Below are 52,189 nucleotides of genomic sequence, written 5' to 3'. Positions count from 1 at the left end.
CTCTAATAAATTTCCCGGCGCGCCGGACAATATACGTATTTGCCAATGCCGCCATCATCGGTTCACGGGCACACAAGCGCAAGCTCATAAATTCGCTCTGTGAAAGCTTGGTGAACGGATGGCGGGCATTGGGAGCACATGCCGATTGCCTGCGGACCCATCCTGCTAACGCCGGGGCAAACGCGAGGTTCCGCCTGATCCGCCGCGTCGATGACGCAAGGGATCGCGGAAATTCATCTGCCAACCCGCTTCCCAAAATTGAACCATATCGACTTAATCGATTGAAACGTCCGTAAAATTCACTCGTGCTAAATTTGCTGCACTGAACAACATTCAACGCTTGGCAGGCGTGCAAAAAATACCATAACAACAACGAATATTTTTATACGATTAACGACAGGAAAGCGCACACAGCCCATGTCCGACACGCCAAAACCCGCCAGCACAAGAACATCGGTTACGGATCAGGAAGCCCTGGATTTCCACGCGCAAGGCAGACCGGGGAAACTGGAAATCACCCCGACCAAGCCGATGGCGACGCAGCGGGATCTGTCGCTTGCCTATTCGCCGGGCGTGGCTGTGCCGGTGAAAGCCATCGCCGAAAATCCGGCGAGTGCTTACGATTACACGACGCGCGGCAACATGGTGGCGGTCATCTCCAACGGCACCGCGATCCTCGGTCTCGGCAATCTCGGCGCGCTTGCGTCAAAGCCGGTCATGGAAGGCAAATCGGTCCTCTTCAAGCGCTTCGCCGATGTCGATTCCATCGACCTCGAGGTCGACACCGAAGACGCTGATGAATTCATCAATTGTGTGCGTTACCTCGGCCCCTCCTTCGGCGGCATCAATCTGGAAGACATCAAGGCGCCGGAATGTTTCATCATCGAAAGCCGCCTGCGCGAGCTGATGGATATTCCCGTTTTCCATGACGACCAGCACGGCACCGCCATCATCGCCGCCGCCGGGCTTATCAACGCCATCGAATTGACCGGCCGCGATTTCAAGACCACGAAGCTGGTCTGTAACGGCGCGGGTGCTGCCGCAATCGCCTGCATGGACCTCATCAAGGCCATGGGCTTCAACCCCGAAAACATCACGCTCTGTGATACCAAGGGCGTGATCTATCAGGGCCGCACCGAAGGCATGAACCAGTGGAAATCCGCCCACGCGGTCAAGACCGATAACCGAACGCTGGCAGAGGCCATGAAGGGTGCGGATGTGGTGTTCGGCCTGTCGCAGAAGGGCGCTTTCAGCGAAGACATGATCCGCTCCATGGCCCCGAAGCCGATCATCTTCGCCATGGCCAATCCGGACCCGGAAATCACGCCGGAAGAAGTGTCGCGCATCCGAGACGACGCCATCATGGCAACCGGACGTTCCGATTACCCGAACCAGGTCAATAACGTCCTCGGCTTCCCCTATATCTTCCGCGGCGCGCTCGATGTTCGCGCCCGCCAGATCAACGATGCGATGAAGATCGCCGCCGCAAACGCGCTGGCCGATCTTGCCCGTGAAGATGTGCCGGATGATGTGGCCGCCGCCTATCAGGGCAACCGCCCGCGTTTCGGGCCGCAATATATCATTCCGGTTCCCTTCGATCCGCGCCTGATCTCCGCCATTCCGGTGGCCGTGGCGAAAGCCGCCATCGAGACCGGCGTCGCCCAGCGCGAACTGCCCGACCTCGACGCCTATGCCCGTGAGCTTTCCGCCCGCCGCGACCCGATGGCTTCGACAACGCAGCGTCTCTACGAGCGCGTGCGCCGCTCACCGAAGCGTGTCGTTTTTGCCGAAGCGGAAGAAGAACAGGTGATGCGCGCGGCGATTTCGTTCACCGCTCAAGGTCTTGGCACCGCCATCCTGCTCGGCCGCGACGATATCATCAAGGCCAATGCGGAACGTGCCGGCATCGATCTCGACCGGGCCAATATTGAGATCACCAATGCCCGTCTCTCCAGCCGCGTCGATGCCTATGTCGATTATCTCTATGCGCGGCTGCAGCGCGGCGGTTTCCTGCTGCGCGACGTGCAACGCCTGATCCACAATGACCGTAACCATTTCGCCGCCTGCATGGTGGCGATGGGCGATGCGGATGCCGTGGTGACAGGTGTTACCCGCAACTATTCGACCGCGCTCGAAGATATCCGCCGCTGCATCAACACCAAGCCCGGCCACCGCGTCATCGGCGTTTCGCTGGTCGTTTCGCGCAACCGCACCGTCTTCGTGGCCGATACCGCCGTACACGACATGCCGTCGGCCGAAGACCTTGCCGATATCGCCGAAGAGGCGGCCGGCCTCGCCCGCCGTTTCGGTTACGAGCCGCGCGTCGCCATGCTCGCCTATTCCACCTTCGGCCAACCGGTGGGCGAACGCTCCGACAAGGTGCGCGAAGCGGTGAAAATCCTCGACCGGCGCAATGTCAATTTCGAGGTTGACGGTGAAATGTCTGCGGATGTGGCGCTCAACCATCATCGTATGCAGAGCCAGTATCCCTTTGCCCGCCTTTCCGGTGCCGCCAACGTGCTGGTCATGCCCGCCATCCACTCCGCCTCCATCTCCACCAAGATGCTGCAGGAACTGGGCGGCGCAACCGTCATCGGCCCGCTGCTCGTCGGTCTCGACAAATCGGTGCAGATCACCTCGATGGGTGCGAAGGACAGCGATATCGTCAACATGGCGGCGATTGCGGCCTATAATGCCGGGCGGTGAGCAGGGAACGGGACGTTGCAGCGAGCTTCTTCTCCCCGCCGGGGAGAAGGTGGCCCGAAGGGTCGGATGAGGGGGCCAGCTCTCGATTATCTTTACCGTCGCCCCCTCATCCCGCTGCCGCAACCTTCTCCCCCTCTGGGAGAAGAAACAAGTGGCATGCACTCGCTTTCTCTTTGGTCATTTGGCCGACAAACGGCGTCTGAATTGTCCTCCATCCCTCGCGGCCAGATGCAGACAGCGCAGATAAAGAACAGGATTCTACGATTTAAAATTATTAGGATATTTTTTCGCGCTCAAAGCTTTATTGGAACACGATTTTATTCATACTATTTTTTGCGCAATGCCAATTCTCGCTCTTGGCGGGTGCCTCATGTAGTTTCCATTCACAATCAAAAGGAAATACCCATGGCCCTCTCTTTTTCCAGATTTGCCGCAAAACTCATCGCCGGAACCGTCGTCATTGCTTCGATGGCGACCGCCGCTCACGCCGATGCGACGCTTGACCGCATCAAGGGTCGTGGCAAGCTTACCGTCGGCGTCATCCTGTCCGGCGCGCCTTTCGGCTTTATCGATCCGAAGACGCAGGAGCAGAAGGGCCTCAACATCGACGTTGCCAAGGCGCTGGCAGCCGGTCTCGGCGTTGAACTGGTCACCGAAACCGTGACCCCGCCCAACCGCGTGCAGTTCCTGCAGCAGGGCAAGGTCGATATTCTGATCGCCAACATGCAGTACACTGAAGAACGCGCCAAAACGCTGGACTACGTGCCCACCCCCTATGACCGCCAGGGTGGCGCTGCCATCGGCCGCAAGGATAGTGGCATCAAGGACTGGTCGGACCTGAAGGGCAAGATCGCCTGCGTTTCGCAGGGCTCCAACTACACCCAGCCGCTGATCGAGCAATATGGTGCGCAGGTGAAGGCGCTGCCGAGCCAGCCGGAATCGCTGCTGGCGCTGAAGGGCGGCAATTGCGATGTCTCCGTGCACGTCAACGGCACGCTGAGCCTGATGCTGCAGGACCGCGCCGATGAGTGGAAGGATTACGGCATCCTGATCCCCACCGACCTCATCCCGTCCGATTCCGTCATCTGGCTGCGCAAGGGCGAGGCCGATACGCAGGCGGCTCTGGACAAGATCGTCAAGGAGCTGCACGCTTCCGGCAAGATGATCGAATTCGCCAAGGCCAACCGCCTGCCGAGCATCGGCTTCATGGAAGAGCAGAAGACCAAGCTTTCCGCCGCGCAGTGATGACAGGCGCGACGGTGTCGCGCTTACCTGTCGCACTGCCGTCATACCGGCCCTGAGCCGGTATCCAGCCAGCCCCGGCCTTGGGGCTGAAAAGATCATTTTCGCCGCGCAGATGCGCGGCGGATGGATTCCGGCTCAAGGCCGGAATGACGGATGCGAGATGCGCCCGCGCTTCTTTTCTGCTTGTATGGCAAGGCAGGCAACTCTGGCGCCGCCCGCAGGGCGGCACCCGCAATAACAGCATGGATTTCCGATGCAGGATTCTTTTACAGCGCGCTTCATAGAACTGGCTGCGCATCTCGGCCTCAACTATGATTTTCTGAACAGCGGTTACGAGGTTCAAATCTGGCTCGACGGCATGAAGATGACGCTCATCCTCGTCGCCGTCACTCTGCCGCTCAGCCTCGTTTTCGGCTTCATATTCGCGGCGATGCTGACCTCCGGCAAGGCTTGGCTCGCCGGCCCCGTGCGCGCTTATGTGGAGTTGACGCGCAACACACCGACGCTGGTGCAGTTGATGTGCGGCTTCCTCGTGCTCAACATGCTGATTTCCAACGTGCTGGGTGGCGCACAGAACAACCCGCTCACGCCATTCTTCTGGGTCGTCGCCATTACCGGCCTGCATATCGCCGCCTTCCATGCGGAGGCGCTGCGAGGCGGTATCGAGGCGGTGCCGGCCACCACCATCGAAGCGGCGCGGGCCATCGGCTTCAGCTCCTTCGAAGTGCTGCGTTATGTGGAGTTTCCGCTGGCGGTCCGCACCGCCCTGCCCTCGATCATCAACAATCTCATCAATCTGGTGAAACTCACCACCGTCGGATCGGCGATTGCGGTGGGTGAAATCACCTATGCCTCGATCCTCATCTGGACGCAGCGCGACAATGTCGTCGAGCTGATGCTGGTGATCCTCATCTTCTTCAGCGTCATCAATTTCATCGTCGCAAGGGCCGGTCTCTGGCTCGAACGGCGTCTCGCAGTTCCGGGGTTCGGTCAATGAGCGCGGTGGTTTCTCAAACGCGGGCGGCAAAGAAGCTGCCTTTCGGCACCATTCTGCTGCTCGGCGTGCTTGTCGCCGTCGTGCTGTGGCTTATCCTCGATCCCTCGCTGGGACAGGTGCTGTTGCAATGGCTGCCCTATCTGGCCAAGGGTTTCGCCATGAATGTGCTGATCAGCATTCTGGCGATCGCCATCGGCACCTTCATCGGCGTCCTGCTCGGCATCATGGAGCTTGCGCCCTATCGTCTGGTTCGGGCGCCGGCGCTGACCTACGTGCAGATATTCCGCAATGCCCCACATCTGGTGCTGATCTTTGCAGCGACTTACATCTTTCCTTTCGAGATCGTCGCCTTCGGCCATTACATTCCGTTTCCGGACTGGATCAAGGCCGTGGTCGGGCTCGCCATTCCGGCCAGCGCCCACATCGCCGAAATCACCCGCGGCGCCATCCAGTCCATTCCCACCGCGCAATGGGAAGCGTCACAGGGCCTTGGCTTTTCGCGCAACCAGACGCTTCGCTGGATCATCCTGCCGCAATGCGTCAAACGTTCGCTGCCGCCATGGATGAACCTTTACGCCTCGATCACCATGGGCACCGCACTTGCCTCGCTGGTTGGCGTGCATGAACTTCTGCACGCCGCGACAGATGCCAGCACCGCCGTGCAGCGCAACGATTTCACCGTCGTCGTTTATCTCACCGTCCTGATGGCGTTCTTCCTGTTCTGCTATCCCGTATCCCGTTTCACGCAGCGCCTTGAGCGGCGCTTCGCTTCCCGCTGATTGGAACAAGCCATGTCCGCACCCGCACCACAAACCGTCGCAAAAGCTCTGGTCGAACTGGAAGGCGTGCACCTGTCCTTCGGCGACAATCAGGTTCTGAAGGGCATCGATCTGACGGTGAACAAGGGCGACGCCGTTTCCATCATCGGCCCCTCCGGCTCCGGCAAATCCACCATCCTGCGCTGCATCAACCGCCTGCTCATTCCGCAATCGGGCATGATCACCGTCGGCGGCACCCGTGTCGACCAGCTGAAAACCGAAGCCGAGCGCATAACACTGCGCAAGCGCATCGGCATCGTCTTCCAGCAGTTCAACCTCTTCCCGCATCTGACTGTCATGGAAAACATCACCATCGCGCCGATCAAAATCCTCGGCACGCCGAAGGCGGACGCCGAGCGCCATGCCCGCGAATTGCTGGAAAAGGTCCGCCTGTCGCAAAAGGTCGATGCCTATCCTGGCCAGCTTTCCGGCGGCCAGCAGCAGCGTGTGGCCATTGCCCGCGCGCTTGCCATGCGCCCCGAACTGGTGCTGTTCGATGAGGTGACGTCGGCACTCGACCCGGAAACCGTGGGCGAAGTGCTCGCCGTCATCCGTGATCTCGTCAATGACGGCATGACCAGCATTCTCGTCACCCATGAAATGCGCTTTGCCGAGGAAATCAGCGACAATATCGTCTTCACCGAAAACGGCCTGATCGTTGACCAGGGCACGCCTGACCATATCTTCTACAAGTCGACCAATCCGCGCATCAACGCCTTCGTCAAGGGTCTCGGAGGGCAAGTGGCGCGGGTCAATGACGGCGAAGGGATCTGACGCCATGACGACCGAGGAAGAACTCACCCTTCATCTCGCCGAAGCCATCGCCGCTTCCGATCCGCTGCGTGACGACGAGGCCGTGACCATTGCCCGCACCGCGTTGATCGATTTTTTCGCCTGCGTGCTCGGCGGCGCTGCCGACAGAAGCACCAAAATCCTGATCGACAGCTTTACCCCGGGAACATCGGGTACGGCTGGTATCATCGGCCACGATCTGCGCACGGATGTCTTTACCGCCGCCCTCATCAACGGCCATGCCGGCCATGTGCTTGACTATGACGACGTCCACGGCAGCGTGCGCGGCCACCCCACTGTCGCCATCATTCCCGCACTTCTGGCCGTTGCAGTCGAGGAAGGTTCGACGGCGGATGCCTTCATCGCCGCCTATATTGTCGGGCTGGAGACCATGGCGCGGATTGGCCTGTCGCTTGGCACGAAACATTACGAAAACGGCTTCCACGCCACCGCCACGCTGGGACCCATCGGCGCTGCGGCAGCTATTGCCCATCTTCTGAAATTCGATCCGCAGACCACGGCGGTCGCACTTGGCCTCGCCGCCACGCAATCAGCCGGGCTTCGCCTGCAATTCGGGTTCGATGCCAAGCCGCTGCATGCCGGGCTTGCCACCCGCGCCGGCCTCACCGCCGCGCGGCTGGCACGATCGGGTTTTCAGGGCGCACCGGATTTTCTGGAAAACCCCATCGGCTTTTATTCCGCCTTCGCCTTTGGCGTGGAACAGCCGAAACGGGTTCTTTCGGGCTGGGGCGCACCCTGGCAGATCGTCTCGCCCGGCCTCACCCTCAAGGCCTTTCCCTGCTGCACCGCCGCCCACCCCATCGCCGTCGGCGCGCTTGCACTGCGCAGCGCGCATGATCTGACGGCGGACGAGATCGAAACTGCGGTCATCACTTTCCCGCCAGGCGGCGATGCAGCCCTTATCGGCACGCCCGCCCCTCAGACCGGCATTGATGCCCGCTTCAGCGCCGAATATGTCTTTGCCGCAGCGCTTGTGGACGGCGCGCTCACCATCGGCCATTTCGATGAAAGCCCTGTGCGTACCGATCTGCTGGCGCTTTCGGCAAAAGTTTCGCGTCAACATGACGAGACCGCCCGCCGCCTGTCACCCGATCCAACCACCCGTTTTGTGGTCATCGAGGTGACGAAAAAGGATGGCACCGTGCTGTCGCGCCGCGTCGATGGCCTGCCCGGCATCGATGACCCAACCGAAAAATTCGCCGACGCCACTGGCGGCAATGAGAAATTCGCCGGAATTCCGGCACTGGTGCGGAGCATGAAAACCGCAGCCGATCTCAGGAAGCTCGAAATGCTTCTGGCAACTGAAATATAACACGACCGACATGAAGGCATGACCCCATGACCAATACGACCCGCAAAAGACAAATGCATCTCGGCCTTTTCCTGCAGGGCGCCGGCCACCACGTTTCCGGCTGGCGTCACCCGGATGCGGAGGCTGGCAGCGAGAATTTTGACCTGCTCACCCGTGTCACGAAAATGGCCGAAGCGGCGAAGTTCGACATGGTGTTCCTGGCCGACGGCCTGACCAGCGGTGTAGACGCCCACCCTTCCATGATTGCCCGTTTCGAGCCGCTGACCCTGCTTGCGGCCCTTGCCATGGTGACCGACAAGATCGGGCTGGCCGCCACTGCCTCCACCACCTATGGCGAGCCGTACCACACCGCCCGCGCCTTCGCTTCCATCGATCATCTGAGCCATGGTCGTGCGGCCTGGAACATCGTCACCACATCTTACGCCCGCACGGCGGCGAATTTCTCCAAGGACCATCCCGAGCATGACGAGCGTTATGCCGTTGCGGAAGAATATGTGAATGTCGTTCGTGGCCTGTGGGACAGCTGGGACGACGACGCCTTCGTCAAGGACAAGCAGGGAGGCCGTTACGTCGATCCGCAAAAGGTCCATATTCTCGACCACGAAGGCAAATATTTCACGGTCAAGGGTCCACTTAACATTCCACGTTCGCCGCAGGGACACCCGGTTCTCATTCAGGCCGGTTCCTCCGGGCCGGGTCAGGATCTCGCCGCCCGCACCGCCGATATCGTCTTCACCGCCCAGCAGGCGATTTCCGAGGCGCAGACCTTCTACACCAGCCTCAAGGCACGCGTAGCAAAATTCGGCCGCGATCCCGCAAGCGTTGCCGTCATGCCTGGATTCATGCCGATTATCGGCAAGAGCTTTGACGAAGCTGCTGAAAAGCTGAAGGAACTGAACCGCTGGACGGACATCAAGAGCGCCATGCCGCTGCTTGAGGAGCGTATCGGCCACAGCCTGACAGAATACGATCTCGACGGCCCGCTGCCGGATCTGCCGATCTCCGACCAGCTGCGCAGCCGCGCCGAGCTTCTGACCGAGCTTGCGCGCCGCGAGAAGCTGACGATCCGGGAACTCGCGCTGCGTGTTGCCGCCGGCCGTGGCCACCACATCGTCATGGGCACGGCGAAAGACGTGGCCGACCGCATGCAGCAATGGTTCGAGAACGGCGCTGCCGACGGTTTCAACGTCATGCCGCCCTTCTTCCCCGGCGGGCTGGAAGAATTCAACCGCGAAGTCGTGCCGCTGTTGCAGGAGCGTGGCCTGTTCCGCAAGGACTACGAAGGTTCAACGCTGCGCGACCACCTCGGCATCGAACGGCCGGCATTGCAGGGATAAAGAAATGCGGATGCCCGATCAAAGGCATCCGCATCCAACAATTTCGTCAGCAGGGTCGAGGCGAGCATGAGCCCGCCTTTTTATGCGGCTGCCCGTCCAGATTCCTTATCCTGACGGCCGGCATTCGAAAAATCCGACCGGACAGATGAACCGTCTTCGCGCTGAATGTTGCGACGGTTCAGTTTGAACAGGCTGACGAGCTGCGCAAGCACATCGGCACCCTGAGCCAGCGTGGCGCTGATCGCGGTGGTGCGGGCGCTCATTGCGGCATTTTCCTGCGTCATCCGGTCCAGCCGGTTGACCGCCTTGTTGATCTCGCTGATGCCGACAGCCTGTTCGTCGGCCGCTTTTGAAATCATCTCGACATTGCCGTCAATGTGTCTGACCAGCCCGTCGATCTGCTTTAGCGCCTCGCCGGTCTCACCGACCAGCCGGACGCCTTCGAGAACCTCGCTGCCGGAATTGTTGATCAGCGCCTTGATTTCCTTGGCAGCGTTGGCGGAACGCTGCGCCAGTTCGCGCACTTCCTGCGCCACCACGGCAAAGCCCTTGCCAGCCTCACCCGCACGTGCCGCTTCAACACCGGCATTCAGCGCCAGAAGATTGGTCTGGAAGGCGATTTCATCGATAACACCGATGATCTGGCTGATTTCCCGCGATGCCGTCTCGATGCGCTGCATGGCATCAACCGTCCGCTCGACCACTTCCGTGGACGCAACCGTGGATGTCCGCGCGCTCTGCACGAGTTTGCGCGTCTCTTTCATGTTTTCGGTGGACGAACGAACCGTCGCTGTGATCTCTTCAAGCGCCGCCGAGGTTTCCTCCAGCGCCACCGCCTGCTCGCGCGAACGTTCGGCAAGATTGACGGAGGCTTCGCTGACTTCCTGGCTGCTGCGGGTCAGATCGCCGGTCTGGCCGAGAACATTCTCCAGCGTCTTCTGGAATTCCGCGATGGACTTGTTGAAGTCCCGCCGCAGTCCCTCGAACTCACCGACAAACGGCTTGTCCAGCGTGACGCGGATGTTGCATTGGGAAAGTCGCTCCAGCGCTGCGCCAAGCTCCTCCACCGCATGCACCCGGTCCGACACGTCGAAGGCGAATTTGGCAACCTTAAAGACCTGGCCACGGTCATCGAGGATCGGATTGTACGATGCCTGGATGAAGATACGTTTGCCATCCTTGCCAAGCCGCATGAACTGGCCAGTGGAGAAACGACCGGTTCGCAAATCTTCCCAGAAGGTGCGATATTCCATCGACCTGACATAAGAAGGTTCGCAGAACATCGAGTGGTTCTTGCCGATGATCTCCTGCGCCTGATATCCCATCGCTTCGAGGAAATTTTCGTTGGCGCTGAGGATCGTTCCGTCCGGCGAAAATTCGATCATGGCCTGGGCACGGGAGAGTGCCGCGAGCTTGCCGTTGTCATCGGCACTCTGGCGCTTGATTGCCGTAATGTCGGTCGCGATCTTGACCACCTTGTAGGGCTTGCCGAAACGGAAAACCGGATTGTAAGAGGCTTCGATCCAGATATCCGCGCCGCTTTTCGCACGCCGACGATATTGCCCCTTGTCGTGCTCGCCGCGCGAGAGTTTTTCCCAGAAAGTCTTGTACGACGCAGACGCCGCATCTTCGGCGCAAAGGAACGTGCGGTGATGGAGCCCGACGATCTCATTTTGACTATAGCCAATCGCCTTGCAAAAATTATCGTTCGCTTTGAGAACCTTGCCGGTCAGATCAAACTCGATGATGGCCTGTGAGCGGTTCAGGGCTTCCAGCACCGCAGATGCATCCAAACCAAACTTAGAAAAGTGAGACATGCTTTTGAACCCCCAACAATGACCAGTTTGCGGACCTCCTCAATCCTCACTAATCCAGGAGATGAAAACTGATCGGTCTGCCCGCACGCAAATTAGCGGGACACCGTTAAATAGCGATTAATGATGAATTATAACTATTGCTTCAGAGGCCGAAGCTGCTGTTAAAAGCCGAGAGACCCAGCCCTCCGACCTGCGGCATCGCCTCTGATGTGGACCGCTTATTTGCCACAGTGCTGATATTTCTGCAGCCTCGGCGCAATGCGGCCTTTCATCGGGGCGGCATTCATTGTTATGGCGGGCTTGAGAGATTTGTGTTGCAGGAGCGCCGATGACTAAAACCCTGAAATGCGACGTGCTGGTGATCGGCACCGGCATTATCGGTTCCATGGCGGCGCTCTACCTGCAAAATGTCGGTCGTGAGGTTGTTCTTCTGGAACGCGGCGAGGTTGCCCGCGGCGCAAGTTCCGGCAATGCCGGCATTCTGGCCTTTCCGGAAATCATCCCCATTCCCGCCCCCGGCATCATGAAGAAAGCGCCGCGCTGGCTTTTCGATCCGCTCGGTCCGCTCAGCGTGCCACCGGCCTATGCCGCAAAGATCGCCCCCTGGCTCTGGCGCTTCTGGCGTGCCAGTGCCGAGCGCAACTTTCGTCACGGGCTTCGGGCACTCAGCGAGATCAACCGGCTGGCAGCCAGTGAAATGGCGCATGTCGCCGCCATGCCGGAGCTTTCGTCCTTCGTTTCAAAAACCGGCACGCTCGATCTTTACGATAGCGAAGCAAGTTTGAACGCCGCCGCGAAGGACTGGGACGAAAAGCAGCGCGCGGGCTTCTCCTTTGAACGTGTCGGCCGAAATGAGATAGATGAATTGCAGCCGGGCCTTGCCCCGCAGTTCCGCCATGCCATGTTCTCCCCTGATGGTCTGCAGGTCTCCGACCCCTACGATTTCACCCGCGCCATTTTCGATCTGGTGATTGCCCGTGGGGCCAGCCTGCGTAAAGGCGAGGCCGAACGCATCGATGCCGTCGGTGAAAGCACGATCGTCACCCTGGAAAATGGCGACAAGATCGATGCCGACAAGGTGGTAATCGCCTGCGGCGCCTGGTCGAGGAAACTTGCCGCGACGCTTGGTAATATCGTGCCGCTGGAAACCGAGCGAGGTTACAACACCACCCTGCCCGCCGGCGCCTTCAACCTGACACGCCAGCTCTATTTCAACGATCACGGCTTCGTCGTGACACCGCTTTCTTCAGGCATCCGCGTCGGCGGCGCGGTCGAGCTTGGCGGGCTGGAGCTGCAGCCGAATTTCAAACGGTCGGAAGCGATGCTGAAAAAGGCGGGGCGTTTCCTGCCCGGTCTCAAAATGGAAGGCGGAACGCAATGGATGGGTTTCCGTCCGTCAATGCCGGACTGTCTTCCCGTCATCAGCACCGCGCGCACCACGCCCTCCGTCATCTACGCCTTCGGCCATGGCCATCTGGGACTGACGCAATCGGCAGCCACTGCCCGCCTCGTGACCCAGTTGGCGAACGGCGAAGAGACCGCGATTTCGGTCGATCCTTTCCGACCGGGGCGTTTTTCATAAGTGAAGAGCGTGAGGCCTGCTTTGAAGCTGCCGACAGCAATAGGCGGGTTATTTCACCGGCTGCATGGAATCATCAGGGAATTCCACCGTGGCGAAGGACGGATAGACTTTTCGCAGGATCGCTACCTGTTGCTGGTCGCTCACGCGTAGCAGATACCAGTCCGCGCCGTCCATCAAAGCCAGCGTATGGGATTTCGCCTCAATCGTCTGGCCGCCGGTTTCCATCACCGTTTTTGTCGGAATGAGCGCATAGGGCGTGCCATCCGGCGTCTGCTCAACGCTGATCGCCCCTTTGTCCATGGTGAACTCGGTTATCTTGACCGCCGCAAGCGCCATCTGCATCTGCGTCGTCAAGGCGCTGCGCAATTGCTCGACGGAAACACCCGCATTCCTTGCGATAAACTCGAAGATTTTGGGCGGCACCGTCTTGCCGACGGTTTCGAAATCCTGCCCGTTCAAGGCGGTACTGAACCGTTCAATCTGCGTATGCAGCCTGTCCTGCTCAGACGGCAAAATATTCCGCGACAGAACGGGCTGCGAAAGCGCCGCAAACAAAATCAGGCAGGATAGCAGGCGTTTCATGGCTGGCCTTTCCGATATCCGGCGTCGCCCGGTTTCCGCATCGGGAAACCGCCCGAGAAGGAGACCGTTCAGCGCAGCAGAATGAAGCCCGCGGCCGAAAGCACGAGAAACACGATAAGACCGCCAAGAAGACCCGCAGATGCGAAGAAACCAGCGACCATGGCCAGCATCAGCACGCACAGGAGCATCGTGCCGTATTTCGCCATAGCCAGAAAACCATTATAGGTCTTTTCGTGCTCGGCGTAGTTCATCTCGGCGCCAACTTCGACCGGACCCGTGTGGTGTTCGCTCATTCCGCTTCCCCTTTGCTCCATCCGTCATTCCCGTATCGCCAGGGAACCTGCCCTGCCCGCGATCACGGGCTCATACCGGATTCTCCGAAGCCAGAGGTAACATGAAGTCGCTGAAAAGTGCAATGGATCATCAACCCGCGCGGTTGGTTCCGACATCCGTGGAAAAGCGAATTTTAATCCGTTGCAAAAGGGGCATGCTGTAGCGTCCAGGGTAAAATCAGTGCACGATAAATCATTGCAAGTGCTTGCCATACGGGGTTCTCGGAGGATGACTATACCGTTCTGAGTTGCTTTTTGAAAAGCGGTTCAATAAGCACCTGCAAACAACAAAAAACGGACTTGCTTGGCGGCAAGCTCAATAAACCGCCAATAAAAAAGTCGCGGTCCGGACCTTGTATCTGGTCCTGAGGAGGGGAAAGTGAAATTTTTTTTGGGAATCAGCCGTGCCGTTGATGCGGTCACCACGGTTATCGGTCAGTCTGTGTCCTGGTTGTTGCTGGCAGCAGTCCTGATCAGCGCCACCAATGCCGTCGTGCGCAAGATGTTCGATATGTCATCAAACGCATGGCTCGAGGTGCAATGGTATCTCTATGGCACCGTTTTCATGCTGGCTGCGGCTTACGCGCTTCTGAAGAACGAACATGTCAGGATCGATATCCTGTCGTCCACATGGTCGAAGCGCACGCGCGACGTCGTCGATTTCGTGCTTCACATCATTTTCCTCGTTCCATTTGCCGGATTGATGACATATCTGGCCTGGCCGTGGTTCTGGACCTCGTTTAATTCCGGAGAAATGTCGTCCAACGCCGGCGGGCTGATCATCTGGCCCGCAAAACTTGTCGTCCTGCTGGGCTTTGCCCTGCTTCTACTTCAGGCGTTTTCGGAAATCATCAAGCGATACGCAGTGATTGCGGGATATATCGATGATCCCCGCGAAACCGTGCTGTCGGATTCCGAAACAGAAACCCACGACACGGCAGGGACCTGACATGATAGATTTGATTGCGCACAACCTGCCGCTGGTCATGTTCAGCAGCGTGATGCTGATGCTGTTGCTCGGTTATCCCGTTGCCTTCACCCTGGCCGCCGGCGGTCTCATCTATTTTGCCCTGGGCGTGGAGCTATCGTGGATTTCTCCGGAAATCCGACTGTTCTGGCCATTGTTGCAATCTCATCCGGAACGCATCTACGGGATCATGTATAATGACACCCTGTTGTCGATCCCGTTTTTCACCTTCATGGGCATCATCCTCGAGCGTTCCCGCATGGCGGAGGACCTTCTCGATACGATAGGCCAGCTTTTTGGCCCGATCCGTGGCGGCCTCGCCTATGCGGTCATTCTCGTCGGCGCGCTGCTGGGCGCCACCACCGGCGTCGTGGCGGCTTCCGTCATGGCGATGGGCCTTATCTCGCTGCCGATCATGATGCGTTACGGCTATAACCGTCCGCTCGTCGCGGGCACGATCGCCGCCTCCGGCACGCTGGCCCAGATCGTCCCGCCATCTCTCGTTCTGATCGTCATGGCGGACCAGCTCGGCCGTTCGGTCGGTGACATGTATGTCGGCGCACTCTACCCCGCGCTTTTGATCGTCGCGACCTATTGCGCCTATATCTTCGCCATTTCGATTTTCAAACCGGCGCTCGTGCCCGCACTTCCCAAGGAAGCCCGCACTCTCGGAAACGGCGTTACTTCGCTGCTGGTGATGATCGCCCTGTCGGTGGCGCTTTATTTCCTCGGCATGCATGTGCTCTTCAGCGGCATAACAAGCCCGGAATGGCGGCTCGTCACAGCCCTCGCCTTCGCCGTATTCGCGGTTTATCTCGTTGCTATTTTTAATAGCGCCGCGAGCAAGAAGGTCATTTCACGCCTCGCCGAACAGGTCATCATCGTTCTGGTGCCGCCACTGGCGCTCATATTCCTCGTCCTCGGCACCATCTTCCTCGGCATTGCCACACCGACCGAAGGCGGCGCGATGGGCGCAACCGGCGCGCTTATCCTTGCGCTCGCCAAAGGCAGACTTTCGCTGGCGATCGTCAAGAACGCGCTGGATGCGACGACAAAGCTTTCCGCCTTCGTCATGATGATCCTCATCGGCGCCCGCGTTTTCGGTCTGACCTTCTATGGCATCAATGGCAATGTCTGGATTGAAGAATTGCTGCTTGCCCTGCCTGGTGGGGAATACGGCTTCCTGATCGTGGTCACGATCATCATTTTCATTCTCGGCTGCTTTCTCGATTTCTTTGAAATCGCCTTCATCATGGTGCCGTTGCTCGCCCCGGTGGCAGAGAAACTCGGGATCGACCTCGTTTGGTTCGGCATCATTCTCGGCATCAACCTGCAAACCTCGTTCCTGACCCCGCCCTTCGGTTTTTCGCTGTTCTTCCTGCGTTCAATCGCGCCTACTTCCACCTGGGTGGACAAGGTGACGGGCAAAAAAATGCCCGGTGTGAAAACGACGGAAATATACAAGGGTGTATTCCCCTACATCATCATCCAGTTTGTGATGATCCTGGTCGTCATCGCATTCCCCGGCCTGGTCCTGACCTACAAGAGTGGCCACACCACCGTCGATCCAAGCACCATCAAGATCGAGATACCCGGCGGGCTGGGAAACAACAACCTGTCGCTGCCTCCGCTCGGCGGCGGCGCGTCTCAGCAACAGCCATCCATGGGCCTGCCGCCGCTCAACCTCGGTGGCCCGGCTCCAGCCCCATCCGGGCAGGGGAACCAGGCTCCGGCAGCGCCGCCAGCGCTCGGTTTGCCGCCGCTCAATTTGGGCGGACCGCAACCTCAGCAGCCCGTGCCGAACACCCAACCCGACCTTAGCCAGCCGCCCAAGATCGGGCCATAAGAGCACGACCGGCGCAGCGCAGCGGTGATCGAAAGCGATCCCCGCGCAACGCTGCGCCGACCCATTGCCATCCAGGTATCAGGCACACGGATATAATAAATTGATCAGTGTTGGTTGACAGGCCAGCGAGGCCGAAATTCCAGCTCAAGAACAAAAAGCCCCGGAGACCGAAATCTCCGGGGCTTTCTGCCGGTCCGCCTTTACCGAAAGATCAGAGCTTTCCGTTGCGCTGCTGAATCATCATGAATGTATCAAACGTATATTCCGCAAGCTGCATCCACAGATAGCCCTCGCGCTTGAAGGCCACCTGGTCCTCGTAAATCTTCTTGAAGTCGGGGTTGGATGCCGAGATATTGGCATAGACTTCCAGCGCAGCCTTATAGCAGGCTTCGAGGATTTCCTGGCTGAACGGCCGCAGAACAGCGCCTTCAGCCACAAGTTGCCGCACCGCAGTCGGATTTTTGGCGTCATATTTCGCCATCATGCTGGTGTTTGCAAAGGCGCAGGCATCCTGCAACACAGCCTGGTAATTCTTCGGCAGGCTGTTCCATTTGTCCAGATTGACGAAGGAATGGATGACCGGGCCGCCTTCCCAGAAGGCCGGGTAATAATAATATTTCGCAACCTTGTAGAAACCGAGCTTGTGGTCGTCATAGGGTCCGACCCATTCGGCGGCGTCAATGGTGCCTTTTTCCAGTGCCGGATAGATGTCGCCGCCAGCGATCTGCTGCGGCACGACACCGAGCTTTTCCACCACCTTGCCGGCCAGACCGGCAATGCGCATCTTCACGCCCTTGAAATCATCGACGGTATTGATTTCCTTGCGGAACCAGCCACCCATCTGCGCGCCGGTATTGCCTGAGATCATGCCGTAGAGATTGTGCTTGGCGTAGAATTCGTTGAGCAGCTTGTTGCCGTTGCCTTCATAGAACCAGGAATTGGTCAGGCGGGCATTGAGGCCGAAGGGTATCGCCGTGCCGATGGCGAAGGTAGGATCCTTGCCGACGTAATAGTAGGAACAGGTATGGCACATTTCCACCGTGCCTGACGACACGGCATCGGCCGCCTGCAGGCCGGGCACGATTTCACCGGCAGCAAAGGGCTGGATGGTGAAATTGCCGTCGGTTGCGGCAGCGACGTGCTTGGCAATATCCTCGGCACCGCCATAGATCGTGTCGAGCGATTTCGGAAACGACGACGTCAGACGCCAGGTGATCTTGGTATTCTGCTGTGCAATGGCGGGCGCGGCCAGAGCGGCCGTAGCGGCTCCCGCAAGCGCACCTTTTTTCATAAAGGAACGGCGATCCATCTATATCCTCCCAGATATGAACGCTGCCCGCAGCTTTGAATTCCCCTCTTTGCTGTTCAGGCATCGCAGCAAAGTAAGCACGGTTACCGCCCGGCTGACAAGCACCCGGGCCAAGAATTAATCGCGGAAAACCGGCCATTTCGGGAACTCCCCTTCGTATTTTATTTGCAACTGAAATATCCTCGCACCGCCTTATACTTTAGGCGCATCCATTACCGGCAAAACGCAAAACACCTGCTTGACTTGGCGCACCGGCAGTCGCACAAATTCCGAAGATTCGCCCCGGAGCCACCATGCCAAAACCCATTATTGCCGTTCCCGCCGACATCCGGCACTTCACCGGAGCCGACTGGCACGCGGCGCAGAACCAGTATCTTTCCGCCGCGTTGAAGGTGGCCGGTGTCATGTCCTTCATCGTTCCGGCCTTCGAGGACGGTAACGAGGTCGACGCCATTCTGGACAGGGTAGACGGCCTGCTCGTCTCCGGCTCGGCCACCAACGTGCACCCATCGCTCTATGGAAAAGAGGCGCAGGAAAGCGACGGCCCCTTCGATCCCGCCCGCGACGCGACCAGCCTGCCGCTCATTCGCCGCGCCATCGAACGTGGCATTCCGATGCTGGCCATCTGTCGCGGCATTCAGGAGTTGAATGTTGCGCTCGGCGGCACGTTGGCCTCCGAGATTCAGGAACAGGCAGGCATCTGGGATCACCGCAAGCCCGAACATGACGACCGCGACGTGTCCTTCGCCATTCGCCAGCCCGTGCATGTCCGAGAAGGCTCCTGCATTGCGCAGCACCTCGGCATGTCGGGCGAAATCCAGATCAACTCGCTGCACCGGCAGGCGATCGCCGAAACAGCACCGCGCCTTCAGGTGGAGGCAACGGCAGCGGACGGCACGATCGAAGCCGTTTCCGTCATCGACGCCAAGGGCTTTGCCGTCGGTGTGCAATGGCATCCGGAATATTGGGCCGAGACGGACGCACCATCGCGCGCCTTGTTCGAGGCCTTCGGCAAGGCTGTTCACGAGTACAGAAACAGCAAGGCCTAAAAATCATCCCCTGCCCTCCGACATAAGCCGGGTCTCCAAGGCCAGCGCATAAAAAAGGGGCAAGCCTGAAAGCTTGCCCCAAGTCCGGGAGGAGGAGTGTTTAGCGCTTTGCGCGTTTCTTCTGTCGGTAGACGTCGGCGACGACGGCGGCCACGATGATCAGGCCTTTGACGATCTCCTGATAATAGGCATCGACCCTGAGGAACGTGAAGCCGGATGTCATGACCCCGAGAATGATGGTGCCGATGACGGTTCCGGTGATGCGGCCGGCACCGCCGGCAAGCGACGTGCCGCCGATAACGGCTGCGGCGATGGCGTCGAGTTCATACATCACGCCCATGCCGGCCTGCGCGGTCTGTGCACGGGCGGCGGTGACGACACCGGCGAGACCTGCCAGCATGCCGGCAATGGCATAGACCTTGATGAGATGCGCCTCGATATTGATACCGGAAACGCGTGCCGCCTGCTGGTTAGCGCCAATAGCATAAGTGAACTTGCCATAACGCGTATAACGCAGCGCAACGTGGAAGATCGCGGCAACGACGAGGAAAACGACGACCGGCCAGATGCCCGTGCCGATGAAGTTGAAACCATCGGTCAGGCCGGAGATCGGCTGGCCCTTCGTGTACCACTTGGAAAGGCCACGCGCGGTCACCATCATGCCAAGTGTTGCGATGAAGGGTGGGATTTTCGTGCGTGCAATCAGCTGCCCGTTGATGAACCCGGCCAAAGCCCCGGCCAATATGCCGACAGCGAGCGGTATAAAGAAGGGCAGGTCGGTCAAGCCGGGATAAAGCGCCCGCGGCCAGGTGGAGGATTGCGCCACGCTGGCAGACAGCATCGCCGTCAGGCCGACAACCGAACCGGAGGACAGGTCGATGCCGCCGGTAATGATGACCTGCGTCACGCCAACGGCGATGATGCCGATCACCGACACCTGCAGGATCATGATTGTCAGGCGCTGCTGGTTCATCAGGAAGCTCTGGCCGATGAAAATCCAGCCGAGAATTTCATAGACCAGCGCGATGCCGATCAGCACGAAAAAGATATTGGCTTCCGGCGGTATGCGCCTGTGCGGCTTGCGTCCGGATTTTGCATCCAACTCTGCGTTGGCGGCGGCGTTTGTGTTCATAATCATTCCTCCTCGAGAAATCCCGGCGCGCCTCACCGCGATGCGAGATCCATCACCTTCACCTGCGTGGCTTCACTTCTGTCAAGGAAACCCGTGACCCGACCTTCATGCATGACCATGACACGGTCGCTCATACCCAGAACCTCCGGCATTTCGGAGGAAATCATGATGACGGCGACGCCCTCGCGCGCCATCTCGCAAACCAGCTTGTGAATTTCCGCCTTGGCCCCGACATCGATGCCGCGCGTCGGTTCATCCAGAATGAGGATGCGCGGCTTGGTCAGCATCCAGCGGCCAATCAGCACCTTCTGCTGGTTGCCGCCCGACAGGTTTTCGATACGCTCGTAAAGATGCGGCGTCTTGACCCGGAGCTTGCGGCACATTTCCTCGCAGGCTTCCGAAAGGGCGTTTTCCTGCACGAAACCGTTGGCGACATATTTGTCCTGCAACACGGCGATCTGCATGTTCTCCAGAATATTGAGGATCAGCAGACACCCGGTATCCTTGCGGTCTTCCGTCAGGAACGCCATGCGGTGGCGAATGGCCTCTGTCGGGCTCATGATCGAAACCGGCTTGCCATTGATTGCAACAGTACCCGACGACGCCGGCGTGACGCCGAACACCGTTTCCGCCACATTCGAACGGCCCGAGCCGACAAGACCGGCAACGCCGAGAATTTCACCGGCACGAACATCGAAAGAGACGTCGTGAAACACGCCGTCGAGCGTCAGGTTCTTGACCGACAGCACCACATCGCCGATCGGAACCTCTTCCTTCGGGAACATCTGGGTGATTTCGCGGCCCACCATCATGCGGATGATGTCATCACGCGTCACATCGGTGGAGGCGTGAGTGCCGATATATTTGCCGTCGCGGAAGACGGAAAACTCGTCGGCGATCTCAAACAACTCATTCATCTTGTGGGTGATGTAGACGATGCCGATGCCGCGTTCCCTGAGGTCGCGAATGATGCGGAACAGATGTTCCACCTCGCGCTCCGTCAGCGCCGATGTCGGCTCATCCATGATCAGAACGTCGGAATCGTAGGAAACCGCCTTGGCGATCTCGACCATCTGTCGGCTCGCAACCGACAGCTCGCCGACGCGCGTTTCCGGGTCAAGGTCGATGCCGAGCCTTTCCAGCAGCGTTTCCGTGCGGCGATACATTTCGCCATGGTCGATGAAACCAAGCCGGTTTTTCGGCTCGCGGCGTATCCAGATGTTTTCGGCCACCGTCATATAGGCCATCAGGTTGAGTTCCTGATGGATCATGGCAATGCCGTTTTCGAGCGCGTCGAGTGGGGAATCGAGGCGTATAGGGGAGCCCTTCAGGCGGATTTCGCCGACATCCGGCTGGTAGATACCCGCGAGGATTTTCATCAGCGTCGATTTGCCGGCGCCGTTCTCGCCCATCAGCGCATGCACGGTGCCGCGCTTGAGGTGGAACTGCACATCATCAAGCGCCATGACGCCGGGAAATTCCTTGCGTATGCCGTCCGCTGCCAGAAGAAATTCTGCGTTCGGCACAGCGCCACTGGCGCGCACGGCGGCCATTGTCGATGGACTGACGACCATCTCACCCTCCACAATAGACAAAAATGACCGGAAAATGGGCCTGCGAAATCGCAGCCGTCCTCCGGGGAGGCTTACAGCGCCGAGTCATTAAAGACAAAAAGGGCGCTGTAACACTTTGAATTCACTGAAATTCTAATTATCGAGATCAGCCCGCAGGCTGGGCCTTCGGTTGCCGTCCGAGTCCGGCATCTGCTACCGACGTTACTTCAATCGGGCGCAAATGCCGGAACGGGATCGTCAGTTCTTGGCCACGTAGTCCTTGACGTTCTCAGGCGTGACGAGCTGGAAGGGAATGTAGACCTTCTTGTCGACCTTGTCGCCCTTGACCAGCTTCAGCGCCGCATCGAGAGCGCCCTTGCCCTGGCCCGCAGCATCCTGGAACACCGTCACATCGAGATCGCCTGACCGCATGGCGGCAAGCGCGTCCTGCGTGGCGTCTACACCGGCAACGACATAGTCCTTCATGTCCTTGCCAGCGGATTTCAGCGCCTGAATGGCACCAATGGCCATTTCATCATTGTTGGCGATGACCGCGTTGAATTCGACACCACTGGAGAGCCAGTTGGTGACGAGGTCGGCGCCCTGCGTGCGCTGCCAGTTGGCCGTCTGCTCTTCAACCACCGAAATGCCCTTGCAGTCATCGGTTTTCAGAACATCGTGCACGGCCTGCGTGCGCATGCGCGCGCCCTGGTTGGAAAGCTCGCCCATCATGACGACGGCTTTGCCTTTACCACCGAGAAGGCGGCAAACTTCCTTGGTTTCCAGCGTACCGGCCACGGTTTCTTCAGATGCCACGAAGGCCTGTCCGTCCGGCAGGCTATCCACGTTCACCGGCTGGCGGTTAACATAAACCAGAGGAATCTTGGCTTCTGTCGCAAGTTTCGACATGGCCGCCGTCGCGTCGGTATCAACCGGGTTGACGATGATCGCATCGACCTTGGACGCGATGAAGTTCTGAATCTGGCTCTGCTGCTTGGCAACATCGTTCTGCGCGTCTTCAACCTGCAGGGTAACGCCCTTCAGTTCCTTGGAATAATCCTGCATGCCATTGCGCAGCACAGTCAGGAAGTTGTCGTCGAACTGAGCCATCGAAACACCGACGGTTTCTGCATGTGCCGCCGTGCCCAGAAGCACAGACATGGCTGCACCAATAATAAGCTTCTTCATTGTTTTCTCCTCCGCGGTGTCCGGCGCCACCTCTCCCAGCCGGAAGCGGACCCGAAAGCCCGCCGCTACCTCCTCACATTCAGAAAACGGAATAATGAAACCGATTTTCTGCTGTTCGATATATTTATTCCATTTTTGGTTCGAACGTCAATGTTTTCTTCGCAGCCAGGCGACGAAGCGGCACACAAGGCGGTGATGACGGGAGATTAAGAGGGATGGAGCTTCGGGCCGGATTGCCGACAGGTGTACCGACCCGCTCTTTTCATGTCCTCCCCGCCCTTGCGGCGAGGAGCCATAAGCCTTTGAAATTATGGACCCCCGGGGCAAGCCCGAGGATAGCGCCAAGTTTGATGCGAGGTCGAATTCAATCTCAAGCCCGCATATCGGCCATTAAAACGGATGCTGGAACGGTACGTTCTATTTATGCGAACCGGGCATGACGTCTGCGGGAATCGGGCAGACGTAATCGCTGCCTTCGGTCTTTTCCTGCCATTCCTTTTTTGCACTGGCGAGCAATTCCGGCGAGGTCATCAGCGCAAGACCGGTCGATGCAAGCGTTTTGGCGGCATGCGCCATGGCCTTGTGGGCGGCCGGGCTCTTGCCCTGCGCTACCACCTGCCAGGTATGCGGATTTGTCCCGATCGCCCAGGCCGGCGTCCAGCATTGCGCGGTCGGCGTGATCCAGCTGACGTCACCGACATCGGTGGAGCCCGCCCGGAAATGTGACTCGCCCTCGAAATCGCGCAGGCCGAGATGCAGGGGCGTCGAACCATCGATCTTCCGGTTGGAAAAGACATCGCCCTTTATCTGGTAGAGCCGGATGCTGCTTTTGATCGCCTCATCAGTAAAGGTGTCCTGAATACTCTTTGCAAAAGCGATATCCGCTTCGTCGAAGGCGACAGGGCCAAGCGCCACCATGTTTTCATGCATCGCCGTTTCCAGCGTGAGGTTGGGCAGAAGGTTGGTGGAGGCGGTATCGAAGACGATCTCCACCTCGGTCTCGGTCATCATGGCAGCACCACGCGCCACCTTGTCCACTCGTGCAGCAAGATCGAGCGCCTGGCGCATTTCCGGGGCGCGGATCAGGTAAAGCACTTCCGCCTTGGCCTGCACCACATTCGCCGCCTTGCCGCCGGTATCGGTGATCGCATAATGCACCCGGCAATCCTGCGGCATATGTTCGCGCAGGAAATTGACGCCGACATTCATCAGTTCGACGGCATCGAGAGCTGAGCGGCCGAGATGGGCGGCGTTGGAGGCGTGAGCCGCAACACCCTTGAAACGGTAGAAATATTCCAGCACGGCAAGATTATTGGTGGAACGTACGCCATTGAAGGGTGCTGGGTGCCAGGTCAGCGCCGCATCGACATCGTCGAACAGGCCAGCGCGGACCATGAAGGTCTTGCCGGAACCACCCTCTTCGCCGGGGCAACCGTAATAACGCACCGTGCCGGGCAGATTGCTGGCTTTCAGATGCCGGGCAAGCGCGATGGCCGCCATCAGCGAGCCGACGCCGAGCAGGTTGTGGCCACAACCATGGCCGGTGGCATCAGGTTCAAGCGGCTGAACCTGCGCCACATCGGCCACCTGGCTCATGCCGGCCAGCGCATCGAATTCACCGAGGAAGGCAATGACCGGCTTGCCGCTGCCGAATTCGCCAATGAAGGCCGTCTCCATGCCCGCCACACCACGGCGGACCGCGAAGCCATTTTCTTCAAGCGCGGCTGCCAGAACGCCGGCGGATTGCCGTTCTTCGAATTTCAGCTCGGCAAAATCCCAGATGCTGTCGCTCAGGGTGGTGAAATCGGGCTTCATCGCTTCGATTTCGGCGGCAATCGACATCACGGCTTCACGGTTCATGGCTTGTCCTCGCATTTCCGCCCTTTGCGGGCGCACGCAATCGTTTCGGCGGAGGCACCGCCAAATCCTTACGGTCTATGATGGAAAATGCCCGCGCCGGGCTTTACTTCCGGCGCGGGCGATAGTGGATCAGTTGTCGACCGAGACTTCCCAGAGGCGGGCGTTCGACTGCCAGACCGGCTGGCCCTTGAGCTTCTTCGTCGCACCCCAGACATCGACCATGTCGTAAAGGAAGATGCCGGGCATTTCCTTCAGCATCAGCTCATGGAACTCGTCAAAAATCTTCTGACGCTTGGTCTGGTCGGCCTCGACATAGGCGGCCTTCATCAGCTCGATCGCCTTCGGATCATCCCACATCAGCGAAGCATTCTTGTCCTTGTTGCCGACATAGAAGGCATACATCAGAGCCGGATCGAGGCGCGGGGCGACCGACTGTGAGATCACCTGATAATTGCCGGAGCGACGGCGGTCGACCTGCGTGGCATAATCCAGCACCTCGATCTGCACGTTGAGACCCGCCTGCTGCATCATGGCCTGCGCCATCACGGCGGCCGGGAAGCTCGGCACGTTGCCGCGCTTGTTGGCGATGATCGAGATCGGCTCACCCTTGTAACCGGCAGCCTCCAGTTCCTTTTTCGCCGCCTCGACATCATAGGCCGGACGCTTTTTCTGGGTCTCGTCGAAATAGACCGAGTCCTGCGACACCATCGAGCCGTTGGCTTCACCCGTACCGTTCGATGCGGCGGCAACCAGTTCGTCGAGATCAAGCGCCATCGCCATGGCGCGGCGCACGCCGGGGTTGCTCAGCACCTTGTCGCGCGTCTGGATGTAGAACAGGTTCTTGCCGTTGTTGCGGGCAACGATGAGCTGCATCTTCTCGTTGGTCTTGAATTCCGGAATGAGATCGGGAGAAATCTCGGCCGTATCGAGCACGCCGGATTCAAGGCCCGCCTTCACGGTCGAAGCATCGGGAATGACCATGAACTTGATGCCGTCGGCCAGCGGCCGCTTGGAGCCGACCATGCCGTCAGGCTTGCCTTCATTTGCCGGCGAAACATAATCTGCAAATTTGGCAAGGCGGATATATTCGCCCTTCTTCCACTCATCCCACTGGAACGGGCCGGTGCCGATCGGCTTGACGAAGCTGCCATCGGCAGCGACGGATTCCGGCGAGATCATGCCGGTATAACCGCATTCCGGCCGCGACATCAGGCCGAGAAAAACGGCGGAGGGTTTTGCAAGCGTGATCTCGACCGCGGATGCATCCGTGGCCTTGACGCCGGTGACGTGTGCTGCCCCGCCTTCCGCAAAATCATTGAGGCAGGCCCATTTGGTTTCCGGCTTCAGGTAACGTGTCCAGTTCCAGACGACATCCTCTGCGGTGAGCGGCTTGCCATTGTGGAATTTCACGTCCTTGCGCAGCTTGAACGTATAGGTCAGGCCATCAGGCGCAACCTCGACGCTTTCGGCGAGAAGCGGTTTCACCTCGCCGGCATTGTTGTAACCGACAAGGCCTTCGACGATATGCAGGATAACCCCGTCCGTATTGCCGTCACGGTTCACGCCCGGATTATTGCTGCGCAGATCCGAGCTTTGCGCAATGGTGATGTCGCGGGCCGCCGCGATATTGGCCGTTACCAGCAGGGCAACGCCTGCGAGAAGAAGTTTTTTCACTGTTCTACCCTCTTTGTTGTCGTTGATTGTGATTGATTAAAACCCGTCCCAGCAGGCCTGCGCCAGCCGGCCGATCGTTTCGAGCGCGATGGTATATCCCGGCGTACCATCAGGCATGGTTTGCGGCACCTCATCAGTATAGGCGGTGATGATGAAGGACGGTGCGCCGTTTCTGTAGACGATGCCGGCATCCATGCGCCCGCGCTTGCCACGTCCGCTCTTGCTGGCCACCATGGCCTCGAAAGGCAGGCGGGAGCGGATTCCATAACGCAAAATCTGGTTTTTCAGCGTCTGCATCGCCCAACCGCACAATTGCGGGCTGCAACCGAGCTTTGCCTGCGCTTCGGGCGAGGACTGGGCATCGAGGATGGTCTGCAGCAGAAGCACCTGATCCGCCGCCGAGGTGGTGGTGACGGTTTTCAACGGATGGTCAGCCGCCAGTGCCAGCGGAGGAATGAGGAAACGGTGGTGGGTATTGGCCATGCCGAGCAACTTGCAATAGCCGTCCACCTCTTCCAGCGTCAGCCGTTCCAGCACCATCTTGGTGCAGACATTGTCGCTCAGCACCATCATGCCGGCCAGCGCATCGCGCAGGGAAATGACGATACCCGGCGTCATATAGCGGAACATGCCGCTCGCCACCTCTTCCGCCAGCCGCTTTTCATAAGTGACGGGCTGGTCGAGATCGATCCGCCCTTCGCTGGCGGCCTTGAGCACGGCCATCATGATCGACGTCTTGCGGGTGCTGCCCGATGGCGTCTCCTCGTTTTCTCCCCGGCCGATCTCTTCACCGGTCAGGAGATTGCGCACCATGAAGCGCGTCACGAAAGGCTGTGCATCACAGATCGCATTCAGTTGGGCAGCCACGGTCATTGTCATCTTCCTGTTAAACTTCATCTTCCAGACGCCATTTCAGTGTCACACCACCCTTTTCATTCTGGTCGAGGGCGGGAATGGCCGAGAGCAGCCGGCGCGTATAGGCCTCTCTCGGGCTGTCGAAAATCGTGTCGCGGTCACCTTCTTCGATGATGCGGCCGTCCTGCATGACGACGACACGGTCGGCCACCTGTTCGACCACGCCGAGATCGTGGCTGATGAATAGGCAGGAAAAACCATAACGTTTCTGCAGATCGGAAAAGAGATCGAGCACCTGCGCCCGCACCGTCACGTCAAGCGCGGACACCGGTTCGTCGGCGATCAGGAAACGCGGGCGGCGGGCAATGGCGCGGGCAATCGCCACACGCTGGCGCTGGCCGCCGGAAAGCTCGTGCGGATACCGGGCGGCAAAATCCGCAGCCAGCCCCACCTCCTCCAGCGTTTCCAGCGCCCGCTTGCGCTTGGCGGCCTGATCGAGGCCGGGCACGAGGCGCAGCGCCTCTTCCACCAGCGCCTGAATGGTCATGCGTGGATCGAGTGAGGAATAGGGATCCTGAAACACCATCTGGCAATTCAGGCGATAATCGTTCCAGTCCTCGTTGCGCTCCCGGCCCTGAAAGCGGATTTGCCCTTCGCTTTCCTTGACCAGACCGGCAATGGTGCGTCCAAGCGTGGTCTTGCCGGAACCGGAGCCGCCGACCAGCGCCACGACCTCGCCCTCGTGAATATCGATGCTGACACCATGCAGCGCCCGCTTAGACTTGGCTTTTTTGAGCAGCGACTTGCGGCCGGCATAATCGACGACGATATTCCTTGCCGAAACCATCGGTGCCTTGCTGGTGTCGATGGCGCGCGGCTCCCCCCGAAAGGGCAGCGAGGAAAGCAGCTTTTTCGTATAGGGATGCTGCGGCGCATCCAGCAGGTCTTCGGTGCGGCCCTGTTCGACGATGGCGCCTTTTTCCATCACCACGATGCGGCTGGTATAACGCGCCACCATTGGCAGATCGTGGCTGATGAGCAGCACGGCGGTGCCTTCCGCCCGCGTCAGTTCCACCATCAGTTCCATGACATCGCGCTGGATGACGGCATCGAGCGCCGTCGTCGGCTCATCCGCAATCAGCAACGCCGGCTTCAGGAGCATGACCGACGCCAGCATGATGCGCTGGCGCATGCCGCCGGAAAACTCATGCGGATAGGCAGCGAGCGCACCTTCGGGATCGCGGATGCCGACCCGCCGCAACATGTCGAGAATTTTCTCGCGCCGCTCTTCGGGCAATAACTTCGTGTGGAGGATCAGCCCCTCTTCCAGCTGGCGGCCGATCGTCATCGACGGATTGAGGGAGGTCATCGGCTCTTGAAACACGACGCCGATCTCTGTGCCGCGCAGGCGGCGAAGCGCGCTCGCCGGCAGGGACATCACGTCCTGCCCCTTGTAGATGACCGATCCGCCGGTAACGGCAATCGCAGGCGGCAGAAGCGAAATGAGCGCGCGGGTGGCAAGCGTCTTTCCCGATCCGCTTTCGCCGACGATTCCGAAGATTTCGCCCGCGGCAATATCGAAGGAGACATCCTTGACCACCCGGTGGCCGCTTCCTTTGACCTCCAGCGAAAGGCCGCGCACGGTAAGAAGAGTATTGTCCGTCATTTGAGACCTCTCATGCGCGGGTCAAGCCTGTCGCGCAGGGCATCGCCCAGAAGATTGATGCCGAGCAGCGTCAGCGCGATGCAGAGACCGGGGAACAGCCCGAGCCACACGGCCTGCTGGATGAAGGGCCGGCCGGCGGCCAGCATGTTGCCCCAAGTAGGGGCCGGCGGCGGCACACCGAGACCGAGGAAGGACAGCGCGCTTTCCGACAGGATGGCCCAGCCGAACATGGAGGTGGCAAGAACCGTGATCGGCGCGATGCAATTGGGCAGGATATGCCGGAACATGGTGTAGATCTCGCCATTGCCCATCACCAGCGACGCCTCGATGAATTCCCGCTCACGCAGAGAAAGCACGGCACCGCGCACCACGCGGGCCATGGACGGCGTATAGGCGATGCCGAGTGCGAAGATGATGCCATACTGGTTTGCGCCGAACACCGCGAGCAAACCGAGTGCCAGAAGAATACCCGGAAAGGCCAAGAGTGCATTGTTGATGGCCATGATGACGCCATCCACCCAGCCGCGCGCATAACCGCTGACAAGGCCGATCAGGGTACCGAAGATCGTCGCGAAGCTGACCGTCAGGAAGCCGATCCAGACGCTGGCGCGCGCGCCGACCATCAGGCGGCTCAAAACATCGCGCCCGAATTCGTCGGTGCCGAGCAGATGGCTGGCGCTTGGACCGGCCAGACGCGAGGCAAAGCCAAGCTTCATAGGGTCATAGGGGGTCCAGAACAGACCGGTTGCGGCGGTGATGAGCAGGACGGCGATGAGAAAGCCGCCGATAAGCCCGTTGAGTGTGAACTTTTTCATTCGGCAACCACACGCGGATCGAAGAGGGGATAAAGAAGGTCGACGAAGAGGTTGACCAGCACATAGGACAGCGAGACGAACAGCAGGCAGCCCTGGATCACGGGGTAGTCGCGGGCGAAGATACTATCGACCATCAGCCGTCCGAGACCCGGAATGGTGAACACCGTCTCGATGACGGCGATGCCGCCGAGAAGATTGCCGAGGATAAGGCCGATCATCGTCCAGGTCGGGCCAAAGGCGTTCTTGAAGGCATGCCGCCAGAGCACGGCGCCTTCCGAAAGACCCTTGGCGCGGGCATGGGTGATGTAATCCAGCCGCAGCACTTCCAGCGTGGAGGCGCGCGCCATGCGGATCAGAACACCCATTTCGTGGATGACAAGCGTCATGACAGGCAGGACGAGATAAAGCATGCCGCCGACGAGATTGTCGCCGATCGACACATATCCCAGCACCGGCAACCAGCCGAGCTTGAGACCGAAGAACAGCAGAAGCAGAAGGCCCAGCCAGAATGTCGGGATGGACAGCAGCAGGGTTGCCGTTCCCACCAGCGCGAGGTCAGTGAGGCTGTTCTGTTTCCACGCGGCGATCACACCCGCCGGAACCGCAATCAGGCTGGCGAGCAGCACGGCGACCACGACGATCTCTGCACTGACGAGAAAGCGCGATACCACCAGCGGCAACACCGCCTCGTCATTGACGATGGAGCGACCGAAATCGCCCTGCACCACATTACCGGCCCAGATGACGAATTGTTGCGGCATGGACTTGTCGAGGCCGAGTTCGGTCCTCATCGCCTCGATCTGTTCCGGCTGCGCCATGTCGCCCAGCATCAGGGCGGCCGGATCGCCCGGAATGAAGCGGATCAGCGCAAAGACCGTGATCGACACAAATGCGATCGTCGGCAGCGCCATCAAAAGACGGCTCAGTATAAATCTTATCATCGGTTCCCCACGATTGATGGCCGGGAATGACATCCCGCCTCTATCGGTTTCGTTGGCGATGACTATGACGGAATGATAAATAAGGCGCAATATTATGCGTAAACGTCATACGTCTATGCAGAATGGCCGCATGTTCTGCCCTGACAGGGACAATGAGATTTCTTGCGTAAAACCCCGTTCTCAGTCGATTTTTTGCGATAGCTGGATTTCCCGTTTCAGGGCGTCGCTGAGCGCCTGGGCGGCGATGGAAAGCGGCGCGCCCGAGGCACGGGCAAGACCGAACTCCTGCGTCGACTGGGGAATGAAGGGCCGGGCGACAACGGGAAGGTGCCGGTAGAGATTCGCGTAAAAACTGCTGATGATCGTCACCCCCAGCCCGTGCGCGACATAGGCGCAGGCGGAACTGTTGGTATGGGTCTCGATCTTCACCATCGGTTTGACGCCCGCCTTCTTGAAGACCTGATCGAGCGCCATGCGGTTCGGCCGCTGCCGGCCGATCAGGATCAGCGGAATGTTGCGCAGGTCCTTGACGGTGATTTCGGCGAGCCCGGCAAGCGGATGGTCCTGCCGAACCACGCAGACGCTTTTACCGGTCGCAACACGCTCAACATCGATGCCCGGCCCGATCTCGCCTTCCATTCGCAGGAAACCGAGATCGATTACCCGCTCGCCGACCAGCTTGTTGATGGCGGTGGTCGTTTCGAAAAAAGTTTCGATACGCACACCCGGAAAATCCCTGACATAGTCGATCAGCATCGCGGGCGCAAAATTTTCCCACATGCTGCTCGGCAGGCCGATGCGGACGATTTCCGGACCGGCCGCACCATTGCGCAAATCTTCAGCGTGGCCGGACATACGATCAACGGCAAGCAGCACATTTTCCGCATCGCTGGCAAGAAGTGCGGCCTCCGGCGTCGGTATCAGCCGCCCCTTGTCACGGGCAAACAGCGTCAGCGACAGGTCCGCCTCCAGCTGCGCCAGAAGCCGGCTGACACCGGACTGGCTGAGGCCCATGGCCTTGGCGGTAGCGATGGTGGAGCCGGTGGAGAGAAGTGTGCGCAGGACTTCGAGTTGCTTGATGTTCATGAGGCCAGCACCATGGATGAAAAACGAGCCGGTATCGGTTCAAACCTTTTGCCGCCGATAGTGCTTCATGTCACCGGTTTTTATTCCGAACGAGATAGCGGCCTACAATTTCACCTCATAGACCGTGTCATGGGTGGCAACGCGTGCCTCGCCCGATGGCGTCACCCAGCCACGAAACATGCCGGGCGTGTTATAGGGTGCAGCAATGCCGCCTTCGGCATCGATTGCCACAAGTCCGGCACCGATATCATAGGGGGCCAGATCCTTGTGGACCAGATTGCCGGCAGCGGTTTCCAGATCCTGTCCGAGGTAGGAGACGCGGGACGCGATCTCGTGGCCGACGACATAACGGATGAAAAACTCGCCCTTGCCGGTGCCTGATACAGCGCAGGCGCCATCACGCGCATAGGTGCCGGCACCGATTACCGGGCTGTCGCCCACCCGGCCGTCCGGTTTGTTGGTGTAACCACCCGTCGAAGTGGCCGCGGCAAGGTGCCCCGCCGCATCGAGCGCCACGGCACCGACAGTTCCGTGTTTTTCGTTTTCGGTCGCTTCCGTGCCTGTGGCGGCATGGTGCTTCATCGCCGCCAGCGCCTCCACGCGCTTTTGCGTGGTGAAATAGGATTGAGGCTCGGTGGCAAGCCCTTTTTCCTTTGCGAAGCGGTCGGCCGCCTCACCCGTCAGATAGACGGCACGCTCATCCACCATCAGCGCGCGAGCCGCCTTCACCGGATTGCGAATGGCACGGGATGCGCTGATCGCACCTGCCGCCAGCGTTTCACCATCCATGATCGAGGCGTCGAGTTCGTGAATGCCGTTTTCGTTGAGTGCGGCACCATGCCCGGCATTAAAATGCGGGCTATCCTCCATGACGACGACAGCCGCCTCGACGGCTTCGAGCGCGGTTCCGCCAGCCTTCAGCACACCGTAACCGGCACGCAGCGCTGCCGCCAGATCATCACGCGCGGCAGCCCACTCCTCGGCCGTCATGCTGTCTTCCGGCATCACGCCACAACCACCATGAATGGCCAGTGCGATCTTCGTCATGTGCTCACTCCCTCGTAGCCCCGTCCAGGCAGGGCCTCTTACCATCAATGAAAGGCGATATCGCCGATGACCCGCACGCGGACACGGCGCGCGCCCCCAGGCAGATAGGCGATCGGGATATCCTCGACTTCAAGCGTCTTGAGACTTTCGCGCTCCGCACCTGAAGCAACCGCCGCGTTCTGTGCTTCGGTCTCGGCTTTCGCAAGGGCTTCGTCGCGGCTCAGGCCGGAAAACACCTGATCCACCTCGCCGGAAACCTGCGCCATGGCCGCGCCGAGCGCATTGGCAACGCCGGCATTTTCCACACGCAGCACTTCCGATGCGCCCGGAACCGTTTCGGGGATCAGGAAAGCCCCACCGCCAACCGCAACCAGCGGCACGTCTTCCGCAGACGTCTTCATCTGGTCGAAACTGTCAGCCACCATGTCACGGATGCGTTGAAGTGTGGCCTGCACGAAAGCCGGGTCCAGCCCCTTCACGCGATCTTTGTCACCCATCTCGATCAGGCCTGCGGCCACGGCAATATCCGATGTCGTCAGCGTTTCGCCGCCGAAAACGCGGGCTTCCGTGAGAATGCGATACCCTACCGAGCGCGGACCGATCTTGCCTGTCTGCGGATCGACGATGGTGCCACCGCCGAGCGCAATCGGTAGAAGATCGGGCATGCGGAAAAGCGTGCGCACCCCGCCGATATGGACGATATTGTTCGCCTCCCGCGGAAACCCGCCGACAAGGCAGCCGATATCGGAGGTGGTGCCGCCGACATCCACCACCATGGCATCGGAAAGCCCGGTCAGGAAGGCCGCACCGCGCATCGAATTCGTCGGGCCGGAGGCGAAGCTGTGCACGGGGTTTGCGGCAGCCACATCCGCCAGCGCCACCGTCCCATCGTTCTGAGTCAGATAAAACGGCGCTTTCACACCGGCTTCGCGCAGCGCATCCGAAAATGCCTGCACTGTCGTCTTGCCAAGCGTCTGCAAGGCAGCATTCAGGAGGGCGACATTCTCACGCTCCAGAAGCCCGATGCGGCCAAGCGTATGGGAAAGCGTGATGCGTGCATCAGGGATCACCGAACGCACGATCTCCGCCGCCCTCACCTCGCATTCAGTCGTCAGCGGCGAGAAGGTCGCGGAAATGGCGATGGAGGTAATGCCCGCATCGCGAATTTTCATCGCCGCCTCGCGGATTTCATCCGGGATCATCGGCACCAGCGGGCTGCCGTCATATTCATGGCCGCCATGCACCATGAAGATCAGCGGATCGACGGCCTCACGGAGATCCTTCGGCCAATCACACATCGGCGGCAGCGAAGAACCTGTCGGCAGCGCGATGCGGATGGCAGCAACCCGCTCCAGCCGGGCGCGCTCCACCACTGCGTTGGTGAAATGGGTGGTGCCGATCATCACGGCATCGATCGGCCGGTCCGCCGCACCGACATGGCCCGCCACATGGGAAAGCGCCGCCTTTACGCCGGAGAGGACATCCTGCGTCGTCGGGACCTTGATGGAGGCGACGATAGTGTCTCCATCGATCAGAACGGCATCCGTATTAGTGCCGCCAACGTCAATACCGATGCGTTTCATGGGAATACCGATCTGAAATCAATGTCATAACCGAAGGCGCGCGGGCCGACGGCAGCGATGCCGGCAGGTGTCGTCAAAAGCTCCGGCGCGGGTAAGGCGACAACCGTGACGCGCTGGCCGTAACGCACCGATTCCGTGCCGATGGCGCCGCCGGAAACAGTGTCGAGAAGGCAAAGCAGGTCCGGCGTCATGGCAACCGGCTGGCCATCGCGGAAGGCGACCGCCCATTCGTTCTGGAAGGCCAGTTCCATGCGCGAACCGCGGTCGGCATCGATGCCTTCAATGGTCGTGCTGCCGCGCAGGAAACCACCGGTGGTCTCGCGGGCCACATCCACCACCTTGCCGCGGAACAGCTGCTTGCCGCCCTCATGATCGAGAACCGCCTGAACCGGATCGTCATGGCGCGCACGCGCCTCCATCACCGCGCGCCCGAGTTCGGTCGCCTTGGTGACGGTGTAGTGAATGCCCCATTCCTTCACTTCCCTGCCGGTACGCGGTGCCTTGCAGGTGGCGGCGGTGGAGCCGACTTCGGTGCAGACCTTGCGCGAGATGCGCTCCATCCACTTCCAGGAGGCCGCCCGCGTCACAATCACCTCATTGTCGCGCACATCGACCAGCGACAGCGGAAACATCGGCAGGTTGCCGATGGCGAAGGATGTCATCTGCGCTTCCGGATAGGCGCGCCCCATGGCGTCGGCATTCACGACCGGTCGGTCAAGCATGGCGGCGGCGAGGAAGGACGACAGTGCGTTCGAACCGCCGATTTCGACGCTCATGATCGCCCGGAACGGCTTGCCGAGATAATCCTCCATCACCTCGACAGCGCGGGCGAGATGGACAGGGTCTCCCAGCCGCTCCTGACCGACAAGCGGCGCACCCATCTTGGAGACGACCGCAACCATGTCGTCATCGGCGAGCGCCATGGGATCCATGACCTTCACCCGTTTGCCTTCGTCATAAAGACGGCGCAGATTGAGCGTCGAGATATAGGGGTTGCCGCCGCCGCCCGTTCCCAGAATCCAGGCGCCGGTGGCCAGAGGTTCGATATCGTCTTCGGAAAATTCCTGGATCATGCGTCATCCTCGGGCATGCCACAGCCTTTTCCGGCCGCAAGCAATGCTCCTTCCCTTTGAAGTTCCAAGTCTGGCCAACCCCGCCTTTATGGCGGGGCCGGTTTTCATGAAGCGAAGATCACTCCGCTTTGCAGTCCCAATGGAAATTGGAGAAGTTCAGGTCCCAGCTCTGCATGGGAATGAACTCGTAACCCTGAAGGCACTTGTTCGCGGCATAACGGCGGTTCGGCGCAACGGCCCAGACATCCGGCTGAAGATCGGCGATCTTCGTCTGCAGTTCCTTATAGGTGGTGTTCTGCTCGTTGACATCGGTGGTGGCGCGGACCTTGTCGATCAACCCGTCGATCTCGGCATTCTGCAACCATTCCATCGACATCCAGGTGCCGGAAGCCTTGGAGTGATACTGGTTGTAGAACATCGCATCCGGCGACGGATAGGTCGGCGAGATGTTCACCTGCGTCGATGCCGGCGTCGTTTCCGGCTTGGAAGACAGCTCGACGATGCGGTTCCACGGCTCAGGCTTGATATCAAGCGTGATGCCGATCTGCTCGAGGCTGGATTGCAGCAGCAACGCCACTTCAGCCTCGAAGGCGAGCGAAGCGACATAGCTGTTGACGAGCGTGATCTTCTGCCCGGCATATTTCGACTTGGCCAGTTCTTCCTTGGCTTTTTCCAGATCATAAACGCCGGGCTGGATGTCACCGTTATGCGCATCCTTGAAGGCATCGGAAAGCGGTCCCTGCATATCGAAACCGGGATAGATCACTTCCTGGATCGTCTTGTAGTCCGTCGCATAGGCGATGGCGCGGCGAACGTGAACGTCGTCGGTCGGGTAAACCTTGGTGTTGAGCTTGATGACAAAACCACCGGCGGTGCGGGTCTGGATCAGCTTGTAACCCTTCATCCGGCCGATGGATTCATAGGTGTCGTTGCCAAGCCCGTGCGAGGAAAGGCCGAGTTCGCCCTTTTCCGCCAGCGCCTTGACGGTGGCGTCGTCGCTCGTCTGCACGAAGCGCACTTCGTCAATCGGCTTGCCCTTGCTCCAGCCAAGGAAATAATCGGCGTTGCGGGCAATGACCATATCGGCGGAACGGTTGTAGCTGACGAGCTTGTAGGGACCGGAACCGGCGGAATGTTCGCCGACATAGGCCTCGCCCCACTTGTCTTCGGGCTTGGCATTGGCTTCGATCAGCGTCTTGTTCAGAGCCATCATCAGCGGTGTGGCGGCCATAAAGGGCGAAAACTGGCGCTCGATCTTCATGACCAGCGTCGCATCGTCAGGCGCGGTGACGTTTTCAGGCTTGAGCACGCCGACGATGAGGTTCGACGGACCCTTGTTGATGCCAAGCAGGCGCTGGATCGACCAGGCAAGATCGGCAGCCTTTACCGCCGTGCCATCCTGAAACTTCGCATCGTCGCGCAGGTGGAAGGTGTAGGTCAGGCCATCTTGCGAAATATCCCAGGATTTCGCAAGATGCGGCACGATTTCGCCCTTGGCGTTCACCGTGGTCAGGCCGTCATACATGTTCACGATTGCCATGTAGCCGGTGTAATCCGTCACCTTCGCGGGGTCGAGCGAGCTGAATATCTGCATGGTATTGACCGCGACCGACACTTTATCTTCCGCAAAGGCTGCGGAAGAAACAAGCGGCAACACGAGCGCCGTGCCTAGCGCCAGCGCGGCGAGACGGGAAGAAAGTACAGGCATTTTCATTATCGTTCTCCTCTTTATTGGGGGCATTGGCCCCACTTATGGTTAGGCAGCCTTGCTGACCGGTACGGGCAGCGGTGAGAAAGGAATTTCCGGGTAACCGAATGCCGCCGGTCCAACGACCTCAAGCGCGCGGGCGCTGCGCAGAAGGTCGTGGCAGGGAATGGCGATGACGGCCACACGCTGGCCGTAGCGCAGCACTTCGGTGGTGATCGGATACCCCGTGTCGACATCGAGCAGGACGATCAGGTCGGGCACGGTCACTTCCACCTTGCCGTCACGGCGGAACAGCAGGAATTCGTTCTGGATCGCCACGCTTGCCGTTTGGCCCGAGCAATCGTCAAAGCCGGAAAGCTCGACATCGCCCACGGCGAAACCGCCGCGCAGATGGCGCTTCAGATCAGTGATCTTGCCGTTGAAGATGCGTCGTCCGCCTTCCAGCGCGCAGACAGCCGCAATCGGGTCTTCCTGCTGCTTGCGGGCGCGGATCACCGCCTCACCGATGGCGATCGCCTTGGTGTAGGTTTTCGGAATGCCATACTGGTGCACGTAATGCGCCTGCATCGGCGCGGTCGCCAGCATCGCGCCGCCGCCCTGCGAAACGACGCAGGCGCGGGCCATGCGCTCATGCCAGACTTCGGAAACGGCGTGGCTGAAGATGACCGCATTGCCATGCAGGTCACACATCACCGATGGGGTGGAACTGTGACCATAGATGGAGAAGGTGGTCATCTGCATTTCCGGGAAAGCCCGGCCCATGCCGTCGCAATCGAGGATCGGCAGGCCGCCCAGCGCCGCCGTCACCAGCGGGTTCATGGAGTTCGAGCCGCCGATTTCTTCGCAGACGATGGCGTCTACCGGCGTGCGGATCAGCTCTTCCATCGCCCGCAGGCACCGCAGGCCTTCGCGGCCCTCGCGGATGCGCTCCACGCCAACGACAGGCGCGCCGATGCCGCCGATGGACATGCAAAGCGCATCAGGCTCGATGGCGTCGGTTGCAAGGATCTTCAACTCGTAACCGGCCTTCATGGCCTCCAGCGCCAGCAGCTTGCCGAGATAAGGATTGCCGCCGCCGCCCGTGCCGAGAATGCCGGCACCGATTTCCAGCGCGTCGAGATCTTCCCGCGTCAGCGTGCGCAATGCCGCTTCGTCATATTTCAGCTTGCGCGTGTCAGCCATGATTGGCCCCCATTTCTCCAACAACTTTCACATGAATGCGGGTGGCATTGCCCGGCAGGTATGCGAGCGGCATATCCTCGCGCTCGATGACTTCCAACGTCTCTGCGAGTGCGCCTGCCGCAATCGCCTTCTCGCGTGCCTCAGCCTCGGCCTCGGCCAGCGCGCTCTCGCGCGTTCGCCCCTCGACCAGCGAGAAGACGCGATCGGTCTCGCCGCTGATCTGCGCGATCGCCGCGCCGACGGCATTGGCCACCGCGAAATTCTCGGGTCGGATGACGTCCAGGTCACCGATACGATCCGGCATCAGGATCGAACCACCGCCAACGGCAATCACCGGCACCGGCGATGACGAGATGCGGCTGCGTTCCACACAGGCCTCGAGCATGTCGTTGATCTTTTGGACCGCAGCATCCACCAGCCTTTTATCGAGAATGGACACCAGCGCCTTCTCACCCACATCCGCCTTGCCGGATGCAACGGCAATATCGGTTGCCGTCAGGGTCGAGCCGCCGAAGCAGAGCGCATCGCGGCGAACGCGGTAACCGACAGATTTCGGTCCGACGGTCAGGCCATGATCGCCATTGACCACCAGTGAGCCGCCGCCAAGGCCGATGGAGAAGACGTCCGGCATGCGGAAATTGGTACGCACGCCGCCAATATCCACCGTCGTGGACGCCTGCCGCGGAAAGCCGTGCGACAGCGAGCCGACATCGGAGGTGGTGCCGCCGACATCCACCACCACGGCATCCTTGAGGCCGGTGAGGAAAGCCGCACCGCGCATGGAATTCGTCGGGCCGGACGCGAAGGTGAGCACGGGGAAACCGCGCACCACATCCGCCGCCATCAGCGTGCCGTCGTTCTGGGTGATATAAAACGGGCAGGTAATGCCCGCAGCCTTCAGCGCCTCGCCGAAAGCCGCAACGGTGCGGTCGGCCAGCGACAGGAGGCTGGCATTCATGATCGCCGCACTTTCACGCGCAAGCAGACCGTGACGGCCAATATCCTTGGACATCACCACCGGCAGCCCGGGGCAGCGCTCCTGCAGAATTTCCTTCGCCCGCAGCTCCATCGCATCATTGATGCCGCTGAAAACGCAGGTGACGGCGGCGGCCTTCAGGCCCTTGGCGCGGATATCGGCGGCGATACGGACGATCTCGTCCTCATCGAGCGGCGAAATTTCGCGACCATCGAACTCATAGCCGCCTCGGACCTGATAACCGTGGTTGCCAACGATTTCCTTGAGATCATCCGGCCAGTCCACCATTGGCGGCAGGCCGGCGCCGGATGGCAGGCCGAGCCGGATGGCGGCGACCTCATCCATATGCCGGCGCTCGATCACCGCATTGGTGAAATGCGTGGTGCCGATCATCACGGCGCCAATGCGCGCCCTGTCGATGCCCGACGCCTCGATGACCTTTTCAAGGGCTTCGATGACACCGGACGTCACATCCTCAGTGGTGGAGGCCTTTACCCCCGCCAGAACGGTTTTATCCTGTAACACAACGGCATCGGTATTCGTGCCGCCGACGTCAATTCCAACGCGATACACGTCAGGCTCCTCTTTCATCAATCGGTCGTTTTTACGAGGAAGCGCATGCGCTCTTCCTCGGTCACGGTGGGTTTCAGACGTTCTTCCTCGTCGGTGACGACGGGGATCGCCGCGATCAGGGCGCGGGTATAGGGATGCGACGGCGCAGCAAAGACCGCCGACGTCACGCCCTCCTCGACAATCTCGCCGCGCAGCATGATGGCGATGCGCGAACAGAAATTGCGCATCAGCGACAGGTCGTGCGAGATCATCAGATAGGTCAGGCCAAGCTCCTCGCGCAGCTGCAGGAGAAGGTCGATCACCGTCTTCTGCACCGAAACATCGAGTGCCGCCGTCGGCTCGTCGAGAATGAGGATTTTCGGCTCTGCCGCGAGCGCACGGGCAATCGCCACGCGCTGCTTCTGCCCGCCGGAAAGCTCGTGCGGATATTTGCCGAGATAGGATTGCGGTAGCCGCACCAGCCCCAACAGTTCCTGCATCCGGTTTTCCCGCGCCTGGCCGTCCATGCCGATGGATTTCAACGGCAGGGCAAGCGTCTGTTTCACCGTGCGCTTCGGATTGAGCGAGGTGCCGGGATTTTGATAGACGATCTGCGTCAACCGCTTGCCGCGCTCAGGCGCCGGGGCGTCGATGACAAGATTGCCAGACGTGGGACGCGAAAGGCCCATGATCATGCGGGCAACCGAGGTCTTGCCGGAACCGGATTCACCCGCAAGGCCAAAAACCTCGCCTTGCTTCAGCGTCAGATTCACGTCACGCACGGCATGGTAGCCATTGCGTCTGCCGTAAATCTTGTTCAGGCCTTCGATGGTGATGATCGGCTGCCGCGTGCTTTGCGCGAGATCCGTGACACGTGAGCCATAGAGCGGCGGCACCGCATCCAGCAGCGAACGCGTATAATCCGCAGCGGGAGCATGCAGGATTTGCGTGCACGGACCGGTCTCGACGATATCGCCATGATGCATGACCACGACCCGGTCCGCCACCTTGCGCACGACGCCGAGATTGTGGGTGATCATCAGCAGCGCCATGTTTTCTTCGGCCACCAGCTGGTTGATGAGGTTAAGGATTTCATCCTGCGTCGTCACGTCAAGCGCCGTGCCCGGCTCATCGGCGATCAGGAGCTTTGGCTGATGCAGCAGCGCAAGCCCAATCAGCACACGCTGGCGCATGCCGCCCGAAAGCTCGGACGGATAGGCATTCATCACCCGCTCGGTATCGGCAAGCTGCACCCGGCGCAGAACCGCCGCAATGCGGGTGCGGCGCTCGGTCTTGGACGAGTTGATGCCATCGCGTTTGTCGGCAAAGCGCATGACATCATCGAGATGCGTTCCGATCTTGAAGACCGGATTGAAGGAAGACAGCGGGTCCTGCATGATCAGCGAAAACGCCGTTCCCTTCAGGGCCTCCCGTTCCCTGCGCGGCAGGGCAAGCACATCCCGGCCATCGATGATGATGGCGCCGGACGTGATCGCGGCATTCTTCGGCAGGGTGCCGATGATCGTCTTGGCGGTGACCGATTTTCCAGATCCGGTTTCGCCGATCAGCGCCACGCGTTCGCCCGCGGCAACCGTGAAGGCGACATCGCGCAGCACGTGGCGGGTGCGGCCGTAATTGGTAAAGGTGACGTTGAGGTTTTCGACCTTGAGAAGCGGTTCAGTCATGACTTTAGCTTTCCACGTCGAACATGTCACGCAGGCCGTCGCCCAGCAGGTTGAAACCCAGCGTCACGTAAAGCACGGCTGCACCGGGGCAGAGCACTTCCCACCAGAAATCCGGCATGAACTGGCGCCCGTCGGCAACCATCGAGCCAAGGTCGGGGGTCGGCGGCTTGACGCCGAAACCGAGGAAGCTCAGCGTCGCACCGAACAGGATGACAAAGGCGGCATCCAGCGTCGTCTTGACGGATATGACCGAGACGCAATTAGGCAGGATTTCGCGAAAGAGAATGTGCAGCGGACCGGCACCGGCAAGGCGCGCCGCCTCGATGTAATCCTCGGACGCGATGGACTTCGATACCGAATAGATCAGCCGCGCGTGCCAGGTCCACCACAGCAGCGTGATCGCGATCATGGCGTTCGTCAGCGTCGGTTCCAGAAGGTTGGAGACCGCCAGCGCCATGACGAGCGGCGGCATGGCCAGCATCACATTCGTCAGGCCACTGATGAGTTTTTCAGTCCAGCCGCCGAAATAACCGGCGATCAGGCCGAGCACCGTGCCGACGGGAACCGAAATACCGAGCACGCCGATGACGAGAAGGAGGGAAACACGCAGCCCGAAAATGGTACGGGAAAAGATATCGCGTCCGGCCTTGTCGGTGCCGAACCAGTGCTCCAGATCCGGCGGCATATGGCGGGCGCGGAAATCGACGACCGCGCCGATATGTTTCGGATAGGGCGTGAGCCATGGCGCAAAGATCGCCAGAACCAGCACCGATAACAGGATCAGTGAGCCGATGACCGCCGCCGGATTGCGGCTGAAACGATACCACATCATGTAACCGGCGCTTAAACCGCGATCGGTGGGTTCGAGCATTTTCATATCAGCCATCAGCGAGCCTCCTTGCGGCGCAGGCGCGGGTCGATGATCGAGATCAGGACATCCACGATCAGGTTCGCAACGATGAAGAACAGGCCGGCCACCAGCACCACGGCGGTCACGGCATTGAGGTCTTTCTGCAGGATGGCGTTCAGCCCGTAGGAGGCAAAACCACCCCAGGCGAAGACCATCTCGATCACGAAGGCATTGCCGATCAAGGACGCGAATTCGAGCCCCATGATCGTCAGCGGCGCGATGGAGGAGAGCTTCAAGAGATAACGGAAGATGATGACCCGCTCCGGCACGCCGAAGCTTTGCAGGGTCAGCACATGGTCCTTGCGCTGGTTCTCGATCATCGAGGAGCGAGTGATGCGGGTGATCTGGCCGATGCCTGCCATGGAAAGCGCAAAGGCCGGCAACGCGAGATGTTTCAGCGCATCCAGCACCACATCGAACCGTCCGGCCAGCATGCCGTCGATCAGGATGAAGCCGGTCGGACCGCCCTGCCAGCCGAGCCCGTGGTCAAGCCTGCCGATGATCGGCCAGCCGGAGAGAAACCTGGCGGCCAGCAATTGCAGCGTGATGGCGAAGAGAAAGCTCGGGATCGTGACCCCGGTGAGCGACAGGATGCGGCCGATATGATCAAGCGGCCGGTCGCGGTAATGCGCGGTGATGACGCCGAGCGGGATGGCGACGGCGAACATGAAGACGACCGAGACCAACACCAGCTCGACGGTGGCGGGAACAGTCTGCGCCAGATCGGTGGTGACGGGACGCTGGGACACCAGCGAGAAGCCGAGATCGCCATGCAGCGCATTGCCGATGTAGTCGACATATTGGACAGCCAGCGGCTTATCGAGACCCATCTCGCCGCGCAGCGCATCTACCTGTTCCTGCGTTGCCGCCGGGCCGAGCGCCATGCGGGCGGGATCTCCCGGCACTACGCGGGCCAACGCGAAAATCATGATGGACAAAGCGATCATGACCAGCACGAAAGCGCCGAGCCTGTTCAAAATCGCGACCAGCGGATGTTGCTGCATCGGTGGAACGTTCCTTGTGCATCAGTTGCCTGCGCACAATTTTTCACCGCATGTCGGTTTGAACAATTGCCGAAAGGTATAGTTTTTTGAAGAATGAGTATAGGTTTTTGAAATAAAAACCCCTATCCTTTTTCGAATGACGCTTCTGCCTCGGACGGAACTCTGCCACCGCATTGCCAGCGAAACCGCAGGCGTGATTTTTCTGCGCGCGCCTGCGGGTGCTGGAAAAAGCGTTCTGCTAGACATGCTGGCACAGGAACTGGGAACAGAGGTGTGCCGGACGCACCAGCCACGAAGCGACGATGCGGCAAAGGGCTGGCTGCTGTGGGATGTGCCGGTCTTCGCGCGTGCGGTGCGCATGCCCGCCCCTGTTCTTGAAGCCGTGCGTTTCGTCGTCATCGCCTGCCGGCCGGATCAACGCATCAGCGGGCTGGCGCGGCAGATCCTGCATCGCGGTTCGCTCACCATCGGTTCGAACGACCTGACCTTGGGTGAGGATGAGGCGGACCACCTTCCACCGGAACAGAAGCGTCTGGTGCTTGACGACTATGCGGGGTGGCCGGCCTTCCTGTCCCTCGCCCGCCAGGCCGACGAGAAACTTTGCGCCGACTATCTGCGGGAAAACTATCTGCCGCATCTCTCTCCCGCCCAGACGGTGGAACTTTCATTCTGGCTCGAAAATCCGTCGGCAGAGCCCAAAGCGGACTGGACGGAGCTTTTGCCACCCTTCCTGAGCGCGAACGCGGAAAAACACGGCACGCTGATACGGCTTCTGACGCTGGCGGCGAAAGAACGCCTCACGACATTGCAAGCCGGCAGCGCCGTGGTGGAGGTTGCCTCGGCTTTCGAAAAGGCCGGGCGTTCGCTGGCCGCCATGGCCATGTTGCTCGACCGTGGTTATGAGACCCATGCCGCCCAAATCCTCGAGCGCGCTGATGGTCGTGAACTGATCTACAGGAGCAGCGTCGACCGGTTCCGCGAGATCATCATGCGGTTTTCGCAGGATATGATTGCGGCGAATGAAACCGTACTCTTCGCCGTCACCCGCGCGCTGCTGAAGCAGGGTGAATTGCAGCGCGTGCGCCATCTGCTCGGCAAGAGCCTGGGATCGGATTATCTCGATCCGCTCAAGGTGCTGGCCCGCGGCTCGCGTTTTTCCTTCGCAGCCCGCACCTTCCGCCTGAACCTGATGATTGCCGAAGACCTGACCCCGAATGACGCGGTGATAACGCGTCTGGGGGAATTCATGGCCGATTATCCCATGGACGATCACGGCAAATGGGCAGCTTATTACAACGCGCTGCTCGAATTCGAAATCCGCCGCCGCAATTTTCGCGAAGCCGAAGCGGCTGCCGCCCGTGCGCTCATCTATCTGCGCAAGATGGGCGGGCAGCCGCTGCTCGAATTCTTCATCCATCTGCACCAGATTGTGCTGCGGCTAATGAGCGGCGATGTGCTTCTGGCCCGCCGGGCGGCGCAGGACGCCCGCGCACGGCTGGAGCAGGTGGCGCATGATGCAGAGCAGGAGTTCCGGATGCTGCGGCTCGCCGAAGCCTGCCTCGCCTATGAGGCGGGAAAGCCCCGCGACCTGCTGCATTTCGTTGAGCATGAATTCGATCACTTCGCCGCTGCCGAAATCTGGCCAAGCCTGATGCAGTTTGCCCTGTTTTACGCCTCGCAGGTGTTGATCGACCATTTTCCGATGACCGTTCGTCCGGGCTTTCTCGATGGCCTGTGGATCCATCTTTCGGAGGGGCTGCAATTCCATGCGATGATGGAGATCAGGACGGCCATCGCCTATCAGAACGCCAACCGCTGGGCCGACGCCGCAGCCACCCTATCCGCAATCCGCATGCCCATGGGCCGCAACTGGGTGGAGAGCGCCCATGAAGACCTGTCCCGCCTGACACGCCGGGACGAAATCGCCTACGTGATGGCGTGGCTGCGCGATGCGGTGCATCTTTTCACGCCCCGCGCTTATCTTTCGCGGCAGATAGACGCGATGATCGCCAACCCCAAGGTAACCAACCGCGAGAAGGTCGCACTGAGAATCTGGCAGAGCTATACTGCGCACCAGCGCCGCGACAACGCCGCCGCCCGCGCCCATATCCTCATCGCTCTCGAATCTGCGACGCGTCTAGGCTGCAACGGCGTGCTGTCGGAAGAGCGCGTGTTCCTGTCACCGCTTCTGAACAATCGCCGCATTCGCAGTTTCATCGAAACCTCTTCCGATGTCCGTGCCGCGCTGTCGATTTTCGCCGCCTCGGTAAACTCCCCGCAGGCGCGCGCCCTGCATGGCGGGCTTTCGCAGCGGGAGGCGCAGATGCTGCAACTGCTGGCGAGCGGCATGTCAAACAAGAAGATCGCCCAGACGCTCAACATCTCGGAAGTGACGGTGAAGTTTCACCTCGGCAACCTGTTCCGCAAGCTGGATTGCAAACGCCGCGCGGAGGCGATCCGCGCGGCGAAAGCACTGGGCTGGCTATAGTGCTCAGCGGTTATTCTTCTTGCGCCATTCGGCAAAAGCCGTCTGGTGTTCTTCCTTGGTGCAGGGGTAAAGCCCGATGATCGTCTGGCCGGCCTTGACCTGTTCCACCACGAAATCCTCGTAAGCCGTCATTTCCACGGCCTCGGTCGCTACTTCATCGGCAATGCCCGCCGGGATGACAATGACGCAATCCGCATCACCGACGATGATGTCACCGGGGAAAACCGGTGCATCGCCGCAGCCAATCGGGCCGTTGATCTCGATCGCCTCGTGTTTGGTGAGGTTCGTGGGGCTGGAGGGGCGGGTGTGATAGGCCGGGATATCCAGCTCGGCGATCGTGGCCGCATCACGGAAACCGCCATCGCTGACGATGCCGGCACCGCCGCGAACCATCAGGCGGGTAACGAGAATATCACCGGCCGACGCAGCGCTGGCATCCTTGCGGCTGTCCATGACAAGTACGTGGCCCGGCGGGCAGGTTTCAATGGCGACGCGCTGCGGATGAGCGGGATTGCGGAATTCCACAAGCTGGTTGCGGTCTTCGCGGGCCGGCATGTAGCGCAGCGTGAAAGCTGGGCCCACCATATTCGTGCCCTTGTAGCCGAGCGGGCGAACGCCCTGAATGACCTGGTTTCGCAGGCCACGCTTGTAAAGCGCCGTCGCCAGTGTGGCGACGGAAATCGTCAGCAGTTTTTCGCGCGTTTCATTATTCATGGCTGTCTCCTCGCAATGGGCCGATGGATGTGTTTCAAGTCTTGTGAATGGGCTCGTCTATGAAGATGCCGCCCTGATATTTTGCAATCGCAGCCTCAGAATCGGGGCGCGGTACGTCGCGCTCGATTTCGGCCCGGTAGCGCGCAGCGTTGTCGCGCCGCTGCCAGCCGAGAAAATCGATATGGGAATTATCCCACCAGCTGTCGTCATTAGCCGAGACGCCCCAGATGACGGGGCATCCGAGTTTCGGTGCGCGGAACGTGGCTTCGATCAGCGAAACAAAGTCGCCATAGCTCAGCCAGGTCGACAACATCCGCCAGTTCGAGGGTTTCTCGTCACAGGAGCCGATGCGCACGATGGCCGTCTCCTGACCAAATTTGGAGTGGTAAAGGCTTGCAATGGCCTCCCCGAAAATCTTCGAGACACCATAGAGGCCATCAGGCAGAAAGGGCGTATCCGGACCAAGCTGCTGACCCTGCGGATAATAACCGATCGTGTGGTTGCTGGAGGCGAAAAGAATGCGGGGGCTGCCGTGTGCCCTCGCCGCCTCGTAGAGATTGTAGACACCACGCAGATTGGCGGCCTCTATGGGGTCAAAGGCCCTCTCGACGGAAACACCGCCGAGATGAACGATACCGTCGCAATCCTTGACCAGATCACGAACGGCCTGCTCGTCCTCCAGCGCGCAGCGGACCAGTTCTTCGTGAGGCGCTGGCGAACCGAGATCAACGACGTCGGACAGGCGAATGGTTTCGGCAACATGGCCAAGCCGCCCGCGCAACATGCTGCCCAGCTTTCCGCCGGCACCGGTGATGAGCAATCGCTTCAACATGACGGTGCCTCTTAGAAAATATCCGGCTCACCGGCGGAGCGCCCGAAATCCGTCTGCAGGAAGTCGAAGTCGCAACCCTGATCGGCCTGCGTCACGTGCTTGGAGAAGAGATATCCGTAACCGCGTTCATAACGCGGCACAGGCACCTGCCATGCCGCCCGACGCTGAGCGATCTCTTCTTCGCTGACCAGCATATCGAGGCGACGCTGCGGCAGGTCGAGGCGGACGATATCGCCGGTTTTCAGCAGTGCCAGCGGGCCGCCGACGAAGCTTTCCGGCGCAACATGTAACACGCAGGCGCCATAGGAGGTGCCGGACATGCGTGCATCGGAAATGCGCAGCATGTCGCGGTGGCCCTTTTTGATCAGCGCCTTGGGAATGGGCAACATGCCCCATTCCGGAAAGCCGGGACCGCCGAGCGGACCGGCGTTGCGCAGCACCAGCACATGGTCGGGCGTCACATCGAGATTCTCATCGTCGATGGCGGCCTTCATTTCGGGGTAGCTGTCAAACACCAGCGCCGGTCCCTGATGCACATGGAGTTTGGGATCGCAGGCAGCAGGCTTGATGACGGCGCCATCAGGGCAGAGATTGCCACGCAAGACGGCAAGCGATCCTTCTGCATAGACCGGATTATCGAGCGAGCGGATGACGTCGTCATTATAGACTTTCGCGCCCTCGAGGTTTTCGCCCATGCTGCGGCCGGTGACGGTCAGCACCGAACAGTCGAGACGGCTTTCCAGCTGCTTCATCAGCGCCCGCAGACCACCGGCATAATAGAAGTCCTCCATCAGATAGTCTTTGCCGGAAGGACGGACATTGGCGATGAGTGGCGTGACGCGGCCAAGCTCGTCCAGCTCATCCAGCGTCATTGGCACACCGGCGCGGCGCGCCATGGCGATGAGGTGCACGACGGCATTGGTGGAACAACCCGTCGCCATTGCGACGATGGCGGCATTACGGAACGCTGCCGCTGTCAGGATATGGTTCGGCGTCAGGTCTTCCGAAACCATCTCGACGATGCGGCGGCCACAGGCAGCGGACATGCGCTGATGCTCGGCATCGACAGCCGGAATGGAGGAGGCACCCGGCAGCGTGATGCCAAGCGCATCAGCAATGGCCGTCATGGTCGAGGCCGTACCCATGGTCATGCACACGCCGGCAGAGCGGGCGATGCCACCTTGCACGCCGCGCCACTCCTCATCGGTGACGTTACCGGCGCGGCGTTCGTCCCAATATTTCCAGGCATCCGAGCCAGAGCCCAGAACCTTGCCTGCATAGTTGCCCCGCAGCATCGGGCCGGCCGGCAGATAGATCATCGGCACACCGGCCGAGATTGCCCCCATGACGAGACCGGGCGTGGTCTTGTCGCATCCGCCCATCAGCACCACGCCATCAAGCGGATGCGAGCGGATCATTTCTTCCGTCTCCATCGCCAGCATGTTGCGGTAAAGCATCGATGTCGGCTTGGTGAAGCTTTCATCGACCGATAGCGATGGCATTTCGACGGGGAAGCCTCCCGCCTGCAACACGCCGCGCTTCACATCCTTCACCCTTTCAGGGAAATGCGAGTGACAGGTGTTCAACTCCGACCAGGTATTGAGAATACCAATGACAGGCTTGCCAACAAAATCCTCCTCCGCATAACCAAGCTGCATCATGCGAGAGCGGTGGCCGAAGCTGCGCAGGTCGTCGGGTGCGAACCAGCGGTCGGAGCGGAGTTTTTTATCGGTCATGTCAATGGTCCTGCGTTGCGGGTTGCGCCAAAGGCTGTCAGTCCTGCCGGAGCGTCAGCCCGCTCGTCGTATCGAAAACATGGGCGTGTTGAAGCGGCGCCGACAGGCGTATGACTTCGCCCGCCGATGTCGAGGTCTGGCCGGAAAGATGCAGCGTCACCGGGGTGCCGTCACCGAGATTACCGTAGAGATAGGACTCGCCGCCCAGCTGCTCGGCGGTACGAACCGACATCGTCAACGCCCCGCCTTCGCCCGGCTCCACATGGTTCGGGCGAATGCCGAGCGTCACCTTCTGGCCGGGCTTGTAAGAAAAGCCCGTCTGCGGCAGCGGGAGAGTCTCGCCCGTTGCGATTTTGAGAGCAGGCGTTGCGTCCGAGGTCACTTCCCCTGCAAAGAAATTCATCTTCGGCGAGCCGATGAAGCCTGCCACGAAAATATTGGCCGGGCGGTTATAGAGATCAAGCGGCACGCCGAACTGTTCAAGCTTGCCGGCGCGCAGAACAGCAATCTTGTCGGCCATGGTCATGGCCTCCACCTGATCATGCGTCACATAAATCATGGTGTTGCCGAGACGCCGGTGCAGACTGGAAATTTCACCACGCATATCGACGCGCAGCTCTGCGTCGAGGTTGGAAAGCGGCTCATCGAAGAGGAACACGCGGGGTTCACGCACAACGGCGCGGCCGATGGCGACGCGCTGGCGCTGACCGCCCGACAGGTCCTTGGGGCGACGCTCCAGAAGTTGGTCGATCTGCAGCATCTTCGCCACCTGACCGATCTTCTCGGCGACTTCCTTTTTGGGGGTGCCGATATTCTCAAGCCCGAAAGACAGGTTTTCGCGCACCGTCATATGCGGATAAAGCGCGTATGACTGAAACACCATGGCGAGGCCACGGTCCGCCGCCGGCACCGTGTTGACCACATCGCCGCCGATGACGATATCGCCGCCAGTCAATTCCTCGAGGCCCGAGATCATGCGCAGCAGGGTCGACTTGCCGCAGCCGGATGGACCGACGAAAACGCAGAACTCGCCATGTTTGATATCGAGATCGATACCCTTGATCACATCGAGTGCGCCATATGTCTTTTTGACCTGACGAAGCTGAATACTTGCCATTGTCGTATTTCCTCCCTGAGGATTATTTGCCGCCCGTGGACGCAATGCCGGTGGCGATATATTTTTGCAGGAACATGAAGACCAGCGCGATAGGAGCGAGTGTCAGCACCGTCATCGCCAGAAGGTTGCTCCATTCCGTCGTCATCTCTCCCTGGAAGGAGTTGAGCGCCAGCTGCAGGGTGAAGTTGTCGTTGCGGGTCAGCACGATCAGCGGCCAGAGGAAGTCATTCCAGCGCCACATGATCGCAAGGATCGCGAGAACCGCAAGCGCCGGTGCGGAAAGTGGCAGGATGATGCGCCAGTAGATTTTCCACTCACTGGCCTTGTCCATACGCGCCGCATCGAGAATTTCATCCGGGATCGTCAGCATATATTGCCGCAGCAGGAAGACACCTGTCGGTGTTGCCGCGCCGGGAATGATGACGCCCCAGAGACTGTTGATCAAACCGAGTTGGCTGGTGATAAGAAACAGCGGCACAAGCACGACGGTCTGCGGGATCATCAGCGTGCCGACCACCAACGCCAGCACGACACCCCTGCCCTTGAACTGATATTTCGACAGCGCAAAGGCCGCCATGGAATTGACGATCAGCATGATGATGGTCGATGTCACCGTGATGAAGGTCGAGTTCCAGAAATAGAGCGGGAAATTGAAGCGCTGGAACAGCTCGGTATAGTTCTCCGTCGCCAGCGCCACCTTTTCAGCCGGCTTCAGCTCGTTGAACTGCATCTTCAAGACTTCAGTCGGTTTGGCCGGATCAACCACCTGGGCCACGAGGCCGATGCGTCTGATCATGCCAAACTTGCGGCCATCCTTGTCCACATAGGCCGGAAGTGGCGCCGCCTGCCCGTCGACGGCAACGGTTTCCTGGCTATAGGGCAGAAGCCGTGGCGGGAAACGCTGAAGATCGGCTTCAGTTTTGAACGATGAGAGCACCAGCCAGACGACGGGACCGAACATCATCAGCACAGCAACGCCGAGATAAGCGTAAGACAGCCAGTCGGTCCAGTGCAGCTTGCCATTACGGCCGCGGGTACGGGTCAGAAATGCGCCAATTCTAGCCATCGACCTTGCTCCTGTTTGCCCGGAATTGCAGGGCGGTCAGCACCACGAGGACCACGGCGAGCAGCAGCGAAGCGGCAGCAGCAAGGCCGAAATTGCGGGGCGTCCCGGCAAAGCCGGTCTGATAGATGAATTGAATGATGAAGGTCGTCGCCGAACCGGGACCCCCGCCGGTAAAGGCAAAGACTTCATCGAAAGTCTGCACGCCCTTGATGACCGACAGGACGAGAACAACGAGCATGGTGGGTGCAAGCAGCGGTAGGGTAATGCGCCGGAAGATGCGCCACGGGCTTGCCTTGTCGAGCTGCGCCGCCTCATAGACATCACGCGGGATTGCCTGAAGGCCGGCCAGAAGAATAAGCGTGTAAAAGCCCATATGCGCCCAGACCGACAGGAAGACCGACCAGCCGAAGGCGAGATTGGCCTCGAGCAACCAGTCTACCGAACCGAGTCCGAGGCCTTCCATCGCTGCATTGAGCACACCGAAACGCTGGAGAATCCACTTCCAGATCAGCGCCACGACGACGGGCGACAACAGAACCGGGAAGAAGAATACTGCACGAAAAAAGCCGCGCGCCCTTATATCGCGGTTGAGCACGATAGCCGTGATCAGCGAAAAGCCGACCATGAAACCCACCTGCAGCACAACGAAGAACAACGTGTTCCAGACGGAGCGCCAGAACAGGTCGCGCGCACAGGAATTGGGATCAAGGTAATTCTGACAGGAAAGAAGGACCGAAAAGTTTTCGCCGCCCACCGAAGGGCGCTCGGAAAGCAATATGTGTTCGCTGCCGGTCACGGAATAGGCCATGTTCAGCAGGATCGGCAGGAAAGCGAAGACCGCGAACAGGATCAGGTTGGGTGTCAGAAACACCCAAGCAATCCGCCTGTGGCCAAGAACCTTCTGCAGGAAGGAAAAAGGCAATTCGACGATGCCCATCACGGGCGCAAGAAATTTATACATGAGGGGTCCTCCTTCGATCCGGCGCGGGGGGGGGGGGGGGGCGGCCCCGCCGGGGCGGGAACGGCGAGGACGG

42 protein-coding genes are annotated in these 52,189 nt (G+C 59.9%); 13 read left to right on the top strand and 29 right to left on the bottom strand.

Annotated elements, in window-relative coordinates:
* The 8 genes from FCH38_RS23400 to FCH38_RS23030 all read left to right on the top strand — a co-directional run.
* A partial coding sequence (locus FCH38_RS23400; RefSeq protein WP_210267290.1) for a hypothetical protein occupies positions 1 to 296 on the top strand: 296 nt, incomplete at its 5' end.
* 121 nt (positions 297 to 417) lie between these two features.
* Positions 418 to 2,706 carry an NADP-dependent malic enzyme gene (locus FCH38_RS23060; protein WP_174375293.1) on the top strand — a complete coding sequence of 763 codons (2,289 nt, stop codon included), beginning with the start codon at positions 418 to 420 and terminating at the stop codon, positions 2,704 to 2,706.
* Positions 2,707 to 3,111: 405 nt separating this feature from the next.
* Complete coding sequence (locus tag FCH38_RS23055) at positions 3,112 to 3,951, top strand: transporter substrate-binding domain-containing protein (protein WP_149899213.1); 840 nt, start codon at positions 3,112 to 3,114, stop codon at positions 3,949 to 3,951.
* Positions 3,952 to 4,204: 253 nt separating this feature from the next.
* Positions 4,205 to 4,948 carry an amino acid ABC transporter permease gene (locus tag FCH38_RS23050; protein WP_174375292.1) on the top strand — a complete coding sequence of 248 codons (744 nt, stop codon included), beginning with the start codon at positions 4,205 to 4,207 and terminating at the stop codon, positions 4,946 to 4,948.
* Positions 4,945 to 5,727: an amino acid ABC transporter permease gene (locus FCH38_RS23045; RefSeq protein WP_149899215.1), complete on the top strand. Its 783-nt coding sequence runs from the start codon at positions 4,945 to 4,947 to the stop codon at positions 5,725 to 5,727. The genes FCH38_RS23050 and FCH38_RS23045 overlap by 4 nt, the downstream gene beginning before the upstream one ends.
* A gap of 12 nt (positions 5,728 to 5,739) precedes the next feature.
* Positions 5,740 to 6,540, top strand: coding sequence for an amino acid ABC transporter ATP-binding protein (locus tag FCH38_RS23040; RefSeq protein ID WP_174375291.1), 801 nt, complete (start codon positions 5,740 to 5,742; stop codon positions 6,538 to 6,540).
* Between the two features lie 4 nt (positions 6,541 to 6,544).
* Positions 6,545 to 7,891, top strand: coding sequence for an MmgE/PrpD family protein (locus FCH38_RS23035; RefSeq protein ID WP_174375290.1), 1,347 nt, complete (start codon positions 6,545 to 6,547; stop codon positions 7,889 to 7,891).
* A 26-nt stretch (positions 7,892 to 7,917) separates the two neighbouring features.
* Positions 7,918 to 9,228 (top strand): LLM class flavin-dependent oxidoreductase, encoded by a 1,311-nt coding sequence (locus tag FCH38_RS23030; protein WP_174375289.1) that lies wholly within the window; start codon positions 7,918 to 7,920, stop codon positions 9,226 to 9,228.
* An 80-nt stretch (positions 9,229 to 9,308) separates the two neighbouring features.
* Here the strand turns inward: FCH38_RS23030 and FCH38_RS23025 are convergent, their stop codons facing one another.
* The gene (locus FCH38_RS23025) at positions 9,309 to 11,045 is read right to left on the bottom strand and encodes a methyl-accepting chemotaxis protein (RefSeq protein WP_174375288.1); all 1,737 of its coding nucleotides are present in this window, start codon (positions 11,043 to 11,045) and stop codon (positions 9,309 to 9,311) included.
* Between the two features lie 328 nt (positions 11,046 to 11,373).
* Between FCH38_RS23025 and FCH38_RS23020 the strand changes: the two genes are divergently transcribed.
* Entirely contained in the window at positions 11,374 to 12,627 is a 1,254-nt protein-coding gene (locus tag FCH38_RS23020) for an NAD(P)/FAD-dependent oxidoreductase (RefSeq protein ID WP_174375287.1), read from the top strand.
* A gap of 48 nt (positions 12,628 to 12,675) precedes the next feature.
* On the opposite strand, the gene FCH38_RS23015 is transcribed toward FCH38_RS23020, so the two are convergent.
* Both FCH38_RS23015 and FCH38_RS23010 read right to left on the bottom strand, forming a co-directional pair.
* Positions 12,676 to 13,209: a hypothetical protein gene (locus FCH38_RS23015; protein ID WP_174375286.1), complete on the bottom strand. Its 534-nt coding sequence runs from the start codon at positions 13,207 to 13,209 to the stop codon at positions 12,676 to 12,678.
* A 68-nt stretch (positions 13,210 to 13,277) separates the two neighbouring features.
* Positions 13,278 to 13,502 (bottom strand): aa3-type cytochrome c oxidase subunit IV, encoded by a 225-nt coding sequence (locus tag FCH38_RS23010; RefSeq protein ID WP_174375285.1) that lies wholly within the window; start codon positions 13,500 to 13,502, stop codon positions 13,278 to 13,280.
* A 418-nt stretch (positions 13,503 to 13,920) separates the two neighbouring features.
* On the opposite strand from FCH38_RS23010, the gene FCH38_RS23005 reads away from it, so the two are divergent.
* Together FCH38_RS23005 and FCH38_RS23000 are read left to right on the top strand one after the other, a co-directional pair.
* Entirely contained in the window at positions 13,921 to 14,490 is a 570-nt protein-coding gene (locus tag FCH38_RS23005) for a TRAP transporter small permease subunit (RefSeq protein ID WP_309574333.1), read from the top strand.
* 1 nt (position 14,491) lies between these two features.
* Positions 14,492 to 16,354, top strand: a complete 1,863-nt coding sequence (locus tag FCH38_RS23000; RefSeq protein WP_174375284.1) for a TRAP transporter large permease subunit — start codon at positions 14,492 to 14,494, stop codon at positions 16,352 to 16,354.
* Between the two features lie 211 nt (positions 16,355 to 16,565).
* Here FCH38_RS23000 and FCH38_RS22995 read toward each other — a convergent pair whose 3' ends face one another.
* Positions 16,566 to 17,663 (bottom strand): TRAP transporter substrate-binding protein, encoded by a 1,098-nt coding sequence (locus tag FCH38_RS22995; RefSeq protein ID WP_149899224.1) that lies wholly within the window; start codon positions 17,661 to 17,663, stop codon positions 16,566 to 16,568.
* Positions 17,664 to 17,956: 293 nt separating this feature from the next.
* Here FCH38_RS22995 and FCH38_RS22990 point away from each other — a divergent pair, with 293 nt between their 5' ends.
* Positions 17,957 to 18,712, top strand: coding sequence for a gamma-glutamyl-gamma-aminobutyrate hydrolase family protein (locus FCH38_RS22990; protein WP_149899225.1), 756 nt, complete (start codon positions 17,957 to 17,959; stop codon positions 18,710 to 18,712).
* A gap of 100 nt (positions 18,713 to 18,812) precedes the next feature.
* Here the strand turns inward: FCH38_RS22990 and FCH38_RS22985 are convergent, their stop codons facing one another.
* The 19 genes from FCH38_RS22985 to FCH38_RS22895 all read right to left on the bottom strand — a co-directional run bounded on the left by FCH38_RS22985 (position 18,813) and on the right by FCH38_RS22895 (position 43,202).
* Positions 18,813 to 19,844 carry an ABC transporter permease gene (locus tag FCH38_RS22985; RefSeq protein WP_149899226.1) on the bottom strand — a complete coding sequence of 344 codons (1,032 nt, stop codon included), beginning with the start codon at positions 19,842 to 19,844 and terminating at the stop codon, positions 18,813 to 18,815.
* Positions 19,845 to 19,876: 32 nt separating this feature from the next.
* Positions 19,877 to 21,418 (bottom strand): sugar ABC transporter ATP-binding protein, encoded by a 1,542-nt coding sequence (locus FCH38_RS22980; protein ID WP_174375283.1) that lies wholly within the window; start codon positions 21,416 to 21,418, stop codon positions 19,877 to 19,879.
* Between the two features lie 237 nt (positions 21,419 to 21,655).
* Complete coding sequence (locus FCH38_RS22975) at positions 21,656 to 22,585, bottom strand: sugar ABC transporter substrate-binding protein (RefSeq protein WP_149899228.1); 930 nt, start codon at positions 22,583 to 22,585, stop codon at positions 21,656 to 21,658.
* A gap of 417 nt (positions 22,586 to 23,002) precedes the next feature.
* The gene (locus FCH38_RS22970) at positions 23,003 to 24,445 is read right to left on the bottom strand and encodes a M20 family metallopeptidase (protein WP_174375282.1); all 1,443 of its coding nucleotides are present in this window, start codon (positions 24,443 to 24,445) and stop codon (positions 23,003 to 23,005) included.
* Between the two features lie 129 nt (positions 24,446 to 24,574).
* Entirely contained in the window at positions 24,575 to 26,119 is a 1,545-nt protein-coding gene (locus FCH38_RS22965; protein WP_174375281.1) for an ABC transporter substrate-binding protein, read from the bottom strand.
* Positions 26,120 to 26,155: 36 nt separating this feature from the next.
* A complete protein-coding gene (locus FCH38_RS22960; RefSeq protein ID WP_174375280.1) occupies positions 26,156 to 26,992 on the bottom strand; it encodes a serine hydrolase in 837 nt (278 codons plus the stop codon).
* Positions 26,993 to 27,005: 13 nt separating this feature from the next.
* Positions 27,006 to 28,640: an ABC transporter ATP-binding protein gene (locus FCH38_RS22955; RefSeq protein WP_174375279.1), complete on the bottom strand. Its 1,635-nt coding sequence runs from the start codon at positions 28,638 to 28,640 to the stop codon at positions 27,006 to 27,008.
* Positions 28,637 to 29,455 carry an ABC transporter permease gene (locus FCH38_RS22950; protein WP_174375278.1) on the bottom strand — a complete coding sequence of 273 codons (819 nt, stop codon included), beginning with the start codon at positions 29,453 to 29,455 and terminating at the stop codon, positions 28,637 to 28,639. The genes FCH38_RS22955 and FCH38_RS22950 overlap by 4 nt, the downstream gene beginning before the upstream one ends.
* Positions 29,452 to 30,396, bottom strand: coding sequence for an ABC transporter permease (locus FCH38_RS22945; RefSeq protein WP_174375277.1), 945 nt, complete (start codon positions 30,394 to 30,396; stop codon positions 29,452 to 29,454). Before FCH38_RS22945 ends, FCH38_RS22950 begins: the two co-directional genes overlap by 4 nt.
* Before the next feature lie 180 nt (positions 30,397 to 30,576).
* Positions 30,577 to 31,482, bottom strand: coding sequence for a LysR family transcriptional regulator (locus FCH38_RS22940; RefSeq protein WP_153514743.1), 906 nt, complete (start codon positions 31,480 to 31,482; stop codon positions 30,577 to 30,579).
* A gap of 102 nt (positions 31,483 to 31,584) precedes the next feature.
* Positions 31,585 to 32,529: an isoaspartyl peptidase/L-asparaginase family protein gene (locus tag FCH38_RS22935; RefSeq protein WP_174375276.1), complete on the bottom strand. Its 945-nt coding sequence runs from the start codon at positions 32,527 to 32,529 to the stop codon at positions 31,585 to 31,587.
* Positions 32,530 to 32,573: 44 nt separating this feature from the next.
* On the bottom strand, positions 32,574 to 34,112 hold the full coding sequence (locus FCH38_RS22930; RefSeq protein ID WP_174375275.1) for a hydantoinase/oxoprolinase N-terminal domain-containing protein: 1,539 nt from the start codon (positions 34,110 to 34,112) through the stop codon (positions 32,574 to 32,576).
* On the bottom strand, positions 34,109 to 35,185 hold the full coding sequence (locus FCH38_RS22925) for a DUF917 domain-containing protein (protein ID WP_153514739.1): 1,077 nt from the start codon (positions 35,183 to 35,185) through the stop codon (positions 34,109 to 34,111). Before FCH38_RS22925 ends, FCH38_RS22930 begins: the two co-directional genes overlap by 4 nt.
* 118 nt (positions 35,186 to 35,303) lie before the next feature.
* Positions 35,304 to 36,899 carry an ABC transporter substrate-binding protein gene (locus tag FCH38_RS22920; protein WP_174375274.1) on the bottom strand — a complete coding sequence of 532 codons (1,596 nt, stop codon included), beginning with the start codon at positions 36,897 to 36,899 and terminating at the stop codon, positions 35,304 to 35,306.
* Between the two features lie 42 nt (positions 36,900 to 36,941).
* On the bottom strand, positions 36,942 to 38,075 hold the full coding sequence (locus FCH38_RS22915; protein WP_153514735.1) for a DUF917 domain-containing protein: 1,134 nt from the start codon (positions 38,073 to 38,075) through the stop codon (positions 36,942 to 36,944).
* On the bottom strand, positions 38,068 to 39,624 hold the full coding sequence (locus FCH38_RS22910; RefSeq protein ID WP_174375273.1) for a hydantoinase/oxoprolinase N-terminal domain-containing protein: 1,557 nt from the start codon (positions 39,622 to 39,624) through the stop codon (positions 38,068 to 38,070). The genes FCH38_RS22915 and FCH38_RS22910 overlap by 8 nt, the downstream gene beginning before the upstream one ends.
* Before the next feature lie 17 nt (positions 39,625 to 39,641).
* Positions 39,642 to 41,288 (bottom strand): nickel ABC transporter ATP-binding protein NikE, encoded by a 1,647-nt coding sequence (gene nikE, locus FCH38_RS22905; protein ID WP_174375272.1) that lies wholly within the window; start codon positions 41,286 to 41,288, stop codon positions 39,642 to 39,644.
* Between the two features lie 4 nt (positions 41,289 to 41,292).
* Entirely contained in the window at positions 41,293 to 42,174 is an 882-nt protein-coding gene (locus tag FCH38_RS22900) for an ABC transporter permease (protein ID WP_020011940.1), read from the bottom strand.
* Positions 42,174 to 43,202 (bottom strand): ABC transporter permease, encoded by a 1,029-nt coding sequence (locus FCH38_RS22895; RefSeq protein WP_174375271.1) that lies wholly within the window; start codon positions 43,200 to 43,202, stop codon positions 42,174 to 42,176. The genes FCH38_RS22900 and FCH38_RS22895 overlap by 1 nt, the downstream gene beginning before the upstream one ends.
* A 136-nt stretch (positions 43,203 to 43,338) precedes the next feature.
* Between FCH38_RS22895 and FCH38_RS22890 the strand changes: the two genes are divergently transcribed.
* Positions 43,339 to 45,690, top strand: coding sequence for a helix-turn-helix transcriptional regulator (locus tag FCH38_RS22890; protein WP_174375270.1), 2,352 nt, complete (start codon positions 43,339 to 43,341; stop codon positions 45,688 to 45,690).
* 3 nt (positions 45,691 to 45,693) lie between these two features.
* Here FCH38_RS22890 and FCH38_RS22885 read toward each other — a convergent pair whose 3' ends face one another.
* Genes FCH38_RS22885 through FCH38_RS22860 form a run of 6 tightly spaced genes read right to left on the bottom strand, consistent with a single transcriptional unit; the run spans position 45,694 to position 52,116 of the window.
* Positions 45,694 to 46,404, bottom strand: a complete 711-nt coding sequence (locus FCH38_RS22885) for a ribonuclease activity regulator RraA (RefSeq protein WP_149899243.1) — start codon at positions 46,402 to 46,404, stop codon at positions 45,694 to 45,696.
* Between the two features lie 34 nt (positions 46,405 to 46,438).
* Positions 46,439 to 47,236 carry an NAD-dependent epimerase/dehydratase family protein gene (locus FCH38_RS22880; protein WP_149899244.1) on the bottom strand — a complete coding sequence of 266 codons (798 nt, stop codon included), beginning with the start codon at positions 47,234 to 47,236 and terminating at the stop codon, positions 46,439 to 46,441.
* Positions 47,237 to 47,247: 11 nt separating this feature from the next.
* Positions 47,248 to 48,972 (bottom strand): L-arabinonate dehydratase, encoded by a 1,725-nt coding sequence (gene araD / locus FCH38_RS22875; protein WP_174375269.1) that lies wholly within the window; start codon positions 48,970 to 48,972, stop codon positions 47,248 to 47,250.
* 37 nt (positions 48,973 to 49,009) lie between these two features.
* On the bottom strand, positions 49,010 to 50,089 hold the full coding sequence (locus FCH38_RS22870; RefSeq protein ID WP_153514724.1) for an ABC transporter ATP-binding protein: 1,080 nt from the start codon (positions 50,087 to 50,089) through the stop codon (positions 49,010 to 49,012).
* A gap of 22 nt (positions 50,090 to 50,111) precedes the next feature.
* Positions 50,112 to 51,155 carry a carbohydrate ABC transporter permease gene (locus tag FCH38_RS22865; protein WP_149899247.1) on the bottom strand — a complete coding sequence of 348 codons (1,044 nt, stop codon included), beginning with the start codon at positions 51,153 to 51,155 and terminating at the stop codon, positions 50,112 to 50,114.
* Positions 51,148 to 52,116: a carbohydrate ABC transporter permease gene (locus FCH38_RS22860; RefSeq protein WP_004438359.1), complete on the bottom strand. Its 969-nt coding sequence runs from the start codon at positions 52,114 to 52,116 to the stop codon at positions 51,148 to 51,150. The genes FCH38_RS22865 and FCH38_RS22860 overlap by 8 nt, the downstream gene beginning before the upstream one ends.
* Between the last annotated feature and the right edge of the window lie 73 nt (positions 52,117 to 52,189).

The sequence above is a fragment of the Agrobacterium tumefaciens genome (genome assembly GCF_013337285.1).
In the GTDB taxonomy this organism is placed as follows: domain Bacteria; phylum Pseudomonadota; class Alphaproteobacteria; order Rhizobiales; family Rhizobiaceae; genus Agrobacterium; species Agrobacterium burrii.
This window is presented reverse-complemented; position numbering and strand designations above follow the sequence as displayed.

Coding starts and splice junctions, on each gene's coding strand:
- FCH38_RS23015 (WP_174375286.1), bottom strand. CDS start 13,209: ATGAAACGCCTGCTATCCTGCCTGATTTTGTTTGCGGCGCTTTCGCAG.
- FCH38_RS23040 (WP_174375291.1), top strand. CDS start 5,740: ATGTCCGCACCCGCACCACAAACCGTCGCAAAAGCTCTGGTCGAACTG.
- FCH38_RS22935 (WP_174375276.1), bottom strand. CDS start 32,529: ATGACGAAGATCGCACTGGCCATTCATGGTGGTTGTGGCGTGATGCCG.
- FCH38_RS22955 (WP_174375279.1), bottom strand. CDS start 28,640: ATGACGGACAATACTCTTCTTACCGTGCGCGGCCTTTCGCTGGAGGTC.
- FCH38_RS23045 (WP_149899215.1), top strand. CDS start 4,945: ATGAGCGCGGTGGTTTCTCAAACGCGGGCGGCAAAGAAGCTGCCTTTC.
- FCH38_RS22865 (WP_149899247.1), bottom strand. CDS start 51,155: ATGGCTAGAATTGGCGCATTTCTGACCCGTACCCGCGGCCGTAATGGC.
- FCH38_RS23035 (WP_174375290.1), top strand. CDS start 6,545: ATGACGACCGAGGAAGAACTCACCCTTCATCTCGCCGAAGCCATCGCC.
- FCH38_RS23010 (WP_174375285.1), bottom strand. CDS start 13,502: ATGAGCGAACACCACACGGGTCCGGTCGAAGTTGGCGCCGAGATGAAC.
- FCH38_RS22860 (WP_004438359.1), bottom strand. CDS start 52,116: ATGTATAAATTTCTTGCGCCCGTGATGGGCATCGTCGAATTGCCTTTT.
- FCH38_RS23000 (WP_174375284.1), top strand. CDS start 14,492: ATGATAGATTTGATTGCGCACAACCTGCCGCTGGTCATGTTCAGCAGC.
- FCH38_RS22890 (WP_174375270.1), top strand. CDS start 43,339: ATGACGCTTCTGCCTCGGACGGAACTCTGCCACCGCATTGCCAGCGAA.
- FCH38_RS22920 (WP_174375274.1), bottom strand. CDS start 36,899: ATGAAAATGCCTGTACTTTCTTCCCGTCTCGCCGCGCTGGCGCTAGGC.
- FCH38_RS23020 (WP_174375287.1), top strand. CDS start 11,374: ATGACTAAAACCCTGAAATGCGACGTGCTGGTGATCGGCACCGGCATT.
- FCH38_RS23060 (WP_174375293.1), top strand. CDS start 418: ATGTCCGACACGCCAAAACCCGCCAGCACAAGAACATCGGTTACGGAT.
- FCH38_RS22940 (WP_153514743.1), bottom strand. CDS start 31,482: ATGAACATCAAGCAACTCGAAGTCCTGCGCACACTTCTCTCCACCGGC.
- FCH38_RS22990 (WP_149899225.1), top strand. CDS start 17,957: ATGCCAAAACCCATTATTGCCGTTCCCGCCGACATCCGGCACTTCACC.
- FCH38_RS22945 (WP_174375277.1), bottom strand. CDS start 30,396: ATGATAAGATTTATACTGAGCCGTCTTTTGATGGCGCTGCCGACGATC.
- FCH38_RS22925 (WP_153514739.1), bottom strand. CDS start 35,185: ATGATCCAGGAATTTTCCGAAGACGATATCGAACCTCTGGCCACCGGC.
- FCH38_RS22915 (WP_153514735.1), bottom strand. CDS start 38,075: ATGGCTGACACGCGCAAGCTGAAATATGACGAAGCGGCATTGCGCACG.
- FCH38_RS22980 (WP_174375283.1), bottom strand. CDS start 21,418: ATGGTCGTCAGTCCATCGACAATGGCCGCCGTGCGCGCCAGTGGCGCT.
- araD (WP_174375269.1), bottom strand. CDS start 48,972: ATGACCGATAAAAAACTCCGCTCCGACCGCTGGTTCGCACCCGACGAC.
- FCH38_RS22960 (WP_174375280.1), bottom strand. CDS start 26,992: ATGACCGTGGCTGCCCAACTGAATGCGATCTGTGATGCACAGCCTTTC.
- FCH38_RS23055 (WP_149899213.1), top strand. CDS start 3,112: ATGGCCCTCTCTTTTTCCAGATTTGCCGCAAAACTCATCGCCGGAACC.
- FCH38_RS22930 (WP_174375275.1), bottom strand. CDS start 34,112: ATGAAACGCATCGGTATTGACGTTGGCGGCACTAATACGGATGCCGTT.
- FCH38_RS22900 (WP_020011940.1), bottom strand. CDS start 42,174: ATGGCTGATATGAAAATGCTCGAACCCACCGATCGCGGTTTAAGCGCC.
- FCH38_RS22985 (WP_149899226.1), bottom strand. CDS start 19,844: ATGAACACAAACGCCGCCGCCAACGCAGAGTTGGATGCAAAATCCGGA.
- FCH38_RS22970 (WP_174375282.1), bottom strand. CDS start 24,445: ATGAACCGTGAAGCCGTGATGTCGATTGCCGCCGAAATCGAAGCGATG.
- FCH38_RS22995 (WP_149899224.1), bottom strand. CDS start 17,663: ATGGATCGCCGTTCCTTTATGAAAAAAGGTGCGCTTGCGGGAGCCGCT.
- FCH38_RS22870 (WP_153514724.1), bottom strand. CDS start 50,089: ATGGCAAGTATTCAGCTTCGTCAGGTCAAAAAGACATATGGCGCACTC.
- FCH38_RS22895 (WP_174375271.1), bottom strand. CDS start 43,202: ATGCAGCAACATCCGCTGGTCGCGATTTTGAACAGGCTCGGCGCTTTC.
- FCH38_RS22880 (WP_149899244.1), bottom strand. CDS start 47,236: ATGTTGAAGCGATTGCTCATCACCGGTGCCGGCGGAAAGCTGGGCAGC.
- FCH38_RS22885 (WP_149899243.1), bottom strand. CDS start 46,404: ATGAATAATGAAACGCGCGAAAAACTGCTGACGATTTCCGTCGCCACA.
- FCH38_RS23025 (WP_174375288.1), bottom strand. CDS start 11,045: ATGTCTCACTTTTCTAAGTTTGGTTTGGATGCATCTGCGGTGCTGGAA.
- nikE (WP_174375272.1), bottom strand. CDS start 41,288: ATGACTGAACCGCTTCTCAAGGTCGAAAACCTCAACGTCACCTTTACC.
- FCH38_RS22950 (WP_174375278.1), bottom strand. CDS start 29,455: ATGAAAAAGTTCACACTCAACGGGCTTATCGGCGGCTTTCTCATCGCC.
- FCH38_RS22975 (WP_149899228.1), bottom strand. CDS start 22,585: ATGAAGAAGCTTATTATTGGTGCAGCCATGTCTGTGCTTCTGGGCACG.
- FCH38_RS23050 (WP_174375292.1), top strand. CDS start 4,205: ATGCAGGATTCTTTTACAGCGCGCTTCATAGAACTGGCTGCGCATCTC.
- FCH38_RS23030 (WP_174375289.1), top strand. CDS start 7,918: ATGACCAATACGACCCGCAAAAGACAAATGCATCTCGGCCTTTTCCTG.